General features: G+C 50.3%; 49 protein-coding genes, 7 tRNA genes, 1 rRNA gene and 1 other RNA gene (1 of these 58 running past the window's edge). 52 read left to right on the forward strand and 6 right to left on the reverse strand.

Annotation, left to right across the window (positions count from 1 at the left end; all coding sequences use genetic code 11):
* From BLW29_RS28395 to BLW29_RS28540, 30 genes are all read left to right on the forward strand, one after another.
* Positions 1-88 (forward strand): 23S ribosomal RNA (locus BLW29_RS28395); the annotation flags it as partial.
* A gap of 150 nt (positions 89-238) precedes the next feature.
* A tRNA-Met gene (locus tag BLW29_RS28400) sits at positions 239-315 on the forward strand.
* A 9-nt stretch (positions 316-324) separates the two neighbouring features.
* Positions 325-400, forward strand: a tRNA-Val gene (locus tag BLW29_RS28405).
* Between the two features lie 14 nt (positions 401-414).
* Positions 415-491, forward strand: a tRNA-Asp gene (locus BLW29_RS28410).
* A gap of 17 nt (positions 492-508) precedes the next feature.
* Positions 509-584 (forward strand) — tRNA-Phe (locus tag BLW29_RS28415).
* Positions 585-593: 9 nt separating this feature from the next.
* Positions 594-677, forward strand: a tRNA-Tyr gene (locus tag BLW29_RS28420).
* A gap of 14 nt (positions 678-691) precedes the next feature.
* Positions 692-767, forward strand: a tRNA-Lys gene (locus BLW29_RS28425).
* Between the two features lie 141 nt (positions 768-908).
* Entirely contained in the window at positions 909-1,850 is a 942-nt protein-coding gene (locus BLW29_RS28430) for an MraY family glycosyltransferase (RefSeq protein WP_090986070.1), read from the forward strand.
* A gap of 167 nt (positions 1,851-2,017) precedes the next feature.
* On the forward strand, positions 2,018-3,163 hold the full coding sequence (locus tag BLW29_RS28435) for a PucR family transcriptional regulator (RefSeq protein WP_090986072.1): 1,146 nt from the start codon (positions 2,018-2,020) through the stop codon (positions 3,161-3,163).
* A 91-nt stretch (positions 3,164-3,254) separates the two neighbouring features.
* A complete protein-coding gene (locus tag BLW29_RS28440; RefSeq protein WP_090986074.1) occupies positions 3,255-4,376 on the forward strand; it encodes an ABC transporter ATP-binding protein in 1,122 nt (373 codons plus the stop codon).
* 140 nt (positions 4,377-4,516) lie between these two features.
* Entirely contained in the window at positions 4,517-5,455 is a 939-nt protein-coding gene (gene hprK, locus BLW29_RS28445; RefSeq protein WP_090986076.1) for an HPr(Ser) kinase/phosphatase, read from the forward strand.
* Positions 5,456-5,524: 69 nt separating this feature from the next.
* Complete coding sequence (lgt, locus tag BLW29_RS28450; protein WP_090986079.1) at positions 5,525-6,541, forward strand: prolipoprotein diacylglyceryl transferase; 1,017 nt, start codon at positions 5,525-5,527, stop codon at positions 6,539-6,541.
* A gap of 11 nt (positions 6,542-6,552) precedes the next feature.
* Positions 6,553-7,209: a pyrophosphatase PpaX gene (gene ppaX, locus BLW29_RS28455; RefSeq protein ID WP_090986081.1), complete on the forward strand. Its 657-nt coding sequence runs from the start codon at positions 6,553-6,555 to the stop codon at positions 7,207-7,209.
* A gap of 8 nt (positions 7,210-7,217) precedes the next feature.
* A complete protein-coding gene (locus BLW29_RS28460; RefSeq protein ID WP_090986083.1) occupies positions 7,218-7,715 on the forward strand; it encodes an acyltransferase in 498 nt (165 codons plus the stop codon).
* 192 nt (positions 7,716-7,907) lie between these two features.
* Entirely contained in the window at positions 7,908-9,179 is a 1,272-nt protein-coding gene (locus BLW29_RS28465) for an ATP phosphoribosyltransferase regulatory subunit (RefSeq protein ID WP_090986085.1), read from the forward strand.
* The gene (gene hisG / locus BLW29_RS28470; protein WP_256209012.1) at positions 9,176-9,856 is read left to right on the forward strand and encodes an ATP phosphoribosyltransferase; all 681 of its coding nucleotides are present in this window, start codon (positions 9,176-9,178) and stop codon (positions 9,854-9,856) included. Before BLW29_RS28465 ends, hisG begins: the two co-directional genes overlap by 4 nt.
* Before the next feature lie 76 nt (positions 9,857-9,932).
* Positions 9,933-11,222, forward strand: a complete 1,290-nt coding sequence (hisD, locus tag BLW29_RS28475; RefSeq protein WP_090986087.1) for a histidinol dehydrogenase — start codon at positions 9,933-9,935, stop codon at positions 11,220-11,222.
* Between the two features lie 72 nt (positions 11,223-11,294).
* Positions 11,295-11,897 (forward strand): imidazoleglycerol-phosphate dehydratase HisB, encoded by a 603-nt coding sequence (hisB, locus tag BLW29_RS28480; RefSeq protein WP_090986089.1) that lies wholly within the window; start codon positions 11,295-11,297, stop codon positions 11,895-11,897.
* Between the two features lies 1 nt (position 11,898).
* Positions 11,899-12,522 carry an imidazole glycerol phosphate synthase subunit HisH gene (gene hisH / locus BLW29_RS28485; protein ID WP_090986091.1) on the forward strand — a complete coding sequence of 208 codons (624 nt, stop codon included), beginning with the start codon at positions 11,899-11,901 and terminating at the stop codon, positions 12,520-12,522.
* A 48-nt stretch (positions 12,523-12,570) separates the two neighbouring features.
* Positions 12,571-13,329 (forward strand): imidazole glycerol phosphate synthase subunit HisF, encoded by a 759-nt coding sequence (gene hisF / locus BLW29_RS28490; RefSeq protein ID WP_090986093.1) that lies wholly within the window; start codon positions 12,571-12,573, stop codon positions 13,327-13,329.
* Positions 13,326-14,009, forward strand: coding sequence for a bifunctional phosphoribosyl-AMP cyclohydrolase/phosphoribosyl-ATP diphosphatase HisIE (hisIE, locus tag BLW29_RS28495; RefSeq protein ID WP_090986095.1), 684 nt, complete (start codon positions 13,326-13,328; stop codon positions 14,007-14,009). The genes hisF and hisIE overlap by 4 nt, the downstream gene beginning before the upstream one ends.
* A 271-nt stretch (positions 14,010-14,280) precedes the next feature.
* Positions 14,281-15,231, forward strand: coding sequence for a ribose-phosphate diphosphokinase (locus BLW29_RS28500; RefSeq protein WP_090986172.1), 951 nt, complete (start codon positions 14,281-14,283; stop codon positions 15,229-15,231).
* A 143-nt stretch (positions 15,232-15,374) separates the two neighbouring features.
* Positions 15,375-17,117 (forward strand): tetratricopeptide repeat protein, encoded by a 1,743-nt coding sequence (locus BLW29_RS28505; protein WP_090986097.1) that lies wholly within the window; start codon positions 15,375-15,377, stop codon positions 17,115-17,117.
* Positions 17,118-17,145: 28 nt separating this feature from the next.
* The gene (gene trxB, locus BLW29_RS28510) at positions 17,146-18,093 is read left to right on the forward strand and encodes a thioredoxin-disulfide reductase (protein WP_090986098.1); all 948 of its coding nucleotides are present in this window, start codon (positions 17,146-17,148) and stop codon (positions 18,091-18,093) included.
* Positions 18,094-18,442: 349 nt separating this feature from the next.
* The gene (locus BLW29_RS28515) at positions 18,443-19,393 is read left to right on the forward strand and encodes an ROK family glucokinase (protein WP_090986100.1); all 951 of its coding nucleotides are present in this window, start codon (positions 18,443-18,445) and stop codon (positions 19,391-19,393) included.
* Positions 19,394-19,443: 50 nt separating this feature from the next.
* Positions 19,444-20,313, forward strand: a complete 870-nt coding sequence (rapZ, locus tag BLW29_RS28520; protein WP_090986174.1) for an RNase adapter RapZ — start codon at positions 19,444-19,446, stop codon at positions 20,311-20,313.
* A gap of 7 nt (positions 20,314-20,320) precedes the next feature.
* On the forward strand, positions 20,321-21,304 hold the full coding sequence (gene yvcK / locus BLW29_RS28525; protein ID WP_090986175.1) for a gluconeogenesis factor YvcK family protein: 984 nt from the start codon (positions 20,321-20,323) through the stop codon (positions 21,302-21,304).
* 6 nt (positions 21,305-21,310) lie between these two features.
* Positions 21,311-22,240 (forward strand): DNA-binding protein WhiA, encoded by a 930-nt coding sequence (gene whiA, locus BLW29_RS28530; protein ID WP_090986102.1) that lies wholly within the window; start codon positions 21,311-21,313, stop codon positions 22,238-22,240.
* 104 nt (positions 22,241-22,344) lie between these two features.
* Positions 22,345-22,614, forward strand: a complete 270-nt coding sequence (locus BLW29_RS28535) for an HPr family phosphocarrier protein (RefSeq protein ID WP_090583454.1) — start codon at positions 22,345-22,347, stop codon at positions 22,612-22,614.
* Positions 22,615-22,761: 147 nt separating this feature from the next.
* The gene (locus BLW29_RS28540; protein ID WP_090986104.1) at positions 22,762-23,535 is read left to right on the forward strand and encodes an SIMPL domain-containing protein; all 774 of its coding nucleotides are present in this window, start codon (positions 22,762-22,764) and stop codon (positions 23,533-23,535) included.
* Between the two features lie 94 nt (positions 23,536-23,629).
* Here BLW29_RS28540 and BLW29_RS31940 read toward each other — a convergent pair whose 3' ends face one another.
* The 3 genes from BLW29_RS31940 to BLW29_RS28555 all read right to left on the reverse strand — a co-directional run bounded on the left by BLW29_RS31940 (position 23,630) and on the right by BLW29_RS28555 (position 25,131).
* Positions 23,630-23,944, reverse strand: a complete 315-nt coding sequence (locus BLW29_RS31940; protein WP_090986106.1) for a sporulation histidine kinase inhibitor Sda — start codon at positions 23,942-23,944, stop codon at positions 23,630-23,632.
* A gap of 238 nt (positions 23,945-24,182) precedes the next feature.
* Positions 24,183-24,764 carry an ATP-dependent Clp endopeptidase proteolytic subunit ClpP gene (clpP, locus tag BLW29_RS28550; protein WP_090986108.1) on the reverse strand — a complete coding sequence of 194 codons (582 nt, stop codon included), beginning with the start codon at positions 24,762-24,764 and terminating at the stop codon, positions 24,183-24,185.
* A 292-nt stretch (positions 24,765-25,056) separates the two neighbouring features.
* Positions 25,057-25,131, reverse strand: a tRNA-Arg gene (locus tag BLW29_RS28555).
* Positions 25,132-25,373: 242 nt separating this feature from the next.
* Between BLW29_RS28555 and BLW29_RS28560 the strand changes: the two genes are divergently transcribed.
* The 7 genes from BLW29_RS28560 to BLW29_RS28590 all read left to right on the forward strand — a co-directional run bounded on the left by BLW29_RS28560 (position 25,374) and on the right by BLW29_RS28590 (position 33,788).
* Positions 25,374-26,417 (forward strand): sugar-binding transcriptional regulator, encoded by a 1,044-nt coding sequence (locus BLW29_RS28560; RefSeq protein WP_090986110.1) that lies wholly within the window; start codon positions 25,374-25,376, stop codon positions 26,415-26,417.
* An 81-nt stretch (positions 26,418-26,498) separates the two neighbouring features.
* Complete coding sequence (gene gap / locus BLW29_RS28565) at positions 26,499-27,503, forward strand: type I glyceraldehyde-3-phosphate dehydrogenase (protein WP_090986112.1); 1,005 nt, start codon at positions 26,499-26,501, stop codon at positions 27,501-27,503.
* Between the two features lie 430 nt (positions 27,504-27,933).
* Entirely contained in the window at positions 27,934-29,115 is a 1,182-nt protein-coding gene (gene pgk / locus BLW29_RS28570; protein ID WP_090986114.1) for a phosphoglycerate kinase, read from the forward strand.
* Positions 29,116-29,137: 22 nt separating this feature from the next.
* Positions 29,138-29,890, forward strand: coding sequence for a triose-phosphate isomerase (gene tpiA, locus BLW29_RS28575; RefSeq protein WP_090986116.1), 753 nt, complete (start codon positions 29,138-29,140; stop codon positions 29,888-29,890).
* Between the two features lies 1 nt (position 29,891).
* Positions 29,892-31,424, forward strand: a complete 1,533-nt coding sequence (gpmI, locus tag BLW29_RS28580; RefSeq protein ID WP_090986118.1) for a 2,3-bisphosphoglycerate-independent phosphoglycerate mutase — start codon at positions 29,892-29,894, stop codon at positions 31,422-31,424.
* 114 nt (positions 31,425-31,538) lie between these two features.
* The gene (gene eno / locus BLW29_RS28585) at positions 31,539-32,831 is read left to right on the forward strand and encodes a phosphopyruvate hydratase (RefSeq protein ID WP_090986120.1); all 1,293 of its coding nucleotides are present in this window, start codon (positions 31,539-31,541) and stop codon (positions 32,829-32,831) included.
* Between the two features lie 180 nt (positions 32,832-33,011).
* A complete protein-coding gene (locus BLW29_RS28590; protein ID WP_256209014.1) occupies positions 33,012-33,788 on the forward strand; it encodes a sugar phosphate isomerase/epimerase family protein in 777 nt (258 codons plus the stop codon).
* A gap of 68 nt (positions 33,789-33,856) precedes the next feature.
* On the opposite strand, the gene BLW29_RS28595 is transcribed toward BLW29_RS28590, so the two are convergent.
* Positions 33,857-34,780 (reverse strand): AraC family transcriptional regulator, encoded by a 924-nt coding sequence (locus BLW29_RS28595; protein WP_090986124.1) that lies wholly within the window; start codon positions 34,778-34,780, stop codon positions 33,857-33,859.
* Positions 34,781-34,924: 144 nt separating this feature from the next.
* Between BLW29_RS28595 and BLW29_RS28600 the strand changes: the two genes are divergently transcribed.
* The 7 genes from BLW29_RS28600 to BLW29_RS28630 all read left to right on the forward strand — a co-directional run bounded on the left by BLW29_RS28600 (position 34,925) and on the right by BLW29_RS28630 (position 42,755).
* Positions 34,925-35,866, forward strand: coding sequence for a phytanoyl-CoA dioxygenase family protein (locus BLW29_RS28600; protein ID WP_090986126.1), 942 nt, complete (start codon positions 34,925-34,927; stop codon positions 35,864-35,866).
* A 113-nt stretch (positions 35,867-35,979) separates the two neighbouring features.
* The gene (secG, locus tag BLW29_RS28605; RefSeq protein WP_090986128.1) at positions 35,980-36,216 is read left to right on the forward strand and encodes a preprotein translocase subunit SecG; all 237 of its coding nucleotides are present in this window, start codon (positions 35,980-35,982) and stop codon (positions 36,214-36,216) included.
* Between the two features lie 201 nt (positions 36,217-36,417).
* Positions 36,418-39,501, forward strand: a complete 3,084-nt coding sequence (gene rnr / locus BLW29_RS28610) for a ribonuclease R (RefSeq protein WP_090986130.1) — start codon at positions 36,418-36,420, stop codon at positions 39,499-39,501.
* A gap of 115 nt (positions 39,502-39,616) precedes the next feature.
* On the forward strand, positions 39,617-40,096 hold the full coding sequence (smpB, locus tag BLW29_RS28615) for an SsrA-binding protein SmpB (RefSeq protein WP_090986132.1): 480 nt from the start codon (positions 39,617-39,619) through the stop codon (positions 40,094-40,096).
* 224 nt (positions 40,097-40,320) lie between these two features.
* Positions 40,321-40,686: a transfer-messenger RNA gene (ssrA, locus tag BLW29_RS28620) on the forward strand.
* A gap of 132 nt (positions 40,687-40,818) precedes the next feature.
* On the forward strand, positions 40,819-41,967 hold the full coding sequence (locus tag BLW29_RS28625; protein ID WP_090986134.1) for an AAA family ATPase: 1,149 nt from the start codon (positions 40,819-40,821) through the stop codon (positions 41,965-41,967).
* Complete coding sequence (locus tag BLW29_RS28630) at positions 41,967-42,755, forward strand: hypothetical protein (RefSeq protein WP_090986136.1); 789 nt, start codon at positions 41,967-41,969, stop codon at positions 42,753-42,755. Before BLW29_RS28625 ends, BLW29_RS28630 begins: the two co-directional genes overlap by 1 nt.
* 149 nt (positions 42,756-42,904) lie before the next feature.
* Here the strand turns inward: BLW29_RS28630 and BLW29_RS28635 are convergent, their stop codons facing one another.
* Entirely contained in the window at positions 42,905-43,849 is a 945-nt protein-coding gene (locus BLW29_RS28635) for an ABC transporter permease subunit (RefSeq protein ID WP_090986138.1), read from the reverse strand.
* On the reverse strand, positions 43,842-44,780 hold the full coding sequence (locus BLW29_RS28640) for an ABC transporter ATP-binding protein (protein ID WP_090986140.1): 939 nt from the start codon (positions 44,778-44,780) through the stop codon (positions 43,842-43,844). The genes BLW29_RS28635 and BLW29_RS28640 overlap by 8 nt, the downstream gene beginning before the upstream one ends.
* Before the next feature lie 330 nt (positions 44,781-45,110).
* Here BLW29_RS28640 and BLW29_RS28645 point away from each other — a divergent pair, with 330 nt between their 5' ends.
* The 8 genes from BLW29_RS28645 to BLW29_RS28680 all read left to right on the forward strand — a co-directional run.
* A complete protein-coding gene (locus BLW29_RS28645; RefSeq protein ID WP_090986142.1) occupies positions 45,111-47,813 on the forward strand; it encodes a UxaA family hydrolase in 2,703 nt (900 codons plus the stop codon).
* A gap of 37 nt (positions 47,814-47,850) precedes the next feature.
* Positions 47,851-48,816: an aldo/keto reductase gene (locus BLW29_RS28650; protein WP_090986144.1), complete on the forward strand. Its 966-nt coding sequence runs from the start codon at positions 47,851-47,853 to the stop codon at positions 48,814-48,816.
* A 195-nt stretch (positions 48,817-49,011) separates the two neighbouring features.
* Positions 49,012-50,931: a YhgE/Pip domain-containing protein gene (locus tag BLW29_RS28655; RefSeq protein WP_090986146.1), complete on the forward strand. Its 1,920-nt coding sequence runs from the start codon at positions 49,012-49,014 to the stop codon at positions 50,929-50,931.
* Positions 50,932-51,157: 226 nt separating this feature from the next.
* On the forward strand, positions 51,158-52,051 hold the full coding sequence (locus BLW29_RS28660; protein ID WP_090986148.1) for a phosphate/phosphite/phosphonate ABC transporter substrate-binding protein: 894 nt from the start codon (positions 51,158-51,160) through the stop codon (positions 52,049-52,051).
* Positions 52,052-52,083: 32 nt separating this feature from the next.
* Positions 52,084-54,486, forward strand: coding sequence for a bifunctional diguanylate cyclase/phosphodiesterase (locus BLW29_RS28665; RefSeq protein ID WP_090986150.1), 2,403 nt, complete (start codon positions 52,084-52,086; stop codon positions 54,484-54,486).
* A 103-nt stretch (positions 54,487-54,589) separates the two neighbouring features.
* On the forward strand, positions 54,590-55,141 hold the full coding sequence (locus BLW29_RS28670) for a GNAT family N-acetyltransferase (RefSeq protein WP_256209016.1): 552 nt from the start codon (positions 54,590-54,592) through the stop codon (positions 55,139-55,141).
* Positions 55,142-55,253: 112 nt separating this feature from the next.
* Entirely contained in the window at positions 55,254-56,987 is a 1,734-nt protein-coding gene (locus tag BLW29_RS28675) for a sensor histidine kinase (protein ID WP_256209017.1), read from the forward strand.
* On the forward strand, positions 56,984-57,671 hold the 5' portion of the coding sequence (locus BLW29_RS28680) for a response regulator transcription factor (RefSeq protein ID WP_090986157.1). 389 nt of this gene lie beyond the right edge of the window; 688 of the gene's 1,077 nt are visible here — the first part of the coding sequence; its start codon is at positions 56,984-56,986; the stop codon falls past the right edge of the window. The genes BLW29_RS28675 and BLW29_RS28680 overlap by 4 nt, the downstream gene beginning before the upstream one ends.

Below are 57,671 nucleotides of genomic sequence, written 5' to 3' on the forward strand. Positions count from 1 at the left end.
CTGGAAGACGACCAGGTTGATAGGTTCGAGGTGGAAGTGCAGCAATGCATGCAGCTGACGAATACTAATCGGTCGAGGGCTTATCCTACGAACATCTGCTCGGATGTTCAACTTCGGACAACATCAGCTAAATAAGACCTTCGCAAAGGTTCGTATCCAGTTTTCAGGGCGTAAGTTGACCTGGTTATTACGGCTGCCTCAGTCGTGATGGACAAGCAGTACAATGAGGCAATTGTGTGGCGGTGTAGCTCAGCTGGCTAGAGCATTCGGTTCATACCCGGAGGGTCGGGGGTTCGAGTCCCTTCGCCGCTACCACACCTATATGGAGGCTTAGCTCAGCTGGGAGAGCATCTGCCTTACAAGCAGAGGGTCGGCGGTTCGATCCCGTCAGCCTCCACCATAATTTTTAAATGCGGAGCCGTGGTGTAGTGGCCCAACATGCCTGCCTGTCACGCAGGAGACCGCGGGTTCGAATCCCGTCGGCTCCGCCACTAATTTAAATCAGTAAGGCTCGGTAGCTCAGTCGGTAGAGCAGAGGACTGAAAATCCTCGTGTCGGCGGTTCGATTCCGTCCCGAGCCACCATTATCTTGTGGAGGGCTAGCGAAGTGGCCAAACGCGGGAGACTGTAAATCTCTTCCTCACGGTTCGGTGGTTCGAATCCATCGCCCTCCACCATTCCTTTACAGTAAGAGTCATTAGCTCAGTTGGTAGAGCACCTGACTTTTAATCAGGGTGTCGTAGGTTCGAATCCTACATGACTCACCATTTCATAAACCATTCACCTGTAGGTCGTTGACCTGCAGGTTTTTTTGTTGTTTTCTGCCTAATATTACATGAGAGGTCAGAGTATTTCACCCTACTGCGGGTAAACTGAACACAAAGGGCTGTTCAGGGGGTCATATAGAGATGAGATACGTGTTAGCTGCCTTGCTTTGTTTTGCCATTGTTGCTGTATTGGTACCGATACTAAGGAAATATGCGATCCGTATGGGATTTGTAGACAAACCCTCTTCGCGTAAAATTCATCGCACCCCCATTCCGCTGATGGGCGGAGCTGCGCTGTATGCAGGTATTGTGATTACCTTGTTCATATTTCAAGGAGCAACTCCCCTAAGTATGGTTATCAGTATTGGCGGTCTGATGCTCGTAGTCATTGGTTTAGCGGATGATGCGGCAAAGGCAAACGGAGCGGAATTTCCGGTATGGCCCCGCGTGCTGATCTATTTGGCTGCGGCGGTTCTGCCGCTATTCTTCGGTATTCGAATCGAAGGGCTGTCCAGTCCGAACGGATTGATCCATTTTCCGACATGGCTCGGCACCATAAGTTCGATTATTTGGGTATTTGCACTGATCAATATGATTAATTTCATTGATGGCGTAGATGGTCTCGCTTCAGGGGTTTCGACCTTCTCTTCATTAACGCTATTTATTGCCGCGCTGTTGAAGCACCAACCGTCTACTGCGATGCTTGCCGTTATTCTCGTCGGGGCATGTTTGGCGTTTCTTATTTATAATTTCTATCCGGCCAGAATTTTCATGGGGGATGCCGGTGCTGCCTTCCTCGGCTATGCCCTGGCTGTAACTGCGGTGGATGGTGCTTTCAAGAGTGCTACGCTGGTCACAGTGGCAGTGCCGCTTCTTGCGCTTGGAGTGCCGATTCTGGATACTGCAGTCGTTATGCTTCGCAGACTGCTTTCGGGCAAGGGACTTCACCGGGCGGACAAGCTGCATACCCATCATGTATTGATGCGCTGGGGCTTAACTCAAATTCAAACCGTTTCCTTCATCTACCTGGTAGCGGCGCTGTTCTCCTTGTTATCGATCGTTCTGCTGCTTGCCTTAAGCTGAAATAGATCCCAATCTATGGTACAATGTCCCAAGAAGAAACAGCTTTTGCCGCCTGCATGTGGTGGTGAAATACGTTCTTCCCTAGAAGATAAGCGAAGTACGGTTACAATTGTTACTTCCTTATATAATAAAGCGCATTTAGGCGTGGATAGGATAGGGGCAAGCCGATGAGTGAAGCAAAATGGATGGCGCAATTGCAAGCTGTTCTGGATTGCCCGGTCCGAGAGCATCAATTGCCAATTCAAGATTGGAGAATGCTGGCCGAGGAAAGTACAAGCACTGAAGAGCAATCATTAGTTAAAAATAATACGATTACCATCGGCGATTACGTGAACGGTACTGAAGGTACTGTTTGGTTTGTCATGAATGTGAATGTGCATACTGTCGACCTGCTTGAAATTGAGCGCAGCCAATTAAGCGAGAAGGAACAGCGCCTTATTAGCTGGACATTATCCGAAATGCTGGCTGTACGTTCCAAGAACTACGAAGGCATAACGGAATCTGAGCGTTACGCGCGCGAGCTCGGTGCTTGGATTGATGAGCAGCTTGATTCCGCGGAGCCGAAGCACTCCTTGCCGGAGCGGCTTATCGCACGAGGAAGATTATTCTCGTCCATGATTCCTTTCATGCTCGTCTGTGAACAGGCTGAATCCGGTCGATCCAGCTATAGTGAATTGGAGAAGCTGTTGCGTACATTCCTTGCGGAAGAGGTCATTATCATTCCTCTTAAGGAACAGGAGTGGCTCGTGTTAGGACCGGTTTCGCTTATCCATGAAGCGCAATCCGAGGAACGCGATGACGAAGAAGAGGAATCAGTCGAGGAAAGCTTAGCGTCCATCGTCAACGGCTTAAACGATATGCTGACCAGTGAATGGATGGGCGAATGCCATCTTGCCGTCTCCCAGCCGATCTCCCCGGCTAATTCGCTGGTTGGAACGACAGCGCTGCTGCGTGAGACAGTGCATTTGGGAAGAACGTTTCATATCGGGTCCAATATTCATTTGCCATGGCTGCTGCACTTAGAGCGGCTGCTAAACACGATTCCTGAAACTCATCGTCTTAAATTCGTAGAGCAAGCGCTGAAGCGTACAGATGCTTTTCTAGACCCGGAGATCTTAACTACGCTGGAAACGTTCTTCAGTCTGGACTGCAATGTGAGTGAAACGGCGAAGAAACTGTATATTCACCGGAATACACTTCTGTACCGACTTGATAAGCTTAAACAAGAGACGGAACTCGACGTTCGGCAATTCCGTGATGCTGTACTAGTCAAAATTATTTTACTATTGTATAAAGTGACGAAAAGGTCGTAGTTTTTTTGTAAAGTATGTGCATAGTCATTAGGACAGCACTGATATACACTAAGGTTATTGAATTACACTATTTCTTTTAGGGGGAAATACAATGGCTGGTGTACGCTTAGAGCACGTTTACAAAAAATATGCGGGAACTGATCTCGCTTCCGTAAAAGATTTCAACCTCGACATTAAAGACAAAGAATTTTTGGTTCTTGTCGGTCCATCGGGTTGCGGTAAATCCACAACACTTCGGATGATCGCAGGTCTGGAAGAAATCTCCGAGGGTAAACTGTTCATCGGCGAGCGTCTTGTTAATGACGTTGCCCCTAAAGACCGCGACATCGCGATGGTATTCCAATCCTACGCTTTGTACCCACACATGAACGTATACCAAAACATGGCTTTCGGCCTTAAACTTCGTAAATTCAAAAAAGCAGAGATCGACAAACGCGTTCGTGAAGCTGCTAAAATTCTTGATATCGAGCATTTGCTTGACCGTAAACCAAAAGCATTGTCCGGTGGTCAACGTCAGCGTGTTGCCCTAGGCCGCGCAATTGTTCGTGAACCACAAGTATTCTTGATGGATGAGCCGCTTTCTAACTTGGATGCTAAACTTCGTGGTCAAATGCGCGCGGAGATCTCCAAACTGGCTAAACGTCTTGAAACAACTGTTATCTACGTAACGCATGACCAAATCGAGGCAATGACAATGGGTGACCGTATCGTCGTTATGAAAGACGGTATCATTCAACAAGCTGCTTCCCCGGAAGAGCTGTACAACCACCCGGTTAACATTTTCGTAGCAGGCTTTATCGGCGCTCCTTCGATGAACTTCATCACAGGCACACTTGCTGAAGCAGGCGGTTCCGTTCGTTTCAAATCGACTAACATCGATGTTCTTGTTCCAGAAGGCAAAGCACAACAATTGAAAGACAAAGGCCTTATCGGCAAAGAGATCATTCTTGGTATTCGTCCAGAAGATCTTCACGAAGAGCCTGTATTCCACGAGGCTTCCCCGCAAACAATCGTGAACGCTCACGTTGAAGTTGCTGAGAACCTTGGTCACGAAATGTTCTTGTACCTGAACGGTCTTGGCAAAGACACAGTAATCGCTCGTGTTGACGGCCGCTCCGGTGTTAAAGAAGGTACAAACGTGAAGCTTGCCCTTGATATGAACAAAGTTCATGTCTTCGACAAAGAGAGCGAACTGAACGTATTTGAAGTATAAGATAAGGCGCTGAGCCTTTCCTGACAACCGCCCGAATTATCGGGCGGTTGTTTTTATTTGTTATTTCCGATACGATAACGATATCTGGTTAATTAATCTAACAACTCGTAGCTGGCTGCGATTTTGAGGAGGCCGAAATAGTGGCTAAGAAAGTGAAAGTGTCCGATCTGGTAAGTCAATTTCAGCTTGAAATCCTAAGTGGAGAAGACGGACTCCGCCGCAGCATTACGTTAGACGATTTATCGCGCCCCGGACTTGAGGTAGCAGGTTATTTCGACTACTATCCGAAGGAACGCGTACAAATTCTAGGTAAAACTGAAATTACTTTCATGGATACACTGAGCACGCAAGAACGTGCAGATCGCATGGAACGATTATGCGATGATGAAACGCCATGTTTCATCATTACCCGTGGCATGGAGGCGCCGGTTGAGCTGCTTGAGCAATCGAACTTGAAGCAAATTCCGGTACTTCGCAGCAATGCGGCTACGACAATCTTTTTAAGCCGAATTACGAACTTCCTTGAACGAAAACTGGCACCTTCTGCTACCATTCATGGTGTACTTGTCGATGTCTATGGAGTGGGTATGCTCATAACGGGCGGCAGCGGTATTGGTAAGAGTGAGACGGCGCTTGAGCTGGTCAAGCGAAGCCATCGCCTTGTCGCGGATGATGCCGTTGAAATTCGCCAGACCTCAGATGGACAATTGCATGGTACGGCACCTGAACTTATTCGCCACTTACTTGAAATTCGCGGCCTTGGTATTATCAATGTCATGACGCTGTTCGGCGCCGGTGCAGTTCGCAACATGAAGAAAATCAGTGTGGTCATCAAGCTTGAGAATTGGCAAGCGGACAAGCAGTATGACCGGCTTGGTTTAGATGAAGAAACAACGAGGATTATCGACACCGACGTGCCAATCGTTACGGTCCCCGTTCGTCCGGGCCGAAATTTAGCGGTTATTATCGAAGTGGCTGCGATGAACTTCAGGCTGAAACGGATGGGCTATAATGCAGCGCTGCAGTTTACGAATAAATTGACAGAGACGATCGCTGAAGATTCGGATGATTTTGATTGATTATCGTCCTTGATACAATGAATAGGTAGCCAGACTATCGATTATGGTGAGAGAAGGAGCCGTTGACGCATGTATGGATTACGTTTAGATCCGATTGCATTTTCGCTGGGCCCGATTACTGTGCATTGGTACGGTATTATCTTGGGTACGGCAGCGCTTGTAGGATTGCTGCTTGCAGTCCGCGAAGGAAAACGATTCGGTTTGTCTCCGGATTTCTTCATGGATTTACTGCTGCTTGGTGTTCCGTCTGCCATCTTAGGCGCGCGGATCTATTTTGTAGCGTTCAAGTGGGACGAGTATAAGGGCAATTTGCTCGATTTCTTTAAGATTTGGAATGGCGGTATTGCGATATTCGGAGCGCTTATAGGTGCGTTCATATGCGGTATTATTTATTTCCGGTATAAAGGCTACAGCTTCTGGAGAATTGCGGATATCTGTGCGCCATCGCTTATCGCGGGTCAGATGATCGGTCGTTGGGGGAACTTCGTCAATCAGGAAGCTTATGGCGGACCTGTTGAAGAGAGCTTCCTGCGCGACACGCTTCATCTACCGAATTGGATCGTAACCAATATGAATGTGGAAGGTGTATTCCACCATCCAACCTTCCTATACGAATCACTGTGGAACCTGCTTGTCTTGGTAGTCTTGCTTGTCCTTCGTCGTCGTCCGTTCCTGCGTGCAGGTGAGCTGCTGATGACGTACTTCATCGGTTACTCTATCGGACGTTTCTTCATTGAAGCATTACGTACAGACAGCTTGGCTTTCCATGGTGCTTCGTGGGCGGCTTCCGTTATGAATGCACTATGGGCGCCAATGAACATTGTTTTCGATCAAGGGTATTTGAACCCTGCAGAAGGCAATATTCGGATTTCGCAGCTGGTATCGGTATTGCTGATTATTGCGGCAATCGCCATGATCATCGGACGTCGTACCACAGGTGAAGCAAATGTTCGTTACAGCGATCCGATTATCAATTACAAAACAGGGCTGCCTGCAAGTGCAGCACCTGATAAGAAGGTTGATCGCACCGAGCCGGATAAGAAATCGGACGGTCCAGGTCACGGAGAATCGACATTAAAGGAGTAATCAATAATCGCATGGCAGCAGTAGTGAAAACAATGTTGTTTGACTTAGACGGTACGATCATGGACACGAACGAGCTGATCATTCAATCGTTCTTGCACTCCCTTCAAGGAATCGTCCCTCCAGAGTTTGATCGGGAGCATATTATTCCAAGCATGGGACAGCCGCTTACCATGCAAATGCAGTTATTCTCAGGTCGCGAAGACGTTACGGACCTTGTTGCGGCATATCGAGAAATCAATCTTAAGATGCATGACGATTATGTATCGGCGTTCCCGCAGGTAGTGGAAGTGTTCGCGCGTCTGCATGAAGCCGGGATAAAGATCGGAATCGTAACGACCAAAATGCGTCTGACGACGGAACGAGGTTTGCGTTACGTAGGCCTGTACGATTACGTGGAGCCAGGCGCTATCGTGACCATTGAAGATGTCGAGCATCCGAAGCCGCACCCGGAGCCGGTTCTGAAAGCTTTAGAAGCATTAGGCGCAGATCCGGCGACGACATTGATGGTTGGAGATAGTGTGGTCGACATCGAAGCTGCTGAATCGGCAGGGGTGATCTCGGTCGGAGTGGCATGGTCACTGAAAGGTGAAGCGAAGCTGAAGGAAAGCGGAGCGCGTCATGTAATCCATGATATGCGCGAGCTGTATGCATTCGCGGGATTGGAGTAGAGCCCTACTTGAGAAACGTTGAGCGTTATCCGGTCGAAGGGCCGAATGCCCTATGGCAAGTATACCGAACGGTCAGCAGATGGAAGGCCGTACGGAATTTTATCTTCATCCAGATAGCGCGCTATTGTCCTTCTCTGCCAGTGAAGAACTGGATTTATCGGCATGTGCTTGGCATGAAGGTAGGGCGCCACTGCGCGTTTGCACTCATGGTAATGGTTGACGTCTTCTTCCCGGAGAAGATTAGTATCGGGGAAAATTCCATCATCGGCTATAACACAACGATATTGACGCATGAGTATCTGATTAAAGAATATCGGCTTGGCGAGGTTCGAATCGGTTCCAATGTCATGATCGGAGCGAACACGACGATCCTTCCCGGCGTTGTTATCGGGGATGGCGCTGTCGTCGCGGCCGGATCGGTTGTTCATAAGGACGTGCCGCCCGGAGCTTTCGTCGGAGGCAACCCGATTGCGGTTATACGCAGCGGGACGGAACAAGCTACATAATGGCACTCTTTGCGGGTCAGAAACGGAGAGCGATGCTCTCCGTTTTTTCTATATCTGCAGGCGCGAATAGTTATGTGCTGATGTATTGACGGATAGGGAGACGCGTGTTATTATTACGACTAATCCTTTATTTTGGCAGTATGGTAATATGGTAACACGTTAACTAACTAAAGCATTGTAGGTGAGAATATCATGTCTAAACCGAAGGTATTTGAGAAGCCGATTGGCGTGAAAGATTATTTGCCGCATGCCGTAACGAAGCTGAGACAAATTGAGAATCAAGTCCTTGCCTGCATGAGCTCTTGGGGCTATGAGCAAATCATGACCCCTACTATGGAGTATTACGATACAGTCGGTGTCGCAAGTTCGACCTCCGATCAGAAGCTATTCAAGCTGCTTAACAATCGCGGTACGACGCTGGTGTTACGTTCTGATATGACGGCACCTATTGCGCGTGTCGTTAGTTCCGTATTGAAGGATGCGCAGTTTCCTGTGCGTTTGTCTTATCATTCCAATGTGTTCCGAGCGATTGAAGAGGAAGCAGGCCGCGAGGCGGAATTCTTCCAAACCGGCGTTGAGCTTGTCGGAGACGCTTCTCCTGAGGCGGATGCCGAAGTGGTTGCTCTTGCGATTGCCTCGCTTAAAGCGGCGGGAGTGAGCCGGTTCAAGATTGCGATCGGGCATGTAGGCTTCTTGAACGGGCTGTTCGAGGAAGCACTGCCTGGGCAGTCTGCTGCTCAAGAAGAGCTGAAAGCCTATTTGCTTGGACGGGATTATGTAGGCTACCGTGAAGGGTTGCGGAAGCTGACACTGCCTGAGGCGATGCGCAGCGAGCTGGAAGGGATTACTCGTCTGCGCGGCGGGCAAGAGATCTGCAGCCAAGCGCTGGCCCTTAGCCTTGATCAGACGGCGCAGGCTTCGATTCAGCATCTTTGCGAGATGTGGGATGTGCTTGAGGCGTATGGCGTGTGCGAGCATGTCTTGATTGATTTGACGATGATTGGCGATTTTAAGTACTATACCGGCATGACGTTCGAAGGTTATGCGGCGGATCTCGGATTCCCGGTAGCAAGCGGCGGACGCTATGATAACTTATTGAAGCAGTTTGGTCGTCCTGCACCTGCAACAGGGTTTGCGCTTAAGACTACGCGAATTCTGGAGCTTATCGGGGATGATGCGAGTGAGGCGAGAACGGAGCGCGTGTTGATTGGTTATGACACTGCAGGCCGTGCGGCAGCGCTTAATAAGGCACGTCAGCTTCGTGAAGAAGCGGATGCAATCAGCGGTGGTGCGAGTTGTGGCGATGCTATCGTAGTGGTAACGGAGAAAATGGACGGGGCTGAAGCCCAGCAGGCTGTGCTTGCTGCATCGGATTCAGTCGACGGACAGGTAATCTACAAAGGCGTCACGTTTACGAAGGTGTTGACGTTCTTCGGCGGCGTACAGGGAGGGACTTCTAGATGAGCATGATGAGCAACGGTTTATACACCGGCGACATATCGGGACGCGAACTGCTCAAGGTCGCGATGCCAAAGGGACGTATCTATAAAGTGGCATCCAATCTGTTTCGGGAAGCAGGCGTGCCTATCCCCAGTGATTTTGACGATACACGCAAGCTTATTATCGAACTGCCGGAGCTAGGCATGTCGTTCATCATGGCGAAACCCGTCGATGTACCGACCTATGTCGAGTATGGCGTTGCGGATATCGGCATCGTAGGCAAAGATGTACTAATGGAAGAAAATAAAGACGTCTATGAGCTGCTTGATCTGGGTATCGCCAAATGCCGCATGTCCGTCATCGGACTGCCGGATTGGAAGCCGGTCATTCAACCTCGTGTGGCAACGAAGTATCCGAATGTGGCTTCGCAATATTTTCGCGAGTTGGGGCAGCAGGTGGAAGTCATTAAGCTGAATGGCTCGATTGAGCTGGCGCCGCTTATTGGGCTTGCTGATCGTATTGTCGATATGGTAGAGACGGGGCAAACGCTTCGCGAGAACGGACTTGTAGAGATGGAGACGATCTTCGGGATTACGAGCCGGTTGATTGCCAACCGTGTCAGCTACCGGATGAAGAACGATGCGATTCAGAGCCTATGCGACAAGCTGCAGACTGCGATTGCGGCTAAAGCGGGCGTATAGATAGCGAGAGAAGGCCGTCGCGGATAAGCGTATACAAGTTTACGCGGCGGAAGAAGTGAAAGGAGCGGGTGGCGTTATGCGGAAGCTGCGTGCGGAGCAGTTTGGATTAACACGTAAGGTGGACTACGGCTCACCGGAACAAAATGAATCGGTACGTCAAATCGTTGAAGCGGTACGTGCCGAAGGAGACGCGGCCTTGCTGCGATATACCGAGCAGCATGACCGCGTAAAGCTGGATGAGTCGCAGCTGCGCGTCACAGAGAGCGAGATACAAGCCGCTTATGACCACGTAGACGCTGGTTTTCTAACCGCGATTCGCGAAGCGGCGGCGAACATCCGGAAATTCCATGAGAAGCAGATGCGCCAATCTTGGGTGGATGTACAGCCGGACGGTACAATGCTTGGACAAATGCTTAGACCGCTTAAGCGTGTAGGGGTCTATGTGCCAGGCGGGAAAGCGGCTTATCCGTCTTCGGTGCTGATGAATGTCATTCCGGCACAGGTTGCGGGTGTTCCGGAAATCGTAATGGTGACACCGCCTTCTACTGGCGGCAAAACCGGAATCGATCCTTATATTCTTGTAGCGGCTGCTGAAGCGGGCGTGAAGGAAATGTACCGCGTTGGCGGTGCGCAGGCGGTAGCGGCTCTGGCTTATGGCACAGCGACGATTCCGCCGGTGGATAAGATCTGCGGACCGGGCAACATCTACGTAGCCCTCGCAAAACGCTCGGTTTATGGGGTTGTCGCGATTGACAGCATCGCAGGTCCGAGCGAGATCGTTGTATTGGCGGACGAGACGGCTGACCCGGCTTACGTGGCCGCGGATTTGCTGTCGCAAGCGGAGCACGATGAGATGGCGTCCGCGATTCTCGTGACGACATCGGAATCGCTTGGCGATGATGTCGCGATCGAGGTTGAGCGTCAGCTGGCGCTGCTTCCGCGCGAAGGCACGGCGAGACAGTCCATTGAGGGTTATGGCGCGATTCTGATCGCCGAAACGATGACCGAGGCGATCGATGCGGTGAATCGCATGGCGCCGGAGCATTTGGAAATTATGACGGCAGAACCGATGGCGCTGCTCGGCCGAATCGAGAACGCCGGCGCGATCTTCGTCGGACCGTACAGCTCGGAGCCGGTCGGCGATTATTATGCCGGTCCGAATCATATTTTGCCAACGAACGGTACGGCTCGCTTCTCGTCTCCTGTGAATGTGGATGACTTCGTGAAGAAGTCGAGCTTGATTTACTATAGCAAGGATGCTTTGCTTGCGAACGGCGATAACATTATGACACTTGCCCGCCATGAAGGGCTTGAAGCGCATGCCAGGGCGATCGAAATTCGCTTGGAGCGGGAGCGTAACGCTTAGCGGCACGCAGCCGCCGTTCGGGCAGCAATCTTCAAAAATATAGGGTAGAGTGGAAAGAAGGATGGATGTTACATGGCAGAGAATCTCGCAATCCGCGCGGCCGAAGTTGCGCGTAAGACGAATGAAACGGACATTAAGCTGGCTTTTGGAGTGGACGGAACAGGGATCTCCAAGATCGATACCGACGTTCCTTTCCTGAACCACATGCTCGATCTATTCACGAAGCACGGTTTATTCGACCTCACTGTGGAAGCGCGCGGCGACGTAGATATCGACGATCATCACACGGTTGAAGACATCGGTATTTGCCTGGGTCAAACACTTCGTGAAGCTGTGGGCGATAAACGCGGCATTAAACGTTATGCTTCCGTGTTCGTACCCATGGACGATGCGCTGGCACAGGTGGTCATTGATCTGAGCAACCGTCCGGCTTTCGAATATCGCGCGCAGTATCCGTCCCAGCAAGTGGGCAGCTTCCAAGTGGAGCTGGTTCACGAGTTTCTGTGGAAGCTGGCGCTCGAAGCGCGCATGAACCTGCATGTTATCGTGCATTACGGCGTGAATACGCATCATATGATCGAGGCGGTGTTCAAAGCGCTTGGCCGTGCGCTGGATGAAGCGACTACCATTGACCCGCGCGTGCAAGGAGTGCCTTCGACGAAAGGAGTGCTGTAGGATGATCGCGATCATCGATTACGGCATGGGCAATCTTCACAGCGTAAGCAAGGCTGTGGAGCGACTTGGGTATGAAGCGGTGATCACCGCTGATGCTCAGGAGATCATGGAGGCGGACGGTGCGATTCTGCCGGGTGTTGGCGCCTTCGGCGATGCGATGCAGAACTTGCAGAATACCGGCCTTGAAGAAGTGACACGCTTCTACGCCGCATCCGGCAAGCCGCTGCTTGGCATTTGCCTTGGCATGCAGCTGCTGTTCAGCGAGAGCGAGGAGTACGGACAGCATCAGGGCTTGGGGCTGCTGCCCGGCAGCGTCATCCGCTTCCGCGGAGACTTCAAGGTGCCGCATATGGGCTGGAACAAGCTGACGTTTAAGCAGGGGAGTCCGCTGTTTAAAGGGCTGGAGGAAGGACATGTCTACTTCGTGCATTCCTTCCATGCCAAGCCGCAGCGCAGCGATGATCTGCTTGCGATTACGGACTATAACGGTCCGGTTACCGCGATTGTCGGCAGAGGCAATGTGTACGGCATGCAGTTCCATCCGGAGAAAAGCGGCGAGCTCGGCATGAGCCTGCTGCGGAATTTTCTCGCATTGACGACAGATTCACGTGAAACTACTCGCTAGGTAGGAGTGGTCTACTATATCTCAAGCTAGAAGGGAGGCGGCATTCGGATGCTGGCCAAACGAATTATTCCATGTCTGGACGTGAAGGACGGCCGAGTTGTAAAAGGAGTCAACTTTGTCAACTTGCGCGATGCAGGCGATCCTGTTGAGCTTGCGGCCATTTACGACAAGGAAGGCGCGGACGAGCTTGTTTTCCTTGATATCTCCGCTTCGGTTGAAGGCAGAGCGACGATGATCGAGGTCGTCAAACGAACAGCCGGCGAAATCACGATACCTTTTACGGTAGGCGGCGGCATTTCTCACGTCGATGATATGAAGCGTCTGCTTCGCGCCGGAGCCGACAAGATTGGCATCAATACGGCAGCGGTGAAGAACCCGTCGCTTGTGAAGGACGGGGCTCGGAAGTTCGGTTCCCAGTGTATCGTGGTTGCGATCGATGCCAAGTTCAATCCGGCTTGGGGCGAATGGGAAGTATATACGCACGGCGGTCGTACAGCGACAGGTATTAAGGCGCTTGCTTGGGTGAAGGAAGTGGAATCGCTTGGAGCGGGTGAGATTTTGCTTACAAGCATGGATGCGGACGGTACGAAGGACGGCTTTGATATTAAGTTGACTCAAGCGGTATCGCAGTCCATCGGTATTCCGGTTATCGCTTCCGGCGGTGCTGGCAAGGTAGAGCATTTCTACGATGTATTTCAGCAGGGTCATGCGGATGCGGGTCTTGCAGCAACGATTTTTCATTATAAAGAATTGACGATCCGCGATGTGAAGGATGACTTGCGGCTGAAAGGAGTCGAGATCAGGTGAGTACTGGACAAGGATTAGAGACAGCTGCTGCAGCGATCAAATGGAATGAGGCCGGCCTCGTCCCGGCAATCGTGCAGGATGCCAATAGCAAAGAAGTTCTTATGATGGCTTATATGAATGAGGAGTCGCTTGGTCGTTCGATCGCGACGGGCGAGACATGGTTCTGGAGCCGTTCGCGCGGCGAATTGTGGAACAAAGGAGCGACAAGCGGCCATACGCAGCGAATCGTCTCCATGCATTACGATTGCGATGGCGACACCCTGCTGCTTCGCGTCGAGCAGACCGGACCGGCTTGTCACACAGGCTCGTACAGCTGCTTCACGAATGAAGTGACGGGCATTCAAGGTGTTGACGAGCATGCGACAACGCTGACAAGCGACCGATTCGCGATGCTGAATCAGCTCGAAGCCATAATCGCACAGCGTTACACAGAACGTCCGGAAGGTGCGTATACAACGTATCTGTTCGAGAAGGGCGTCGACAAGATCTTGAAGAAGGTCGGCGAAGAGTCGGCAGAAGTCATTATTGCAGCTAAGAACAAAGACAATGATGAGCTGCGCTGTGAAACGAGCGATCTAATCTTCCATTTGATGGTGCTGCTTCGCGAGCGCGGCTTGTCCTTGGACGAGGTCATGGCTGAGCTTGGTCGTCGTCACAACAAATCCAAACAACCGAAGTAAGTGCTTACGCGGCTGTATAAGGAACCGAGCCTGATTGTCAGAGCTCGGTTCTACGCCGTTTTGCCATAAAACGTTCATAAATCGGGACAAACCGCGCTAGCTGTTGAAAGATGCCGAGAACGTGCAATTGTTGCGGATAATGGGTCTTTTTGCGCATTTGATCGTTTTTTGAAATATTACGAATTCCATGTATAATGAATGGTGTCGAATCAAGCGGTGTTTTTGATGCATGTAAATAAAAAGTGGTCTAATCGCTCAGGAGGGTATTATGTTGTTTAGCGACAAGCTGCGTATTTTCTCGGGGTCCTCGAATCCCAAACTTGCGGAACGGATCTGCGAGAATCTAGGTATGGAGCTCGGAAAAATCAAAGTGTCTCGTTTCAAAAGCGGTGAAATTTATGTTCACTACGAGGAAACCATCCGTAACTGTGATGTATTCCTTGTGCAGTCGTTCTCACATCCGATCAATGATCATTTTGTCGAATTGCTCGTCATGATCGATGCGGCGAAGCGTGCTTCCGCGCGTACCGTCAACATCATCGTGCCGTACTATGGTTACGCACGCCAAGAGCGCAAAGCGGCTCCGCGTGAACCGATCTCGGCTAAAATGCTTGCGGACGTACTGACGACCGTTGGTGCAAACCGCGTGATTACGATTGATCTGCACGCACCGGCGATCCAGGGCTTCTTCAATATCCCAGTGGATCATCTGACTGGCCTAGATCTAATCAGTGATTACTTGAAATCGAAGAACATTAAGAATCCGATTGTAGTATCTCCGGATGCGGGCCGTGCCTCGACTGCCGAGAAGCTGGCTAACTATCTGGATGCACCGTTCGCGATTATGATTAAGAAACGTCCGGCACACAATGAATCCGTCATAACGCATGTTATCGGTGATGTAGAAGGCCAGACTCCAATAATTATCGAGGACTTGATTGATACGGGCACGACAATCGTCAATGTTGTGGAAGGTCTCAAAGAACGCGGCGCTGAAGATGTGTACGTGTGCGCAACGCACCCGCTCTTCTCCGGCCCTGCAGTGCAGCGATTAGACCATCCGAATATTAAAGAAGTCGTAGTAACGGACTCTATTGCGCTGCCGGAGAAGTGTTCCGACCGCTTTACCGTATTGTCTGTAGCGCCAATCTTAGCCGAAACGACGCGCATTATCATTGAAGGCGGCTCCATCAGCACGCTCTTCAAAAATGCCGGAATCTAGGCAATATACGGCCTGTACGTTAGGCTAAACTCCGAAATCGCGGGCGAATGCCCGCGATTTCCCACATATTCTTTCGTGTATGGATAGGCCGCGCTATGGTATAATCGTAGAATATTTGATGTACCGGGGAGGTGCCTTTTGTTATGAAAGAAAAGAAAATTGCGGTAGCCAGCCACAGCACGAAAGTCATTCCGATACAATGGGACGCAACCTTCTTCTTCGAGCGAGCGGTTCGGTCGATGGATCGTTATCATTATGACAAGGCACTGAAGTATTTCCGCCGCGCGGCCGAGTATGAACCGGATAATCCGGTGAATCATTGCAATATGGCCGGCATTTTGTCAGAAATGGGCAATTACGAGGAATCGAATCGAATCTTGTCGTCGATCGTGAACGAGCTCGATCCGGAGATGACGGAATGCCATTTCTATATGGCGAACAATTTCGCCAACATGGAGAATTACGAAGCCGCCGAGGATTCGCTCGTGAAATACCTGGAGGAAGATCCCGAAGGGCAATTTCTCGATGAAGCGGAAGAAATGATGGAGCTGCTCCACTTTGAGCTGGAGCGTCCGATGAAGCTGGCTTATATTAAGGCGCGCGAAGGATTCTTCGAACATGACCGTGCAAGGTCCATGCTTGAAGAAGGCAAGTTTGTTGAAGCGGTGCGATTGCTGGAGAGTATTGTCGAGAAGAACGGCGAATTTCTTGCGGCTCGCAACAATCTAGCGTTAGCCTACTACTATATGGGTATTTTCGACAAAGCGATGGTCACGATTCATCAGGTGCTGGACATTGAACCGGGCAATTTGCATGCGCTGTGCAACCTGGCAATCTTCCATCAGCATGAAGGTGATCAGGAACAGCTGAAACCGTTAGTGGAGCTGCTTTGCAAAACCGTGCCATTCCATCAGGAGCATGTGTTTAAGCTAGCTACAACAATGGGTATTCTAGGGGAACACGGCGAGGCGTACCGTCACTTCATTCGTCTGCTTAAGGACAATGCGCTGAAGTCTGATCCGTGTCTCTACCACTATGCGGCCGTTGCGGCTTGCAATATGGGGCGTTACGAAGAGGCTAAGAAGCTGTGGCATCAGGTCAGTAAGCTGGACAGCGAGTCGCATGTGCCGGGCTACTATCTGGAGCAGCTTTCGCTTATGGAGAAGGGTTTGAATGCGGCGCCTACGAGCTACCATTATCACCTGCCCTTCGAAGAGCAGTTCAAGCTGTGGGAGAAATCGACCGAAGCACTGCCTGATCATATGAAGCGGGATCCGCTTGTTCGTTCTTCGTTCTTCTGGGCGCTGCGTCATGGCGACAGACACACGAAGCTGCAGGTTATCCAAGCTCTCGGTATGATTGCCGATAATGAAGTGAAGGATGCGCTGCGTGATTTTATCGTAGAGCCGCAGGAAGACGACTACTTGAAACGAATTGCCATCTTCGTGCTTCGTTCCATCGGCGTGCATGAATCGCTTAAAGCGGTGCTTGAAGGCAAAGAAACGGTTATCGAACATAGCCGGATGCCCTCGAGACTTCCGATTTGGGAGGATAAATGGCAGTCGGTGCTTGAAGCGGCATTGCAGCGGATGAACAAGCATTATGACCTCGTTCAGCAGCATGATTTGCTGACGCTATGGATTGAGTTTCTTTCGCGGATATATCCCAATGTGCCGAAGCTTGGCAAAGTGGAAGGCTGGGCTGCTGCGCTTGAGTATTTGACGGCCAAAATGCACCGGAGAGAAATTTCCTACCACGAGGTATCGCAGCGGTATGGGACGTCGATAGCAACGGTTAGCAAATGCGCCAAGCGCATTGATGAAATATGCGGCATTAAAGAAAAAATGAGAATGACATTCCCGGGACTTGCGGAACATCGCGACTAGGGGAGTCCATGCTTAGGAGGTAACATCTGTGCATAAAGCAATTATTATCGGAACAGGCCCTGCAGGGCTGACAGCCGCGATCTACTTGGCTCGTGCCAACATGAACCCGCTTATTATTGAAGGTCCTGAGCCGGGCGGACAATTGACGACAACGACAGAGGTTGAGAACTTCCCGGGTTTCCCTGATGGCATTATGGGCCCTGATCTGATGGCCAACATGCGTAAGCAAGCGGAGCGCTTCGGTGCGGAATTCCGCACTGGCTGGGTCAATTCGGTCGATACTTCGAAGCGTCCATTCACGCTTCAAGTGGAGGGCCAAGGCGAGCTGCAAGCGGAATCCCTTATTATCTCTACAGGTGCTTCGGCCAAATACCTCGGTATTGCGAATGAGCGCGAGAATGTTGGACGCGGCGTAAGCACATGCGCAACCTGTGACGGATTCTTCTTCCGCGGTAAGAAAATTATCGTGGTAGGCGGCGGCGACTCCGCTATGGAAGAAGCGAATTTCTTGACGCGTTTCGCTTCGGAGGTTGTACTCGTTCACCGCCGTCCAGAAATGCGCGCATCCAAGATCATGCAGGATCGTGCGCGCGAGAACAGCAAGATCAGTTGGGCGCTTGACCGCACACCGCTGGAAGTTGTCGCGAATGACATGGCTGTAACCGGCCTTAAAGTGCGCAATAACCAAACAGGGGAAGAAGAAGTGATCGAAACAAACGGGATCTTCGTAGCGATCGGCCACACGCCGAACACGAAATTCCTCGGCGGCCAGTTGGAAACAGATGAGACAGGCTATCTGATCGTGAAGCCGGGTACATCCGAAACGAACATTCCCGGCATCTTCGCTTGCGGCGATGTACAGGACAACAAGTACCGCCAAGCGATTACGGCAGCGGGAAGCGGCTGTATGGCTGCACTGGATTGTGAGAAATTCATTGAAGGTCATGCCGTGCATGACTGGAGTCAATCGGTATAATAGCAAGCTGTAAGCTGCATCAAGAGTGGTTCTGCACAAGTGAATGACGTATGGATGACGCTGTCCGTAGCAACGGACAGCGTCACTTCTTGTTAGCGCGGCTGGGCAGTTTCATCCTTTATATTATTACGCCTAAGACCCGATATTTTCACGTGAAAGAGCGAGCTTTGAAATACAAGAAAGTATAGGTCTCACTCTACACTCACCTTGTATTTCTACGGAATGAAACGCGCTGCGCCATCAATGGGATGGCGGCAGCCGTTTCACCTTGACCAGTTGGAAGCGTTCGCTTATAGTTTAGTTGGAACAGAAGTAACCCCAGATCCTTATATTATAGAGGTGGCCTATTATGTCTGAGAAAATAGTCGTTGGTGTAGATATTGGCGGTACAACAATTAAAGTTGGTATTTGCAGTATGGAAGGCGCATTGTTGCATACGTTTGAAGGAGCAACTGAAGTTGAGAAAGGCTCTGACGTCGTTTGCGCGAATATCGCTGACTATGCCAAGCTGATCGTTGAACAGTCCCCATTCACATGGGAGCAAGTAGAAGGCGTAGGCATCGGTATTGCTGGTTTCCTCGATATCCCGAACGGGATCGTGAAGCAGTCGGTTAATCTGTTCTTTGATCATGTTCCTCTGAAAGCCATTCTTGAAGAGAAGCTTGGTAAAAAAGTACTAGTCAATAATGACGCAAACGTGGCAGCGCTTGGCGAAGCATGGGCGGGAGCAGGCCGTAATATTTCGGATTGCGTATGCTACACGCTTGGAACAGGCGTTGGCGGCGGTGTAATTATAAACGGTAAAATCGTAGAAGGTTTCGCAGGCATGGCCGGCGAGCTGGGTCATATTCCGATCGTGCCGGATCTCGAAGCGATTCAATGCGGCTGCGGCAGAATGGGCTGCTTGGAGACGGTTTCTTCCGCAACGGGTATTATCCGTATGGCGAAAGATGCTGTCGAACGTGGAGATCGCACTTCGCTTTCGTTCGTAACGAACATTATGGCGAAGGATGTCGTAGATGCAGCGAAAGCCGGCGATGAAGTAGCGGCTCGTATCGTTGCTCGCGCAGCTCATTACTTGGGTAAGTCGATGGCTACCGTAGCGGTTGTTCTTAATCCGCAGCGTTTCATCATCGGCGGCGGCGTATCCAAAGCAGGCGAGTTCCTGTTTGAACAAATTCGTGAAGCATTCAAGAAGTCAGCTCCAGAAATGGCGCAAGAGGGCGTTGAGATCGTACCGGCTATTCTTGGTAACGATGCAGGCGTTGTCGGCGCAGCAGGTCTAATTATTCGCGCGTAGAACGTCATGGTAGACGGTGGGGGGGATTGAGTGTGGAAGCGGGAACAGCGATGGCAAAGCTAGTCATCATTACAGGCATGTCCGGTGCTGGTAAAACGATTGCGGTACAAAGCCTGGAGGATCTCGGATTTTTCTGCGTAGATAATCTTCCGCCGGTGCTCATTCCGAAGTTTGCGGAGCTCATAGAACAGTCCAATGGCAAAATCGGCAAAGTCGCACTCGTTATTGATTTACGAGGACGCGAGTTTTTCACGGCTTTGTCGGAATCACTGAACTATATGAAGGAGCACTACACGATTGGGTATGAGATTCTCTTCCTGGATGCAACGGATGGCGTGCTCGTGCAGCGTTATAAGGAAAGCCGCCGACTTCATCCGCTGGCTTCGGAAGGATTGCCGCTGGAAGGCATCAAGCTTGAAAGACGTATCCTTGAGGACTTGAAAGGCTGGGCAACGCAGGTTATCGATACAAGCAACTTGAAACCGGCTCAGCTGAAAGAACGAATCATGTCTCGCTTCACGAACTCAGATCTCAATACAATCTCTATTAATGTCACATCATTTGGATTCAAGTATGGAATCCCAATTGACGCCGATCTCATATACGATGTTCGTTTTCTCCCGAATCCGCATTATGTCGATCATTTGCGCCCCAATACAGGCCAAGATCCTGAAGTGTTCGAGTATGTAATGAAATGGCCGGAAACGCAGGCCTTCCTTACGAAGCTGCTCGATATGCTGCAGTTTCTTATTCCCCTCTATCGGAAAGAAGGCAAGAGCCAAGTTGTCATTGGAATCGGCTGTACGGGCGGGAAACACCGTTCGGTCGCCATTGCCGAATATCTAGGGCGAATGCTTGGCAGCAGTGACACAGAGCTCGTTCGAGTCAGTCATCGAGATTCAGATCGTGATCGGAGCTGAGGTAAGCGTGGCAGAGCGGAGAAAAGAACAGAAGCCCCGGATTGTCGTTATCGGCGGGGGTACAGGGCTGTCGGTCATGCTGCGTGGGTTGAAAGAGAAGCCGCTTGATATAACGGCCATCGTAACGGTGGCCGACGATGGCGGAAGCTCCGGTATTCTGCGGAATGAATTGCAGATGCCGCCTCCAGGCGATATCCGCAATGTGTTGATTGCCCTTGCTGACGTCGAGCCGCTTCTCTCCGATTTGCTGCAGTATCGGTTTAATTCCGGGAACGGCCTTGCGGGTCACAGCTTAGGCAACTTGATGCTAGCGGCAATGACCGACATCTCCGGTGATTTTGTGTCCGGCGTTCGAATGCTCAGTAAAGTGCTTGCGGTTCGCGGACGTGTGCTGCCTGCTGCAGGTGAAGCCATTGTGCTGAAGGCGGAGACGGTGGACGGCACGATCATTACAGGCGAGTCGAACATTCCGAAGGCAGGCAAAGCCATTAAGCGGGTCTTTATTGAGCCGGCAGATGTCGAGCCTCTGGAAGAAGCCGTGGAGGCCATTCGCGAAGCCGATGCCATTCTGATCGGTCCGGGGAGTCTATATACGAGCATTATCCCGAATTTGCTTGTGCCTAAGCTGGCTCAAGCGATCGTGGATTCCAATGCAGTGAAGATGTTTGTTTGTAACGTAATGACGCAGCCGGGAGAAACGGATAATTATTCGGTAAGCGACCATTTGGCTGCTGTACATGCGCATATCGGTCATCATCTGTTCGATTATGTCATCGTTAACGACGGTGAGATTCCTGAGCAGGTGCAAAATAAGTACGCCGAACGAGGTGCCAAAGCTGTACATCTTGATCTCGAAGAAGTGAAACGGCGCGGCTATGAAGTTATTGCAGACCGGCTCGTCCTGTTTCGCACGTATTTGCGTCACGATGCAGCTAGGTTAAGTCATCATATTTATCAGCTTGTGGAAAACTGGATGGAACGAAAGAGGTGAGTTACATTGTCTTTTGCGGGACAAACCAAAAAAGAATTGACGCTCATCGAAGCCGATCCGTGCTGTGAGAAGGCGGAGCTCTCTGCATTGATTCGAATGAACGGCTCGGTTTCGTTGTCGAGTCGAAAGGTAATACTCGATATATCGACGGAAAACGCGGCGATTGCAAGACGGATCTACTCCCTCATTAAGAAGCAGTTCGCTGTTCATACGGAGCTGCTGGTTCGCAAGAAGATGAGATTGAAGAAGAATAACGTCTATATCGTGCGGATTCCGACCAACGTGCAAGAGATATTGAGTAACCTCAAAATTGTCTCCGAGGGCTTTATGTTTAACCAGGGCATCGACAGGGACATTATTCGCAAATCATGCTGCAAACGTTCCTACTTACGCGGCGCGTTCCTGGCCGGGGGTTCCGTAAATAACCCGGAAGGATCGTCCTACCACCTGGAGATAGCCACCATGTATGAAGAGCACTGTCAAGCGCTCGTGGAGCTGGCGAATAAGTTTGATCTCAACGCCCGCTGCATTGAACGTAAGAAAGGATTCATCTTCTACATGAAAGAGGGCGAGAAAATTATCGAGCTCCTTAGCATCATTGGTGCCCATCAAGCGCTCTTCAAATTCGAGGATGTACGCATCATGCGTGATATGCGCAACTCCGTCAACCGGATCGTCAATTGCGAGACGGCGAATTTGAACAAAACGATTGGTGCGGCCGTGAGGCAGATCGATAATATTAAGCTGCTCGATCGTGAGGTGGGGCTGGATACACTGCCAGATAAGCTTCGCGAGGTGGCCAATATACGGCTGATGCATCCGGATTTGAATTTAACGGAAGTCGGCGAGATGCTCAAGGGCAAGGTGAGCAAGTCCGGTGTGAACCACCGTTTGCGCAAAATCGACGAGTTGGCCGAAAAATTAAGGAACGGTTAAGCAGAAGGCTAGTGTAGACTTTAGAAAAGTGATATAATAGCGAATAAAATGACTTGGTGCAAAATGATCGCAAGATTGAATTTCGTATAGGGGGTAAGGTTTCCATGACAAGGCATCCGGTTGTCGTTCGACTGAAGACAGGTCTTCATGCAAGACCGGCCGCACTTTTTGTTCAGGAAGCGAACAAGTTTTCTTCCGAGGTGTTCGTAGAGAAAGACGATAAAAAAGTGAACGCTAAATCGATTATGGGTATTATGAGTCTTGCTATCAGCTCAGGTACTGAGGTTACAATAAGCGCGGAAGGTTCCGATGCCGATCAAGCTGTAACCGCTTTAGTCAACCTGGTTAGCAAGGAAGAGCTTGAAAACCAATAATCAGACATAAACGCATCGAAGAAGCTCCCGATTGGGGGTTTTTTCTATTTTAGGGCCAATTATTGGCTGCATTGCCGCAACAAACGATTGGAGAACAGCGTCTGAGTAGATAGAACCAAATATGGAGAATGAAGGGGGCTGGACGTGATGGTGAAGTTGCAATCCAAATGGCTGATGGTACCTGTACTGGCACTGGCGGTAGGCGTAGGGGCAATGTTTGGGGCAAGCAGTCATGGCAGCAATGAGGTGTATGCGGTGGATAATGGGACCCTTGTACAGAAGAGCACAATTACAGTGGCAGGCACTGGCAAGCTGGAGGCGGCACCGGATGTGGCATATCTTAGCGTAGCAGTAGAAGCGCGAGCGGCTACGGCGAAGGAAGCACAGTCGAAGAATGCGACACAGTTTGCAGGCTTGAAGAAAGTGTTGTTTAACACGTACAAGATGAATGCGAAGGATGTAAAGACGGTAGGATTCTACGTGCAGGCGGAATATGAATACAACAACAAAGACGGCACAAGCAAAATCAAAGGCTATCTGTCCGTGCATAACATACAAATTACAACACGTGACTTAGATGGTATCGGCAAATTGCTGGATGATCTGTCGGCGAATGGCGCTAACCGGGTAGACGGGGTTCAGTTCAATACCGAGAAGCAGGAGCAATATGAGATTCAAGCGCTTGAGAAAGCAATGGCGAACGCCAAAGTGAAAGCGGCTGCACTTGCGAAGGCGGCAGGCAAACAAGTGAAGGAAGTCATCAGCATCTCGCAGAATGGCATGAGCAGCGGCCCCATCTACTACGGCCGGGATCAAATGGCTCCGGAAGCAGCAGGTATGGCTGATAAAGCGGAAACAAGCGTGCAGACCGGGGTAATCAATGTATCTGCGGATGTTACTGTCGTATACGAAATGCAATAGTATAGCAGGTGAAGGGTAAAAAATAAGGCAGACCACTCTCCGTGATGGAGAAGGGTCTGCCTTATTTGATGATCAGGAAAAGGAACAACATGAATTAGGCTAATGATTTGCGATCATCAGCGGTAGATAAACCACGTTGCTCAATAGCGTGCTCAATCAGCGCAATAAACTCTTCGGATAAACGCATCGCTCTAGCTTCATGATAGACCTCAATTAAATGAGTATCGCTAAGTGGACGCAACAGGAGAGACTTGTCCTGCATAGGCAAGAAGAGATTCTGATTATCTGTTTCAGTTGTGGCATGCTGAAAGGTAGGTTCATACGATGGCGTGTAGGAAGTAAAGACGCTGCCAGAATCACTGGATCGAATGAAATTTCGCACGCTTGCGAATGGGTTCGTAAGTTTCATGCGTGTGCAACTCCGTTTATATTAGATTTCCGAAACATGTCCTAAGTGACGGTGGATATGGAATCATTTAGTACATCTTATCATGATTTAATGGAGCAGTCCGCTCCCATTCAGCGCTTCAAATTGTCATTGACATAATCGGATTACTGTGTTAATTGAATCCAAAATACAAAAAAGAGCGTTAATCCCGCGAAGGATTAACGCTCTCTTCTATTTCTTATCCGCGATGGCTATTGGCTTACAATTTCTCGATAACCTTGTCAACAAGGCCGTAAGCTGCCGCTTCTGCAGCTGACATGAAGTAATCGCGGTCAGTATCGCGCTCGATCTTCTCAAGCGTTTGGCCGGTATTCTCCACCAAAATGCGATTCAGCGTATCGCGCGTTTTCAAGATGTGCTTCGCACGGATCTCGATATCGCTTGCTTGACCTTGTGCTCCGCCAAGCGGCTGATGAATCATGACCTCACTGTTAGGAAGCGCGTAACGTTTACCTTTAGCGCCGGCTGACAGCAAGAATGCGCCCATCGAAGCGGCCATACCCACGCAAATGGTGGAAACGGACGGTTTAATGAAATTCATCGTATCGAAAATGGCGAGACCTGCAGAGACCGAACCGCCAGGGCTGTTAATGTAAAGCGAGATGTCCTTATCCGGATCGTCGGCTGCAAGGAACAATAACTGCGCGATAATGGAGTTAGCCACCACATCGTTGACTGGCGTGCCTAGGAATACAATTCGATCCTTCAGCAAGCGGGAGTAAATGTCGTATGCGCGTTCGCCGCGGTTGTTCGATTCGATAACCATTGGTACGAAACTCATCGTAAGTCCCTCCTCTAGAACATTCATATAGTGGTGAAACGCAGATGCTGCAATCGGAGTGGTAGGATCACCCTTGATTATTGATCTGCTAATAAATTCATCATAACGGATTCCGATTTAAAAGTCAAAGATGGTCAAATTGTCTGTAAACAAGCTAAACAGGCAGAAATGAAGGTTACATTCGAGTGGAAATGGAGATGCTGTTTGAGGTGAGCATCCCCTGAAACATAGAAGAAGGACCCTCCGATAAATCGGAAGGTCCTTCATTATGAGACATTCATTATAGTTATTATGGCGCGCCCGCGAGGAATTGAACCTCGATCTCAGGCTCCGGAGGCCTACGTCATATCCATTGGACCACGGGCGCAAAGTGACAGCGAAGATAAGTATATGTGATTGAGAAGAGAAAAGCAAGGCTGCTAGAGAAATTAATTTTGTGCAAATCGTGACAGTAAACGGTTTCATTAGGCAAACTGATCTTGCCCCTGACTTCAGTTTGGGGTACAATAGCTGTGGGACTTAAAAAGAGCATATGGGACGAAACGTGTCCCTGTGATTGTCCTAAGAGATATGAAAGCCTCTCTCTGCAACAGGAGTTGATGTTGGAAGATGCAATCTCTCATCGAAATACAGCAGCAGCTTCTGCCAGACTTACTCATCGTGATGAGGAAAAGGTATCTTATTCTCCGTCAGGTCATGCTCTCGGATATGATCGGTCGGCGCACGTTGGCAGCTTCACTCGATATGACAGAGCGGGTGCTGCGTGCGGAAACGGATTTTCTCAAAGCACAGGAGCTTCTCCTCATTGATGCTGCAGGGATGCGGATCAGTGATGCCGGTAAACGGCTGCTTGAGGATATGGAGCCTTTCTACAAAGCGATGTTCGGATTGTCGGAGCTGGAAGAGAGAATTCGCAAGCATTTTGGTTTAAAACAAGTTGTTATCGTCTCCGGCGATTCCGATGCTTCCCCTCATACTAAACGGGAGTTGGGACGAGCAGGATGCGCAGTACTGAGCAAAGCGATGAAGAATGACGATGTCATTGCCGTAACAGGCGGATCGACATTAGCTCAAGTCGCCAATCAGTTGACTGTGCAGACACCGCTCAAAGGCAATTGGTTCGTACCGGCGCGTGGAGGACTTGGCGAAAGCTTGGACTACCAAGCCAATACGATTGTTTCGACAATGGCTAAACGAACAGGTGCGCAATACCGGATGCTTCATGTACCGGATCACTTGGGCGAAGAAGCGTATACCTCATTGATGCAAGAACCTAACGTGAGGGAGATTGTGGAAGTCATCCGCAAAGCCCGCATCGTCATTCATGGGATCGGGGACGCTATGATAATGGCTCGTCGCAGACGTGTGGATGCGGCAGTTGTCGATGCACTCAAAGCTGAAGGAGCGCTTGCGGAATCATTCGGGTACTATTTTGACCGAAGCGGTTCTGTCGTTCATAAGATGCTCACCGCAGGTCTTCGAATCGAAGACATTATGGACACTGAGGTTGTCATTGCGATTGCAGGCGGCAGCAGTAAAGGTGAAGCGATCGCAGCTGTAATGCGGTTTGGACATGATGATGTACTCGTCACCGACGAGGCAGCTGCCCTTGAAATTGCAGCGATCATCGATCAGGAACAGCAAGTGATGTGATCTTGACGAGTGGACTGCCGGAAACCGGTGTCCAACGCCTCGTCTTGAGATAAATGAAATTATGCCTAGGAGGAAACTAAAATGGTAAAAGTTGGTATTAACGGATTTGGTCGTATCGGCCGTAACGTGTTCCGCGCAGCATTGAACAACCCGAATGTACAAGTGGTGGCTGTTAACGATTTGACAGACACAAACACACTGGCTCACCTGCTTAAATATGACACTACTCATGGTAAGCTGGAAGCTACTGTAGAAGCTAAAGAAGGCGCACTGATCGTAAATGGCCGTGAAATCAAGGTTTTTGCTGAACGTAACCCTGAGAACCTTCCATGGGCTTCTGTAGGCGCTGAAATCGTTGTTGAATCCACTGGTATTTTCACAGCGAAAGACAAAGCCGAGCTTCACCTGAAAGGCGGCGCGAAGAAAGTAATCATCTCCGCACCAGCTACTAACGAAGATATCACAATCGTAATGGGCGTTAACGAAGATAAATACGATGCTTCCGCTCACACAATCATCTCCAACGCTTCTTGCACAACGAACTGCCTTGCACCATTCGCTAAAGTAATCAACGACAAGTTCGGAATCGTAAAAGGTATGATGACTACTATTCACTCGTACACGAACGATCAATCCGTATTGGACGTTCCACATAAAGACCTGCGCCGTGCTCGCGCTGCTGCAGAAAACATCATTCCTTCATCCACAGGCGCTGCTAAAGCAGTATCCCTTGTACTGCCTGAGTTGAAAGGCAAACTTAACGGTATGGCTATGCGTGTTCCTACGCCTAACGTATCCGTAACGGATCTGGTTGCTGAATTGAAAGTTAACGTAACTGTTGACGAAGTAAACGCAGCATTGAAAGATGCAGCTGAAACTTCCCTTAAAGGCATCATGAACTACTCCGATGAGCCGCTTGTATCGAGCGACTACAACAGCGACCCAGCTTCCTCCACAATCGACGCTTTGTCGACTATGGTTGTTGAAGGCAACATGGTTAAAGTAATTTCCTGGTACGACAACGAGTGGGGCTACTCCAACCGTGTAGTTGACCTTGCTGCATACATTGCATCGAAGGGTCTGTAAGATAACCCTTTAAGTTCCGAGGCATCCCCCTAAGTCCCCCTTAAAAAGGGGGATTCCGAGGGTCCCCCTCTGGACACCCAATTAAAACCGTCGAAGGAGCTGCTTGTGGCAGCTCCTTCGCGATAGTTAGCGGATGCCCGCCATACGACCTTGGTGTTCCGCTTAAATTAGCGGAACACGGGATCGTAAGCTTCCATGTGGCGCTCCCTAGCTCAGAGTTCAAGTTCAAGAGATTAACGCATCGGCGCTTCCCTATGGGAAGCTGATGCTCGTTTTAGAAGCGGTTGCCCGTAGCAACCTGCTACATGGTTTCCCTGAGGGAAACTTAAAAACTAGAGATAAACCCGCTCAGACTGCGGGATGGATAGCAAGTGGAGAATTTAAATATACTTAAGACCTTTATCATGGGGTTCCCGGGAGGATTTCACTAATGAACAAGAAGAGTGTGCGTGACGTTGAAGTAGCCGGTAAACGTGTATTTGTTCGTGTGGATTTTAACGTACCAATGGAGAACGGTGCGATTACGGATGATACGCGTATTCGCGAGACGCTGCCTACCATCAAGTATCTGATCGAGAACGGTGCGAAAGTGATTTTGGCGAGCCACCTGGGACGTCCAAAAGGTCAAGTCGTTGAAGGCATGCGTCTAACTGAAGCTGGCGTTCGTTTGTCGCAATTGCTTGGCAAGCCGGTTGTCAAAACAGACGAAGCTGTTGGTGAATCTGTTAAAGCGCAAGTAGCAGCTCTTAAAGAAGGCGACGTGCTGTTGCTTGAGAACGTTCGTTTCTACGAGGGTGAAGAGAAGAACGATCCAGAATTGGCGAAGCAATTTGCCGAGTTGGCTGACCTGTTCGTTAATGATGCGTTCGGCGCTGCTCACCGCGCTCATGCATCGACTGAAGGTATCGCACACTATTTGCCGGCTGTATCCGGTCTTCTGATGGAGAAAGAGCTTGACGTGCTTGGTCGCGCGCTTCTGAAACCAGAACGTCCATTCACGGCGATTGTCGGCGGATCCAAAGTTAAGGATAAAATCGACGTTATCAACAAAATGATCGAAATCGCAGATAACATCATCATCGGCGGCGGTCTTTCCTATACGTTCTTCAAAGCGCAAGGCCATGAAATCGGTCAATCGCTATGCGACAACTCCAAGCTTGATCTGGCACTTGAGTTTATCGAGAAAGCCAAATCGATGGGCAAACAGTTCTTGCTGCCGGTTGATATCGTCATTACGGACGAGTTCAGCGCGAAAGCAAACACGCAAATCGTGGATGTTGACGGCATTCCTGCTGAATGGGAAGGCATCGACATCGGTCCTAAAACACGTGAGCTGTATGCAGATGTAATCAAGAACTCCAAGCTGGTTGTATGGAACGGACCAATGGGCGTATTCGAAATCGAGCCATTCTCGCACGGTACTCGTGCAGTTGCAGCGGCTTGTGCGGATACAGAAGCTTATACAGTTATCGGCGGCGGCGATTCCGCGGCAGCTGCAGAGAAGTTCGGTCTGGCTGATAAGATGGACCACATCTCCACAGGCGGCGGCGCATCCCTGGAATTCATGGAAGGCAAGGCGCTTCCGGGCGTTGTTGCACTGAACGATAAGTAAGAGATAAGAGGAGCGATTAACGATGCGTAAACCAATTATTGCAGGCAACTGGAAAATGTTCAAAACGGTTTCTGAAGCGACTGCATTCTTCGCAGACGTGAAAGGCAAAGCAGAGGTTGACGGCGTTGAAACGGTCATCTGCGCGCCATTCACAACTTTGCCTGCGCTTGTAGAAGCGGCTAAAGGCACGTCGATCGCAATCGGTGCGCAAAATGTCCACTTCGAGGACAACGGTGCGTTCACGGGCGAAATCAGCGGCGTTATGCTGAAAGACCTGGGCGTTCAATATGTAATCATCGGTCACTCGGAGCGCCGCGCATATTTTGCGGAATCCGATGAGATTGTAAATAAGAAAGTCCATGCTGCATTCAAGCACGGCCTGACGCCTATCGTATGTGTTGGCGAGAAGCTGGAAGAGCGCGAAGCAGAACAAACGAAGTCGGTTTGCAAAGTTCAAACCGAAGCAGCTTTCCAAGGCTTGTCCGCAGCGCAAGCAGCAGAAGTTGTTGTTGCTTATGAGCCTATCTGGGCAATCGGAACAGGCAAATCCTCGACTTCCGCTGATGCAGAAGACGTGATTGCATTCATCCGCGATGTGATCGCAGGATTGTACGATGCAGCAACGGCTGACGCAGTCCGCATTCAATACGGCGGCAGCGTGAAACCGAACAACGTAAGCGAATATCTGGGTCAATCCAATATCGACGGCGCATTGGTCGGCGGTGCAAGCTTAGAGCCTGCATCCTTCATCGCACTTGTCGAGGGGGCGAAGTAAGATGACAGCTCCGGTTGCACTTATTATCCTGGACGGATTCGGTTTGCGTAACGATGTTACCGGCAATGCGGTAGCACAAGCGAATAAGCCGAATTATGACCGCTACTGGAACACCTACCCGCACACGACATTAACGGCGTGCGGAGAGGCAGTAGGCTTGCCGGAAGGTCAAATGGGTAACTCCGAAGTTGGCCATTTGAACATCGGCGCAGGCCGTGTCGTCTATCAAGACCTGACTCGCATCAGCAAGTCGATCCGCGACGGTGAATTCTTCGATAACGAGACGTTGATGGGCGCCATCCGTCACGTGAAAGAGAATGGCAAGAAGCTGCATTTGTACGGTCTGCTGTCTGACGGCGGCGTACACAGCCATATTGCACACTTGTTCGCATTGCTTGAGCTTGCGAAGAAGGAAGAAGTCGAGGAAGTGTACATTCATGCGTTCTTGGACGGCCGCGACGTGTCGCCGGATAGCGCAAAAGGATACCTCGAGCAGCTTACAGCTAAAATCGAAGAAATCGGTGTAGGTAAAATTGCGACTGTTCAAGGCCGCTACTACGCGATGGACCGCGACAAACGCTGGGAGCGTACCGAGAAATCGTACCGTGCAATGGTTTATGGAGATGGACCGCAATATACAGATCCAATTCAAGCCGTTGTGGAATCCTACGAGAAATCGGTTTATGACGAGTTCGTCATGCCGACTGTTATCGTCAAAGAAGACGGCAGCCCGGTAGGTGTGGTGGAATCCGAAGATGCGGTTATTTTCTTCAACTTCCGTCCTGACCGTGCCATTCAGCTGTCGCAAGTGTTTACGAACAGCGACTTCCGCGGTTTCGACCGCGGGCCGAAAGCGCCGAATAACCTGTACTTTGTCTGTCTGACACTGTTCAGTGAAACCGTCGGCGGCTTCGTTGCGTATAAGCCGAAGAACCTCGACAACACGCTGGGTGAAGTACTCGTGCAGAATGGGAAGCGTCAGCTTCGCATCGCCGAGACGGAGAAATACCCGCATGTTACGTTCTTCTTCAGCGGCGGTCGCGACGCAGAACTTCCGGGCGAGACGCGTATTCTGATTCCTTCTCCGAAGGTAGCCACTTACGATCTTCAGCCGGAAATGAGCGCGTACGAAGTAGCAGCTGCGGCTGTGAAAGAAATCGAAGCAGATCGTCAAGATGTCATCATCTTGAACTTTGCGAACCCGGATATGGTTGGTCACTCCGGCATGCTGGAGCCGACGATCAAAGCGGTTGAAGCAACGGATGAGTGTCTGGGGCAAGTCGTAGAAGCGGTGCTGGCTAAAGGCGGCGTATGTCTGATTACGGCTGACCACGGCAATGCTGATATGGTGATCGATGAGAACGGTCGTCCGTTTACAGCCCATACGACGAATCCGGTTCCATTCATCGTCACGAAGCAGGTTGGACCTCTTCGTGAAGGCGGCGTCCTCGCGGATATCGCGCCGACGATTCTAGCTCTTGCAGGTCTCTCGAAGCCGGAAGAGATGACAGGAACGCCTCTGGTGCAAGGCTAAGAACGACAATGGTAAATTGCCTAGGCAGGTTTACTATTTTCATTCATGCGTTTAATGATTAATGACGATAATCTAGGTAAAGAATCAATCAAAATTAAAGGAGTGTTTTCGAATATGTCTATCATTACTGACGTTTATGCACGCGAAGTACTTGATTCCCGCGGTAACCCTACTGTTGAAGTTGAGGTTATGCTGGAGTCCGGCGGCAAAGGCCGCGCAATCGTTCCATCCGGTGCTTCCACAGGCGCTTACGAGGCTGTTGAGCTTCGTGACGGCGACAAATCCCGTTACCTGGGTAAAGGCGTTCTGACAGCTGTCGAGAACGTAAACACAATCATCGCTCCTGAAATCATCGGTTTGGATGCGCTTGACCAAGTGCTGATCGACCGTAAAATGATCCAGCTTGACGGCACGCACAACAAAGGCAAATTGGGTGCTAACGCAATTCTTGCCGTTTCCATGGCTTGTGCACGTGCAGCTGCTGACGCGCTTGACGTACCTCTTTACACCTACCTTGGCGGATTCAACGCAAAAACACTTCCGGTTCCAATGATGAACATCGTTAACGGCGGCGAGCACGCTGACAACAACATCGACGTTCAAGAGTTCATGGTTCTTCCGGTTGGCGCAGAAAGCTTCAAAGAAGCGCTTCGCATCGGTACTGAAATCTTCCACAACCTGAAATCGGTTCTGAAAGATAAAGGCCTGAACACAGCAGTAGGCGACGAAGGCGGTTTCGCACCGAACCTTGGTTCCAACGAAGAAGCGATCACGACAATCATCTCCGCTATCGAGCGCGCAGGCTACAAGCCGGGCGTTGACGTATTCCTCGGTATGGACGTGGCTTCCACTGAGTTCTACAAAGACGGCAAATACCACCTTGAAGGCGAAGGCCGTTCGTTCACATCCGCTGAGTTCGTGGACCTGCTTGCTTCGTGGGTTGAGAAGTACCCAATCATCACAATCGAAGACGGCTGCTCCGAAGACGACTGGGAAGGTTGGAAATTGCTCACTGACAAATTGGGCGGTAAAGTCCAACTCGTTGGCGATGACCTGTTCGTAACGAACACAGAGCGTCTGTCCGACGGTATCGACAAAGGCGTAGGTAACTCCATCTTGGTTAAAGTTAACCAAATCGGTTCCCTGACTGAAACATTCGATGCGATCGAAATGGCAAAACGCGCTGGCTACACAGCTGTAATCTCCCACCGTTCCGGTGAGTCCGAAGACAGCACAATTGCAGACATCGCAGTAGCAACAAATGCAGGCCAAATCAAAACAGGCGCTCCGTCCCGTACGGACCGTGTTGCTAAATACAACCAATTGCTTCGCATCGAAGATCAATTGGGTTCCACTGCTCAATACGCAGGCAAAAGCGCGTTCTACAACCTGAAAAACTTCAAATAAGTTTCGAAGGAAAAACGGCTGAAGCCAAAATGACATAAGAGTGTCCCAAAAGGTGAGGTAGTTTACGCCTAGGCATTCGATATAATTAGGGAGAGATAACAAGGCGCAAGACTTGTTGCTCTCCCTTTTTTCAATGGGGACGAGCAGGAAGGGCAGAACAAAAAACTATAGAGCTATGAGGTGGAAGCATTGGCTAAACCGGTTGTTGGCTTACAGTTGTATACGCTTCGTGATCAAACAGAGAAGGATTTCATCGGAACGATTCGCAAAGTAGCCGAAATGGGCTACAAAGCAGTAGAATTTGCAGGTTATTTCAATACGCCCGCGAAGGAATTAAAAGCGTTGTTGGACGAGCTTAACTTGCAGGCGCCGTCGGCGCATGTCGGTCTAAACTTCGGCGAGCCTGAGAAAATCAAAGCCGACCTGGCCAAGCAAATTGAATATGCCAAAGAAATCGGCCTTCAATATATCGTGACGCCTTGGGCTCCGCTGCCCGAGAACCCGACAGCTGAAGACGTGAGCAAGCTTGCAGACATTCTGGCTGCAGCTGGTAAGCAAGTATCGGAAGCAGGCCTTATCTACGGCTATCATAATCATGATTTTGAATTCAAGCTGGTTGACGGTAAGCCGATCATGGATCTGCTGCTTGAGAAAGTGCCTGCTGAATACCTCATTGCTGAATTTGATTTCGGCTGGGTACACATGGGCGGACAGAACCCGGTTGAATATGCAAACCGCTATGCGGGCCGTTTGCCTTTGGCGCACTTTAAAGATTTTGGCCAAGGTCGCAGCGACACCGAGGTAGGCAAAGGGATCGTGAATTTGAAAGGCGTCTTGGACGTAGCCGAGCAATCGGGCATTAAATATATTTTCGTGGAACAAGAGCAGTTCGTTTCTTCGTCGCTGGAGAGCGCGAAGATCAGCCTTGATTTCTTCCGCGAGAACGACTACCTATAATCGATAAGTATAGAAAGGCTCTGCGTTCCCGGTTGGGAATGCGGAGCCTTTTCTGCATGCTGCCCATGCTAAATGAAGCGAGAAAGCTTACGGAATTGACCCGGTGGTACGCCGGTGTGTTGTTTAAACCATTTGGTGAAGTTGTGAATGGAACCGACCTGAAGCTCATCGGCGATGGCGAGGAGGGAGTGCTCGGAATGGGCGAGCAGCTCTTTGGCAAGCTGCAGCTTGCGGCTCATGAAATAATCGTAAGGGGTCGTTCCCAGCTGCGCCCGGAAGAGCCTTGCCATATGATCAGGGTGGTAAGAACTCCACTGTCCAAGCCAGTTATGGTCATAGCGTTCTCGTGCGTGCTCGTCGCATTTGGCTGCGATCGCGCTAATGATAGGGGTCAACGGCTGCTGCTGCTTGTTGGATTTGCGAAGTTCTTCCTGTTTCATGGCAGCAAGCAGCTCAAGCAGAAGTCCCCGTAGAAGCGGAGCTGTATAGGCTCGCGATTCGGCACTGTAGCATTCCGACAGGCGTGCGAAGCGAGGCTCGAACCGATCAATCGACACCTGCCGCACATCATGGAATAGGAGACTATCATCCGGATAATCCGCGCTTCCCACCAGCATCCTGTTATCTTGCGTAGTGTCTTGCGCCGGGTCGAATTTGGCGGTATCGCGAATCTTTATCCCCGGGCTTCTCCCCGAGGGGTTATGTTCTTCCCAGCTGAAGTGCAAGCCGTATAAGAGAAACGGAGCTGCTTCATCGGCGATGAAGTGATGCACCGTATCTGGGCCGTAGTAGAACAAGCTGCCGGGAAGAGCGCTGTAAGGCTCGCCTTGAATGAAGGCCGTTCCGCGACCGGCAGCAACGAAAATAAACTGATGCTCATCGATAACCCTTGGACCGAACGAGAAGCCCGGGAGACACTGCAGTTTATTGGCATACCAAACGGCAGGCTGCAGCGATTGCCAGCTAATGGTTGGCACAGGACCGTTGGACAAATTGTCTGCCCCCTCTTGTGAATATGAATGTCGCTGAGAGTTAAAAATCCATCGGGTGCAAATAAATACACCGCTTTCATCTAAGCATATAATGGATTTATAAAGTCGACAATCGACAAATTCCTAGTGGGATGAAAGGGTGGGATGGCGATGGATCCGGCGATTAAACCGGCAACGCGGTCTTTTGAAGATGCGACACCTTTATTGGCGGTACCTGAGGAACTAAGACGTGAAGCGGAGAAGAAGGGGTATCTGTTCTTTAAGCATTTCTTCACTCGGGAAGAAGTGATAGACCTTCGGGGGCAGATGCTGAATGTCCTGCAGGAAGAAGGGCTTCTGGACGATGAAGCGCCGCTGCTTGATGGGATTGGCAATCAGCCGATTATCGACCAAATGACGGTCGAAGAGCTGAACTGGAATGGAATCGGAACGACGCAGCAGGTTTATCATAAAGTTCAGAAGCTGGAATCCTTCCACGCCGTAGCCCATCATCCGAAGCTGCTTGGGTTATTTGATACGCTGTTCGGCGAACGCACCTTTCCGCATCCCCGCAATATTGCCCGCATCATGCTGCCAAGCGACAAGCTGAACGTGACGCCGCCGCATCAAGATTTTCTCCATATCCAAGGCAGCTATACCACATGGACCTGCTGGGCACCAATCGGCGATGTGCCTAAAGCGCTGGGGGGGTTATCGGTTCTGGAAGGCAGTCATGACACGGGTTTACTCGGCGTTACAGCAAATCCCGGTGCCGGAGGACTGGAGTCGATTCTGTGCGGGCTTGGTTATGAATGGGCGGAGACGGACTATGAAGCGGGAGATATTCTGATATTCCACAGCTTAACGGTGCACAAAGCACTCGCCAACACGATCCCGGGACGGGTACGATTATCGCTTGATTTGCGATTTCAACCTGCGACCCAGCCGATCGAGAACGCATCCTTGCTGCCGCACGGGCCATTCGAGTGGGATGAGTTGTACGAAGGCTGGACACGCGAGGATCTGCAGTACTATTGGAAGAAGGAGCAGTTCACGTTCCTGCCGTTCAACGAGGAGATCCGCTGGCAGAAGGACAAAATCTGTTAGCTTGTATTAGGCACCTTGCTATGGTACAATAATATTGCTGTTTCTAGGTCTTGTCTCCTTAGGCAAGGCACGGCAAACTTTAAATTTGCTCCTTGTGCGCAGGAGGTGGAACTATGGAAATCACTTTTAAAATTTTGCTTATTATTTTCTCCTTGGCTCTGATCTCAGTTGTACTTTTACAAAAAGGGAAGAGCGCTGGGTTGTCGGGTGCTATTTCCGGCGGTGCTGAGCACTTGTTCGGTAAGACTAAAGCACGCGGCTTGGACCTGTTCTTACAGCGTATGACAATTGCAGTGGCAGCAGGCTTTTTCATTACTGCTCTGGTTGTTGCGTACCTAGTTAAGGCGTAATGAAATAAGTTGTACAGAAAGCGGGCTTAAGGCTCGCTTTTTTTGTTGCTTGCAGGAACTGGAAAAAGTTAACTAAGTATATACGGCCGGCGAAAATTGTTATTTTTGCCAGGCTGGTGCGGATGGTGGCCATACCTTTCGTGTATACTATATAGTATATGGCAAATCTATCAACCGAAGTGGTACATGAGGTGAGAAGTTATGGTAACAGAGCAGCAGCTGCTGGAGTTTATGCGTGAGCAGGCGTACAAGCCGATGACCTACCAAGAGCTAGATAAGCAGCTGGGCGGAGAGGGAGATGCGGCATCGTTCCGCAATTTCCTTGTAGTCTTAAACGAGCTGGAGAATGAGGGCAAAATCGTACGGAATTCCAGCGACCGCTACGGGCTTCCGGAGCGGATGAATTTGGTGCGCGGACGGGTACAGGGTCATGCGAAGGGTTTTGCTTTCTTAATCCCTGAGGACAAGGGACATGGCGATGTGTACATCAACGCCAACGATCTGAAGAGTGCGATGAACGGCGATATCGTGCTCCTGCGCGTCACTTCGAAGAGCGCATCCGGCGGTCGCATGGAAGGCGAAGTCGTGAAGATCATCGATCGCGCTGTAACGCAAATTGTCGGAACATTTGATCATCATGAGTCGTACGGTTTCGTGCTGCCGGATGATAAACGGATTAATCGGGATATTTTTATTCCACAAGGTCAATTCAAAGGCGCGGTAACCGGTCAGAAGGTCGTCGTGCGCATCGTGTCCTATCCGGAAGGCCGTTCGGCGGCTGAAGGCGAAATAATTGAAGTGCTCGGTCATAAGGATGACCCGGGCATTGATATTCTCTCCATTATTCGAAAGCATCAGCTGCCTGAGAGCTTCCCGGATGATGTGATGGCAGAAGCGGAAGCAGCGCCGGACTCGATTACAGAGGATGAGATTGTACGTCAAGGCCGCCGCGATCTGCGCGATAAGGTCATTGTAACGATCGATGGCGAGGATGCCAAAGATCTGGATGATGCAGTCAATGTAGAGCGCCTCGAGAACGGTAATTTCGTGCTTGGCGTGCATATTGCCGATGTCGGTTATTATGTGAAGGAAAACTCGGCTCTGGATCAAGAAGCTTACCGCCGCGGATGCAGCGTGTACTTGGTGGACCGCGTTATTCCGATGCTGCCTCACCGCCTGTCGAACGGGATCTGTTCCTTGAATCCGCAGGTGGATCGATTGACGCTATCCTGCGAGATGGAGTTTGATGCAGCTACGCTTAAGCGCGTGCGTCATGAAGTGTTCACGAGCGTCATTCGGACGAAAGAGCGAATGACGTATACGAATGTTCGCAAAATCGTTGCGGATGAGGATCCAGAAGTTATGGCGCGCTATGCCGAGCTAGTGCCGACGTTCAAGCTGATGGAAGAGCTTGCGATGCGTTTGCGCAATATGCGGATGAAGCGGGGCGCGATTGATTTTGACTTCATCGAGTCCAAGGTCATCGTGGACAGCGATGGCAAAGCAGTTGACATCGTGAAACGCGAGCGTTCCATTGCGGAGTCGATTATTGAAGAGTTCATGCTTGCGGCCAACGAAACGGTTGCGGAGCATTTCCACTGGCTGAAAGTACCGTTCCTGTACCGGACGCATGATAATCCGGATCAAGAGAAGCTGCTGCATTTCGTGCAGTTTGCGGCTAACTTCGGCTATACGATTAAAGGCAAAGGCGGAAGCGTCATTCATCCGCGTGCGCTCCAGACGCTGCTTGAAGACGTGCGCGGGTCGAAGGAGCAGACCGTTATCTCGACGGTGATGCTGCGTTCGATGAAGCAGGCGAAGTACGACGCGGAGAGTCTCGGCCACTTCGGCCTTGCCGCCGAGTTCTACTCGCACTTTACATCGCCGATTCGGCGTTATCCCGATCTTGTCATCCACCGCGTCATGCGCGAAGTATTCGAGAATGGCGGCACGCTGACGGATGCTCGCCAGGAAGCGCTGACAGCGCGGATGCCCGATATCGCGCAGCAGTCGTCGGAGCGGGAGCGTCTCGCGGTTGAAGCGGAACGCGACACGGAGAAGCTGAAGAAATGCGAGTACATGCTTGATAAAGTCGGCGAGGACTTCGACGGCATCATCAGCAGCGTGACGAGCTTCGGCATCTTCGTGGAGCTGCCGAATACGGTCGAGGGGCTCATTCGTTTGAGCGAGCTCTCGGACGATTATTATCACTTCCACGAGCAGCACATGCTGCTGATCGGCGAGCGGACGTCGAAGACGTATCGCATCGGCGATGAAGTGCGCATCCGCGTGGAGCGGGTGAACATGGATGAGCATACCATTGATTTTGGGATGCTCGAGAATAAGAGCGCAGACGGCGCCGACCGTGCGCGCGAGTATGGGCTTGGCGGCGGCCGCAGCGGAGCCGGCCGCGGTTCGCGCAGCGGCGGCGGTGGCCGCGAGCGTGGCGGCGCAGCCGCGCAGCGCAGCGGGCGCGGAGGCGCAGGCGCGCGCGAGGGCCGCGGAGGCGCGCAGCGTGAGCGCGGCGGCGGCGGTAGCGCGCCGGCGGTGGCGCGCGAAGCGGCCGTTGGGCCGCGCGGACGCGGCCAGCGGCGCGGAGGCGCTGCCGCGGCGGAGCCGGGCGCGACGCGCAGCGGTGGCGGCGGAGCGGGAGCGCCGCAGGCGGAGCGCGGCGGCAGCGAGCGCGGCGGACGCCGGCGCAAGGGCCGCGGAGGCGAAGCCGGGCGCAGCGGCGGAGCGGCGACGCAAGGCGCGGGAGTTGCGCCGGCGCGTCGCGAAGGCGACGGGCGTGCATGGAAGCCGGAGGATGATTTCAACCTCGATCGGCTTCTCGGTACGGACAGTGCAGCGCGTAGTGGCGGCGAGTCCGGTGAAGGCAAGCGTAAAGCAGTCCGCACGGATATGTGGGGCTTGCCGATCCTGAACGCCGGATCGCTTAAGGATAACGGTGAAGATCCGGATGCTTACCGTTCACGCGGTCGCGATGGCGGCGGACGAGGTTCGCGCAGCGGCGGTGGTGACCGCGGATTTGGCGGCCGTTCTTCCGGCTCCGGTCGTGGAGGATCGTCCCGAAGTGGCAGCGGCAATAGTGGAGGAAGCGGCAGTGCTTCCGGTGGAACCGGCTCTCGCCGTAAGAAACCGGCTGGCGGCGAATCTACGCCTGTATCGCCGGGACCTGATGCAGGGGGCAATAGCTCAGCCGGAACTGGCAGCACTGGCTCGAAGCCGCGTAAGAAGAAAAACGGCAACTCAACCGCAGCTTTTGTGCGGAAGAAACGCTTATAATACGCGGTTGGAGCTTGCTTTTACCAAATCTTGATTTCAATCTGTAAAGTTGTTACAATGGACTCCTGACTGGAATGGTTGGGAGTCCGTTTATTACTGGAGAGGTGGGATAGAAGTGGCGAAGAAGAGTGACGGGAAACAGCTGGCACAGAATAAGAAGGCTTCCCATGACTATTTCATCGAGGATACCTTTGAAGCGGGCATGGTGCTGATGGGAAGTGAAATTAAGTCGCTTCGGATGGGACGGGCCAATATTGGTGATTCGTTCGCTACGATTCGGAACGGTGAGATCTTCATTCACAATTTGCACATCAGTCCTTTCGAGCAAGGTAACCGAAGCAATCCGGATGATCCGACTCGGACGCGCAAGTTATTGATGCACAAGGTGCAGATTCATAAGCTTCTTGGATTGTCCAAGCAAGATGGCTATGCGATCGTGCCGCTTAAGATTTATGTTCGCAACGGTTATGCGAAGCTGCTGCTCGGCCTTGGTAAAGGGAAGAAGCAGTACGATAAGCGTGAATCGGCGGCGAAGAAGGATGCGCAGCGCGATATCCAACGTGCTTTGCGTGAGAAACAGAAGGTTGCCAGATAATCTGATTGTTGGCTGGACTGGCTATGATGGTGAACGTCGCCATCGCTTCCAGAAAGACATGCCTTCACGATGTCGGCACCTGTGTTATACTAAGTAAGCAACGAATGATTGTAGTATCGTTTTACATGCTCAAGTACGTTGAGACTGCCTGAACGATAGGCGGTACCAGTCGACAGAGCGTCTTACCTGCTAAACGGAACGTATGGAGCCGTTTATGCGAAATTGGGGGCGTTTATGGATTCGACGGGGATAGTTCGAGCATGGGTTGCGGGTAGTGGGGACGCGTCCACTTTATCAACGCTAAAGCCTATTAAACGGCAAATCACAAAACAACTACGCTTTAGCAGCTTAATAACCTGTTAGCGTGCTCCTCCTCAGCATCGCCCATGTGACTGGGATAGGGGCTCACATGTAGTGGGATACGCCGCTTCGGTCTCCGCCTGGGGTCGACGGAAGAAGATAATCAGGCTGACCCAACGCAGAGCCGGTTACGGGGCGCTGCTCGGGTGACATCAAAACTGTGACTACACCCGTAGAAGCCTGTGTGGCGTTGTCTTCGGACAGGGGTTCAAATCCCCTCGCCTCCACCAAATGTAAAACCCGACCGCATGAGGTCGGGTTTTTTGCTGTTATATAATTGATTTTTAGTTTTACTGGAATCTTTTAGGTGTTATACTTTGTGTATCACTTGATATGTTTGTTAAAGGGAGGAATTAGTAAATATGATTCATAACATGATAGTAAAGGGCTTAAATGAAAAATATGATTATAATTTAACATTTTTTCATGACATTAATATTTTAACAGGGAGAAATGGAGCAGGAAAGACTACATTATTAAAGCTTCTTTGGTATTTGATTAGCGGTAATATTGAAAGAGCCATTGATGAGATTCATTTCAGATATGTTTATTTGAGTGGAGATGGATTTGAACTTGAAATAAATAATGAAATAGTTGAAGATTCAACGCATGATTTAGTCCAAATTAAATATACCGTGGGTAGTGATAGTAAAGATGCGCTAGTACTTAGGTCTATGAAACGTATAGTAACAAAAGCTGAGCTAGAACAGATTAAAGAGTATGAAGATATTGATGTAATTAATCGAGTTATTGAAAAAGCAACAGATAGTTCGTTGTTTTTTCCAACATTCAGAAGAATTGAAGGCGGGTTTTCTATAACAGGTAAGGGTAAAAGAAATAGATATAGTAGAATTAATGTTGAAGAAGCGCTTAATACTGTATCAAATGAATTATCTGTTTCGAGACACAAATTTATATCTTCAGTATCAACAAGTGATATTGTGAGTTTGTTGACGGAAAAGTATGCAAACATATCAGAAGAGACAAATAGATTACATACAGAATTAACAAATTATATCGAAGAACAAATAAATGAAAATGTTGGTACAAATAATAATAAATCAGATAAAACTCTATTGGACGATGCTAATAATATTTTAAAAAGAATACACAATCAACTTAACTATGTAACGGAGCAACGTGAGACATTATTAAAACCTTTTACTGTGTTATCTAGTTTAATTGCCGATGTGTTTCAACATAAGGGAATAAAAGTAACTTCAGTAATTACTCTAGGTGAGGCCAAAGAAGCTATGTTTTCAGATGCTCTATCTGCCGGTGAAAAGCAGATGTTAAGTTTCCTTTGTTACAACGCATTCTCAGATAATTGTCCAATATTTATTGATGAACCGGAAATAAGTTTACATGTAGATTGGCAAAGAATACTATTTCCTACTTTGTTATCTCAATCTCAAACAAACCAGTTTTTTATAGCTACACATTCTCCGTTCATATATTCTAAATACGAGGATAGAGAAATCATGTTGGTTGATGACAGAGGTGGATTTTAGTGCCCTTGCCACAAATGACAACAGATGAAATAATTGCTGTATTGAGACGATCTACTTTGCCCAATATTCTAGTTGAGGGGGGGACAGATGCATCAATATATAGATGGATTGAAAAGGAAATAGGTTTATTTAATGGTGACATAATTACATGTGGGGGAAGAACGGCATTACTTGAAATATTTGATAGAAGAACTGAGTATCCAAATGCCAAAACGATTTTTTTAGCGGATAAAGATATGTGGTTGTTTAGTAAAATACCGACTAAATATAACTCAGTAATCTGGACTGAAGGATATAGTATTGAGAACGATTTATTGTCTAATTCATTTTCAATTATAAGTAATTTATTTGATGAGGAAGAAAAAAAACTGTTTGATAAAATAATTTATTCAGTATCGAAATGGTTTGCTTTTGAAGTGGAAAAATATAAAGAAACTGGAATATACCCTACATTCCACAGTGTACAACAGATTGTTAACAAAGATTTAAGATTGTGCGAGAATTTTATAAAAGGGATTCATTATACTGAACCCCAAGAAAATACGTTCTTTGAAGTTTATAATCAGTTTATTTTAAAATTGCGAGGTAAAACACTTCAATCTGCTATTACTCATATACTAAGTGCCCCACACAGAAAGTCGAAATATAGCAAGGAAAATATTCTCGAATTATCTTTAAAAACAAACCAACTATCGCCTCCCCTTAGTAAAATTATTGATATGATAAAGTATTCGTTAGCCAATATTCATTTTTTAAAACAAGTTTCGGCTTCTGGAGATACTAAATAACCTTAGATATTCACCCAACGGCGAATTGTGGATGTATCCAGCCACGCTTCGCCTCCACCAAATGTAAAACCCGACCGCATGAGGTCGGGTTTTTGCTATATATAGAGCTGTCTACCCACTGTTAATGCCGACGCTGCATTCCCTCACACTCAAGCCGCAACATCCCTCTTCGTAAATACAATCCAAGAGACCAGATTGATAACGATGAAGTAAACGCTCAGTACAGCAACGGAAAAAGCAAGGGTCATCCCTTCTTGATAAGGGTGGCCTGATAAATAGGAGGTCAGATCAAGATTCGCAAACAAAACATACTTGCTCCAATCATAGGACCTGAGGAACTCCGTAGCGATCTGACCCGCGAACATGGCAAAGAGGGAGATCCCGATGGCCATCGCACTGCTGCGAAACGCTGTTGAGATCATGAAGGCAATGGTAACAAACATGATTGTCGATACCGCTTTAAGCAAGTACGTTTGCAACAGGTTCGCGACCATGTTCTGTTCCACAACATCGCCGTCAGCATTAACGCTTAGCAAGGGCAAGTCGATGTGCCCAAATCCATAGAACAGTCCGTTGACCAAGATCGATACGATAAACAGAATGATCAGGAGCGTGAAGCCGAACAGAATCATGGATATATATTTAGACAGAAGAATTTTGAGACGGCTGCTCGGTCGGATCAGCAGCAGCTTGATCGTGCCGGAGGAGAATTCACCGGCCATGCTGTCCCCTGCGACAATAACGGTAAATAACGTAACGAGAATCACAAAGTTCGTCGAAAGGTTAATCCCCATCCAAAGCGTGCCATCGACTGGCCGGATATCGTGCTCCAGCTGATAATCGTATAGGGTGACCATCTCTTCAGCAGAGCTTCGGCTTTCCTTGTTCAGGTCCGACTTCTGCAAAGCTTGCAGTTGGGATTGTTTCTCCGCGGCAACATGCTCCTGCCAAGTACCGCTCTGCGGGTCATTACTGTAGTCGTTCCATGCCGCGAAGTTCACAAAGCCAAGAATAAGGATCATGACTCCGATCATGATCCACGTTCGGATTCGGCGATACAGCTTCATATTTTCGTTTAGTAACAGACTACCCAATTTGTCCGCCCCCCGTTATTTCTAAGAATCGATCCTCCAAGGATTGACGTTGTGCTTGAACACCATAGACTCTGACATCCCATTTCATCAAATCCATCAAGATATCCGGAATCCGCTCCTTCTCAGCCACAAACTCTACGCCTTCAGGAAGAGCCTTGGCTTCCTTCACATACTCGATCGCCTTCATGGCGTCCAATGCGCGCTCGACGGGTTTCACCTCAATGAAATAAGTTTGCGTTTGGTTTGCCGACTGAACAAACTCCTGAATCGGTTTCACGTCGACCAGCTTGCCTTGTTGGAGGATGGCAACGCGATCGCACATCAGCTCCATCTCGGACAATAAATGGCTGGAGACAATGACGGTAATGCCTTCCGTGCGGGTCAACAGGCGCAAATAATCGCGAAGCTCGCGAATGCCCGCAGGATCAAGCCCATTGGTCGGCTCATCCAGAATGAGCAGTGACGGACGATGCAGCAGCGCCTGCGCTACGCCTAGTCGCTGACGCATCCCCAGGGAATACTTCTTCACCTTGTCACGGATCCGATTGTCGAGCTTAACGAGGCTAACTACCTCATCGATGCGTGCCTTGGTCACGCCAGGCACCATCCGCGCATAATGAACGAGATTGTGGTAGCCGCTTAAATACTTGTACATTTCCGGATTTTCCACGATGGCTCCGACATGACGGATCGCTTGCTCGAACTCGGTTTTGATATTTTTCCCTTTGATGAAGATTTCGCCTTCGGTAATGGACATTAAGCCAACCATCATGCGAATGGTGGTCGTCTTGCCGGCCCCGTTAGGCCCTAAGAATCCGAAAATTTCTCCTTGCGGAACATCGAACGTTAAATTATCGATGATCGTGGAACGGCCGATTCGTTTGGTTACTTGGCGTAAGCTGAGGATAGGTTCATTAGGTTCATGGCTCATAATCGATCTCCTTCTATATGGTAATGGCTGAAGCTTGTGAGCGAGCACATCAATGTTTTAATATGATTCTAAATGAATAATTATTGTTTTACAATAAATTTTTACTATATAAAGATGTATTATTGTTGTTAAATCAATCTATTCTTCAGTTTACAACTACGTATTCCGATGAATCAGATGAAGAAGGATCTACGCCACGCTACTTGAATCTCGTGATATAATCTTACTAAACATGCCAGTTGGCCTTATAGGAATGGATAATATGAAAGCGCGCCCAACGATAGAGTTGGATGTCGCGGGAAATTTGGATGTTAAGGGAGCCGATTATCGATGGACGTCGTTTACCAATTTGAAGAAGTAGCCAGACTTCCTTTGCCCGGGGATAACTGCGCCGTTGCGATTCGCCAATTGAACGCCGGCACGGTCATTCAGTATGAAAGCCAATCCTTCGTCTTGGATTACACGGTTATGGAAGGTCATCGCTTCGCGGTACGAGCGATCGCTCCCGGCGAAGAGCTGCTTTCGTGGGAATTGCCTTTCGGGGTGGCGCTTATGCCGATTGATCCCGGTCACTATGTAATCAATGAAACCGTTCTGGGAGCGCTTAGTGTGCGTAAGTTGTCATTCTCACTGCCGCCTGTGCCCAATTTCGCGGACCAAGCTCATCCTTATCTTCTGGATGAGGAGAACTTCCAGGCTGCTCCGGCATCGCCGGCTTATACGGATACGCGCACGTTTATGGGATATCGCCGGCATGAAGATCGCGGGGTCGGCACGCGCAACTACGTCGTCCTGCTTGGCACCACGTCGCACACCGGCAGCTATGTGAAGCAGTTAGCCGCTCGTCTGCAAGGCGAATGCGCGAACTATTCGAATATCGATGGGATTGTCCCCGCTGCTCATACGGAGGGCGGTACGGAGAAGCCGAATAACGTGGACTTGCTGCTTAGGACGCTCGCCGGCTTTATGGTCAACCCGAATGTCGGTGCGGTATTGCTTGTCGATTATGGCAATGAATCGGTCACGAACCAGATGGTGGAGGCATATGCACGCGAGCACAGCTACGCGATTGATGATGTGCTTCATAAATTCGTATCGCTCACGGGCAGTTTCGAAGAGGAACTGGTTAGGGGTGAAGCGTTAGTACGGGAGTGGCTGCCGACGGTCAATACGATGCAGCGGACGCCAGAATCCATAAGCCACTTGCGAATCGGCTTGCAGTGCGGCGGTTCGGACGCCTTCTCCGGTGTATCCGCGAATCCGCTTCTCGGCTGGGTTTCGGAACAATTGGTTCGTTACGGCGGCGCGGCCAGTCTGGCCGAAACCGATGAATTGATCGGCGCTGAGCCCTATGTCCTGTCAAAGGTACGCAATGTGGAAACCGCACGCAAATTTCTGGAGCTATTGGACCGCTTTAAGGAGCGCACGTCTTGGCATGGAACAAGCGCGGAAGGTAACCCGTCGGGTGGTAACATGTATCGAGGCTTGTATAACATCTATCTCAAATCCATTGGCGCCGCGATGAAGAAAGACCCCGCAACCCGGATTGATTATGCAACCGAGTACGGAGAGCTCATGAAGGACGGCGGCTACTATTTCATGGACAGCCCCGGTAATGATCTGGAGAGCATCGCCGGGCAGGTGGCCGCAGGCTGCAATATGATCTTCTTTACGACGGGTAATGGATCAATAACCAATTTCCCGTATGTGCCGACGGTCAAGGTAGTCACGACAACTCGCCGATTCCAGCTGCTGTCGAACGATATGGATGTGAACGCAGGTAAATATCTGGAAGGCAAATCGATGGATGAGCTGGGACAAGAGGTATTCGAATTGGCGATCCAGATTGCCTCCGGCCAGCAGAGCGTCGGCGAGAAAGCTGGCCATGCTCAGGTGCAAATTTGGCGCAACTGGCAGCAGAACGATGCGAGCCAGCTGCAGACGCTGCTACACGCTCCCGCGCCGAGTGGAGCTCCGATCGCCATTCAAGAGGATGCTGCAGCGTTGGCTAATCCGATCCAGTTTACATTGACTCGGCAGCGTGATCGGCAGTCCAGCGGGAATATCGGCTTGATTGTGCCGACCAGCCTCTGTGCCGGTCAGGTAGCGGGCATGATCACCAAGCGATTGAACGAGCAAGGAGCGGGGCAGTCCGATCTCTCGGGCTTTGTCGCATTGGCACACACGGAGGGCTGCGGCGCTTCAGGGGGAACGGCCGAATCGCTGTTTGCCCGCACGATGATCGGCTACATCACGCATCCGATGGTGGAGCATTGTTTGCTGCTGGAGCATGGCTGCGAGAAAACGCATAACGATTATATGCGCCATCAGATGGAAGTGAGTGGCGTTGATGCGAGTCGACTCGGCTATGCCAGCATTCAGCTTGACGGCGGAATCGCCAAGGTGAGCGAGAAGGTCGAAGCTTGGTTCGCCGATCGATTGGCCGCGGCTTCGCCCGTAGAGAAGGTGACTGTCGGACTGGAAGGGCTGCGCATCGGGATTGTAAGCGACGGCCTCATTAGCGACGATGCCGGCGAGCAGCTGGCCGCGCTGACCAAGATGATCGTCGGTGCAGGTGGGTTGGTCGTCGTTCCTGAGAATAGCGGATTGCTTGCTGCGGCAGCATTCAGCCAACATCTATTGACTGCACCACAAGCTCAGCCATCCATCGCTTATGGAGAACATGCCCGCCAGAGCGGATTCCACATTATGGAGACGCCAACGACACACTGGGTCGAGACGGTCACAGGGCTTGTAGCTACCGGCGTGGAGATCGTGATTGCGTTAATCGGCAATCGTCCGATGCAGACGCATCCTTTCGTCCCGATGCTGCAAATCACATCCGAGCAGGCCGTGCTGCAGAAACATCAGCAAGATGTCGATTTGGTGCTCTCGGGCAGCCCGGCTGAATGGGCGAATCAAATTCTCGAGCTCAGCAAGCAAGTGTTGGAACATACTTATTCACCGCGTCTCTATAAGCAAGGGAATATCGATTTCCAATTGACGCGGGGGTTCTTAGGCGTATCTCTATAACGCAGCCATCTATGAAAGTGAGGATCATGCAATTTCAATGTCGAACACACTATTAACCAAACGGCCGCTCGGCAGTACCGGTCTGTACGTAACGTCGTTATGTCTTGGAGCCGCCCCGCTTGGGGATATGCCGGAAACCTTTCAATATGGCACGCCGGAAGAACAAGCCTTGGTAACGCTGCGCACCGCATTTGAAAGTCCCATCAACTTTATCGATACAGCTGCATCCTATGGTTTTGGCGAGAGTGAGCGGCGGATCGGCAAGGCCATTCAGGCCAATGGAGGACTTCCGGAGGGTTACGTGCTTGCCACCAAAGCGGACCGCGACTTCGCGACCGGCGATTTCAGCGGCGAGCAAATCAAACGTTCCGTCGAACAAAGTCTGGAGCGCTTGGGACTTGATCGTCTGCAATATGTTTATATTCACGATCCGGAACATACCACTTTCCAAAATGTCATGGGACCCGGAGGTCCGCTCGAAGTATTGCAGAAGCTTCAAGGTGAGGGAGTCATCGATCACATCGGCATATCCGGCGGACCGATCGATCTGCTCATTCAATACGTCGAAACGGGAGCGTTTAGCGCGGTGGAAACTCATAATCGCTATACACTGCTTAATCGAGCTGCGGAACCTCTGCTTGATGTTGCGAGTCGCATGGGCGTCGCCGTCATCAACGGTGCTCCTTATGGCAGCGGCATATTGGCCAAAGGTCCGGACGCATACGCCCGATATGCCTATAGCGAAGCTTCGCCGATCGTATTGGACAGAGCGCGTTCGTTCGTCAAAGTGTGCCAGGAGTTTAATGTGCCGCTGGCCGCAGCAGCCCTTCAGTTCTCGCTTCGCGACCCGCGTGTCACCAGCACGGTCGTTGGCATGAGCAAGCCGGAACGGGTAGCTCAGACGGTGGAACTCGCCAATTACCCGATTGCCCCTGAATTATGGCCGGCGCTGGATGCCTTCGGCTACGATGTGGACGATCCGGAAGCGAATCGATTTGATTAATAGCTACTCGTAAGTGGCTTAACAATAGCCGCGTCTACCCTCCACTAAAGACCCCATCTGCATTGCGGATGGGGTTTTTGGGCTATCCAGTTCATGAATAAGCTGCCAGCTCCGGAATGATTTCTCTCGATTGATAGATACTAAGGAAATGGTGGTACGAGGTCGAAGCGGTTGAATGATCGGGAGGCGAATGTCTTGAACTGGTTATGGAATGAATGGCGCAAGCTCTTTGGATCACGGAAAATGCTCGTACCCATAATCGCAATGTGCTTAATCCCCTCGCTTTACAGCGGAACTTATTTATGGACCTATTGGGATCCGTACGGGCACTTGGAAAGGCTGCCGGTCGCTGTCGTGAACGAGGACCAGTCGGTCGAGTACCAAGGTAAAACGTTTGCGATCGGCAATGATCTCGTGAATGAGCTCAAGAAGGACCGTTCCTTGGAATGGCGGTTTATGAATGCCGAGGAAGCGGATGAGGGGATTCGGAACCGGACGTATTATTTCGAAATCTTCATTCCTTCCGACTTCTCTCATCGGGCGACAACCTTGGGGACAGGGCAGCCAACGCCGCTTGAGTTGACCCTCAAGCTGAACGAAGGCCTTAATTACATCGTGAGCAAAATTGGCAAATCGGCCGTCGAAACGATCAGGCAGCGGCTATCGGAAGAGCTATCGACAAGCTACGCCAAAGCCATATACGAACAGCTTACCCCGCTCAGCAAGGGCTTCCAGAAGGCGAGCGATGCTGCGTCGCGGCTCGAAACCGGCCTTGTACAGTCGGCTGACGGCACGAAAGCGCTTCTTGCGGGATTACGTAATGGACAAGTTCCCATAACGAAGCTGGAACAAGGTGCTTCCGAGCTGGCGTCTGCATCGGGCCGTCTCTCCGGAGGCGCCGAGCAGTTAGGACAAGGCGCCACCAAGCTTTCCGGCGGCCTGATAAGTCTGAGCAAGGCGATGGATCAGCTGAAAGCAGGAAGCACGGAGGCTGCTCAAGGGGCGGATAAGGCGTCGGCTTCGGCAAAGCAGCTGAATGCTGCGTTGTCGAACTGGCTTGCAGCTCACCCTGATGAGGCCAAAGACGCGGATCTGACGCTCATCGGAAAACAAAGCAAGCAGATGTCCGATGCGATCGATCGAGTAAGCGGCGGTGTAAACGCGCTGTCCAAAGGCGTTGCCGAAGCCGGCGGCGGTGCGGAGCAGCTCTCGAACGGAGCCGGACTCTTCGCGAGCCAGCTGGCGGCACTTGGCGATGGCGCATCAAAGCTGCGCGACGGCGCAGCTTCTGCTGCGGATGGTATCCATAAAGTGGCAGGCGGGTGGAACAGCCTTACGACTAATGTTGTTAAATTGTCGGACGGCCAGCAATCGCTCGCGCAAGGAGGCGCAGAGCTGAGCGTTGGGTTATCGGAAGGCGCGGAGAAAGCGGCGAGCATTCACGCATCGGACCCTTTATTCGCGATGCTCGCCAATCCCGTCCATTTGAAGGAGCAGGCCCTTCATCCCTTGCCCAACTACGGTACGGGTGTCGCGCCGTTTTTCGTTTCGCTCAGTCTATATATCGGTGCGCTCTTATTTGGCAACGTCTTTTCCTTCAGAGCGACGAGTGCGGCTCCCCCGTCGGGATGGTTATGGTTCCTCTCGAAATTTGGCGTGCTCGCCTTGATTTCGCTCGTTCAGAGCGCCGTCGCCAGCTTAATTCTGATTCCCGGGGTCGGCTTAAGTCCATCTTTCCCGTTCGCATTTTTTGCTTTCGCCTTCTTATCCAGTCTTGTATATATGTCCGTCGTTCAAGTGCTGATTACGGCATTTGATGATCCCGGGAAGCTGCTGGGCATTATCGTTCTCGTCCTACAGCTGACGGCTACCGGAGGCGTGTTCCCTGCGGAGCTGACGCCGGGCATTATGCAGGCGCTTCACGGGGGATTGCCCATGACGTATTCGGTGGAAGGATTCCGCGCGCTGCTGTCAACGGGCGACTACGCGCTTGTGCGGCAGGATGCGCTGATATTGGTCATTTTTGCAGTGGTTCCGGCCTTGCTCACGTGGATGGTTCTGTCGTACTTGCACAAGAAATCGAAGGAAAGAAGCGGACTCTTGGAAGGCACCTGATCAGAATTGTTGGATGACATGGAGTTCAATAAAAAACTCGACCTTATCAATGAGGTCGGGTTTATTTGTGTTCAGGGGTCCTCATCTACTGCTCCAATCGGCTCAGTTTCCTGCTTCAAAAATCTTTTTCGCAGTTTACAATCCATAAATGTACCCATGTTACGATTAACTGGATTAAATGATGGTTGAAATAATAATCGCTGTAGGGAACGAGTAGGAGGAGCAGATGAAACGCGGGCTGATTCTTTTCATTTTCATTGCGGTCATTTTAGGGCTAGGGTATTACATAGGGTTTGGCCAAGAGCCGAACCAACTGACAATTGGGTTAGTGCCTTCAGGCGACCCCGAAACTATGAAGAAAAACTTCGAACCGGTTCGTGCCTATTTAGAAACGGAGACGGGGTATAAAGTCGTGACGACGATTCCCAAAGATTATGCGGGTCTCATTCAAGCGATGAAGAACAAAGAGGTGGATATCGGCTGGTTTGGAGCCTTCTCTTACATTGCCGCCAAGAGCGAGATGGAGCTGGAGCCACTCGTCATTCAATATCGTAAAGGCACGGGCATTACATACCGATCGTTGATCATAACCCGGGCGGATTCGAACGTCCATACAATAGAAGATCTTCAAGGAAAGACGTTTGCCTTTGTGGATCCGGGTTCTACTTCCGGTTTTGTCATTCCATACTCCTTATTCAGCAGCCGACACATCGATATGACCCACTATTTTGCGAAAACGGTGTATTCCGGATCGCATGATTCGGTGCTTGCGGATGTCATGGAGAAGCATGCGGACGCTGGGGCGATGGAGGATCTTACTTTGAAGAAGCACATCGAAACGGGCAATTACAAGAACGAGGATATCCGTATCCTCTGGCAATCGAATGAAATTCCCGGCTCTCCCTTCGTGGCAAGAGCGGATCTGTCCAACCAAGCCAAGAAGAAGTTTAAGACGGCCATGCTGACGATTCATGAGAAATCCCCCGACTCGATACGAGTGCTGGATGCGACAATCGCGAAATACGAGGAAGTTCGGGATAGTCAGTACAACGAGATTAGCAATATATCAAACGTGCTGGGGAAACAATTCATCCTAGATAATTTCTTAAAGAAGAAATAAGCGCTGACTCAAGCACAAAGGGGTTTCCTACTTTGAAATGGAATAGCATCAAGTTCATGTCCACAGCTTTGATTCTAAGCCTTGGCATGGTGGTCATCCTCGCATTCGGGCACACTTCCTTCAACAATACGAAATCGAACTTTAAGCAATCCTATTTCAAGGAATCGCAGCTTAAGCTGGAGCAGGCACAACTGCAGTTTGAAAATTTAATCCGAGGAGCTAATCAGTTCCTCGCGCAGTTCTCCCAGACAGATGACGCGATGAATGCGGCTACTGTAACGGACCCGTCCCGCTTGAAATTCCTGCTTCAAACGGTGCAGCAGACGATTCTGAACAGCAGCTCGGTAAAGCTCGGCCTAGCGAACGGAACGTTGTACAGCGGACCTTCCGCAGCCATGCCAGCCAGTTACGACCCCAGAGAGCAGATGTGGTATGTGCTGGGCGACCGATCCGTGACGAAGCCGATTTGGACGGAACCTTATCTGGATTACTTGAACCAAAAAATCATTATTACGGCATCGCGTACGATATGGTCTCACAGCGGAGAGCCCATTGGCGTTCTCGCGGTGGACTTTGATTTATCATCCATTAGCGGGTATATCGGCGGCTCCAAGATCGGAACCCAAGGCTTTGTGATGCTCTTAAGCCCAAGCGGCACCATCCTGGCGGATACGGATAATTTCGCAATAGGGGAGAAGCCGTTCGGGGATCGGTTCGCGGCTATTGCGACGAATGCACAAGTGAAGCCGATTGCGTATAGCTTTAAGGGAAAACCTTACTATATCAAGCTGAATCTTGTTCGCGAGAACGGCATGGCGGTTGTGACCGGCGTTAGTATGAAGGAAATCGATGAGCATGTGTGGGCCGTGCTCTTTCCCGTTTTCTTAACCGGTTTCATCTGTCTGGCGTTATTCGGCTTGGTTACGTATTATTTCGTGCTGAAGGGGATTGCGCCTCTGCAACGACTGGTTAGTTTAATGAAATCGGTGGAACACGGCGATTATAGCGTCCATGCAACGATACAAACGTATGAGGAGATTCGCAGTCTATCTCAGAGTTTCAATCTGATGACGGAAGGACTCAGTAAGCGCGATGAAGAGTTGAGTGCATCCAATGAGAAAATATACCGACTTGCGTATTTCGACTCGTTGACGGGCCTGCTCAATCGCCGCCACTTGCTGGAAACGACGACAGACGCCTTATCGGGAAATCCCGAATTGGGGATTGCCGTCATTTATGTGGACTTGGACAATTTCAAGTTTATTAACGATACGCTCGGCCATTCAGCGGGAGATCAGGTATTAGTCGAGGTAGCCTCGCGTTTGGAAGCGATCGCTTACTCGGATAAGTATGCTTCGCGTATCGGCGGTGATGAATTCATCGTCGTGCTGCACAATGTGGAGAACAGAGGGGTGGTGGAGGAGGCCTTGCAGCAGCTCATCCTTTCCCTAGAGCTCCCGATTTATCATCAGAAGCAGATTTGTAATGTATCCGCGTCTCTAGGCGTATCCTTCTATCCGGAGCATGGCGCAACGATGGAGGAGCTGCTGCAGAAGGCGGATATGGCCATGTACCAGTCCAAGGCCAAGGGGAAGAATCAATATTGCGTGTTTGATAAAAGCATCCAACTGCAAATCACCGAAAAAGCCTATATCGAGCGCAGCATCAAAGAAGCGCTGCGAAATCATCAATTCGAGCTCTACTATCAGCCTATCTATGATTGCGCGGAAGGATGCATTACCAGTGTGGAGACACTTCTAAGGTGCAACTCGCCTGCGCTCCTGGGTATTCCCACACAGACGATTATTGAAACCGCGGAGCAGACCGGACTCATTATCCCGCTGGACAAGTGGGTGCTTGAAGAGGCATGCCGCTTTGCCGGTAAGCTGAACGCCGGCCGCTCTCGAAGCATAAGAGTCACGGTCAACGTATCCGCCAACGATATTGCGCAGCAAGGCTTTGTCCAGCAAGTGGAGGATGCGCTAAGTCGGAATCAATTAAATCCGGATTGGCTGGGGCTGGAATTGACGGAAACGGTATTGATCAATTCCTTCGAGGGAAGCCGCAGCAAGCTGGAGGCATTAAAGGAAATCGGAGTTCGTATTTATTTAGATGACTTCGGTACAGGCTACTCCTCTCTGAATTATTTGAAGCTGCTCCCCATCGACTACGTCAAAATCGATAAGAGCTTCGTGATTTCCATGCTGCAGTCCGATCGAGACGGGCTGTTCATGAAAACACTCGTGGAGCTTACGCACACGATTGATTTAAAGGTAGTCGCAGAGGGCGTAGAAACGGCTGAACAAGAGCGCATGCTGCTCCACTATCAATGCGATATGCTGCAGGGTTATCATATTGGACGGCCGCGAAATGAAGAGAACATGCTTCGTGATTTGTATCCAGAGCTCGAAGTAGAAAGTTTACAAAACCTATAACTAGAATTCATATAAACCCCTACCTCCTTATATAAACTGGAATGGTCCGAGAGACGAATCAGAAGGAGTAGGGTGGTCGTTCACAATACTTAAAAAACATGATTTGCATGAATGCCATTCGCTGCATCATTTAATGATGGATCCTGCCGTTTTTCCTTACGTCCGTAATAAGTGCAAGTCCTACGAAGAATATTTGTTCACCACGAAACAGTGGATCTCACAGGAATCGCAGGGAACCTTGATTTCGAGAACGATTATGAATGAGCTAGGACATCCGATTGGTACGATTCAGTTATACGATATTGGGAATCGAACAGGCTTCTTGGCGACTTGGATAGGAGCGCCTTATTTTGGCCAAGGGTACAATGCGCGCGCCAAAGAATGCTTCATGACGGAGCTGTTTCTTGAACATGGCATCGAGACGGTGTATTTGAAGATTCGCAGCCACAATATTCGTTCGAAGAAAGCGGTAGAGAAGCTGCCGTATGTTCAGCTCGCGAATGAACGCAGCCCGCAGATCTTTGAATCGATCAATTCCACGCAGCATGTCTATGATCTGTATCAAGTGGAGCGGGCCGGCTTCTTAGAGAGACAAAGCCGAATCCTGCCAACCAAGACGACAAGAGAATGGCCCGGTTTGCTGCAAGAAGGATAAACCTCCGAAGTGGCGAATATTGTTCCATACTTGAAGTGAGGTGGCAGAGGTGCGGGGCATTCGCTCGATAAAGACGACCAGAACAATTCCCAGGAATATAAGTTTCTTGCATGTGCTGCTTAATCGGTTCGGTTTCTCCTCGCTGCGCAAACGAATTATGATCCTGCTGACGGTTGGTTTAGTCGGCTTTGCCAGCTTAATGGCACTGGTCTCATACAATGCGATTTATACCATGCAGCACGATAAAATCAAGACCTCCATGGCTTTCGATCTCTACCAGCAAACAACGAAGCTGAACCAAATGTACAATAACTTGCTTCAAGTTACGCAGCAGATGACGCCGGAAGGCACGGTGGGCAATCTGATGGAGTCCTATCTCTCAGCCAAGGACTCGTATAGTCAGCGTATTCTCTCTCGTGATATCTCCTACAATATCGGATTAATCACCTTCTCCAATCCGGCCATGCAGCTGGTGATGTATTTTCATCCCGAAACCGGACAGCCTGCTTTATCGAATTTGCCTCTGCGGGGAGACTTTACGCTGCAATCCTTGCCTGATGTCTCCGGCATGGGGCAGCTGAAATACCAGTCCCCGCATAAATCGTTATGTCGATTCAGCGATGATCAGGTGGTGTCCGTCACACGGGAAGTGAAATTCTCAGACGGCACGCAATTAGTCGTTTATGTCGAAGCCAAGACCGACATTTCGACAGATATGAATTCGCTTTCAGAAAGCGTAAACATGCCCTATTCGCTTGTTTTCACCGATTCTGCGGGTTTGGTGACCTATAATAGCAGTGATTCGGCGGCGTTTGCTGCCGGCCAGCGGCTCATGCTAAGCGGACAATCGGGTTCAACGGACGGTTATGTATGGAACCGAATGACGGGCGATTACGGATACGGCATCACGCTGCTTCTTCCCGTCTCTTATTACAATCACGAGCTCTATACATGGAAGAATCATATGTATTGGATTCTCGCTATTGCCCTGCTGATGATGTTTCTGCTTACGCTGCTGCTGCGGCGGCTCATTAACGGTCCGTTTCAACTCATCGAGAGGGAAATGAGGACGTTTGGCAAGGGCTACATGGGGACCAGCCAATATCGTACGGGAATCGATGAATTTGACCGGATATTCGATCAGTTCAATATAATGAAACGGCAAATTCAGCAGCTCATTATAGACGTGGAGCAGAAGGAGAAGCGCCGGCATCAGCTCGAGATCGAGAAGCTTGCCTACCAGATCAATCCGCATTTCCTGATGAATACGCTCAATTCGGTTCGCTGGCTGGCGGTCATGCATAAGCAAGCGAAGATTGAGAAATTTGTTTCTTCGTTAATTAATCTGTTGAATTATAACTTAGGTAAATCTAAGGAAACCGCGACCTTCCGATCAGAAACAGAGGTTATGCGTACTTACCTGGAGCTGCAGCAGATGCGGCATGATTTTGAAGTGAAGCTGGATATCGAGGAAGGGTGCTATCTGGATAGCCCGGTAGCAAGGTTTATCCTGCAGCCTATCGTAGAGAATGCCGTCTGTCACGGCCTTGATGATCACGGCATGCTGGAAATCTCCATCTCCCCTGATGAAACGGCGCAGATGGTGCACATTATCATCCGCGATGATGGCAAAGGGCTGAGCCAGGAGACACTGGCTCTACTGCAGCGCGACACGCCGGATCAGCAGCAGACGGGATGGGGGATCGGACTTCGATATGTGCGATCCATGCTGGAATCATTTTATGGCCATAACGCTCGTATGGGTATAGAGAGCACGCCGAACCAAGGCACAACGGTAACGTTAGATCTACCTTATCTTCAGCATAGAGAGGAGAAAGCGATTTGATCCGAGTATTAGTCGTCGATGATGACAAACTGGCGCGCAAAGGATTGATTTCGATCATGCCTTGGTCAAGTCACGATATGGTTGTTGTCGGGGAAGCGGCCAACGGCGCGAAGGCGCTGGAGTTTATGGAAAGGCATGAGGTGGATCTCATGTTCGTGGATCTCTCGATGCCGGTCATGTCGGGCATGGAGCTGCTTCAGGTGACCAAGCAACGATTCCCGGGGCTTCGCTCCGTGATCTTATCCTTCCATGAAGAGTTCGAGAATGTGCAAACGGCTTATCGCATGGGGGCACTCGATTACCTATCGAAGGTCCGATTGGAATCCGAGGACGACGAGCAAATATTGAAACGAATCCAGCAGCAAATGACCGGTGACCTGTCGCGTCAGACCGTAGCTAATCCCCCTGCATTATCGATTGCTGCTCCTGCCCCTGAATCCAACACCCATACCAAAGAAGAAGAAGTGTGGTCCGGACTGGAGCAAGAGTGGCGCGCTCTTTACTGGCTGTATAATGAATCGGTCTTTCAGCGCCTATGCAAGCAGACGATTGAAGCCAAGGTTTCGTTTCGCCGTGTAGAAGGCTTGTTCATGCGCGTCCTTTCCCAACTCGAGACGATTACGGCACTGGATATCGAGCTCCGCTCGGATGCCAATGACGTTCGCTCGGCGGTTGAATGGCTGC

The organism is Paenibacillus sp. CF384, from assembly GCF_900106745.1.
Lineage (GTDB): Bacteria > Bacillota > Bacilli > Paenibacillales > Paenibacillaceae > Paenibacillus_Z.

Excerpts from the sequence above, each read along its gene's own strand:
- BLW29_RS28440 (WP_090986074.1), top strand. The coding sequence starts at position 3,255 with ATGGCTGGTGTACGCTTAGAGCACGTTTACAAAAAATATGCGGGAACT.
- BLW29_RS28515 (WP_090986100.1), top strand. The coding sequence starts at position 18,443 with ATGTCTGAGAAAATAGTCGTTGGTGTAGATATTGGCGGTACAACAATT.
- BLW29_RS28505 (WP_090986097.1), top strand. The coding sequence starts at position 15,375 with ATGAAAGAAAAGAAAATTGCGGTAGCCAGCCACAGCACGAAAGTCATT.
- gpmI (WP_090986118.1), top strand. The coding sequence starts at position 29,892 with ATGACAGCTCCGGTTGCACTTATTATCCTGGACGGATTCGGTTTGCGT.
- BLW29_RS28435 (WP_090986072.1), top strand. The coding sequence starts at position 2,018 with ATGAGTGAAGCAAAATGGATGGCGCAATTGCAAGCTGTTCTGGATTGC.
- ppaX (WP_090986081.1), top strand. The coding sequence starts at position 6,553 with ATGGCAGCAGTAGTGAAAACAATGTTGTTTGACTTAGACGGTACGATC.
- BLW29_RS28640 (WP_090986140.1), bottom strand. The coding sequence starts at position 44,780 with ATGAGCCATGAACCTAATGAACCTATCCTCAGCTTACGCCAAGTAACC.
- hisG (WP_256209012.1), top strand. The coding sequence starts at position 9,176 with ATGAGCATGATGAGCAACGGTTTATACACCGGCGACATATCGGGACGC.
- eno (WP_090986120.1), top strand. The coding sequence starts at position 31,539 with ATGTCTATCATTACTGACGTTTATGCACGCGAAGTACTTGATTCCCGC.
- BLW29_RS28560 (WP_090986110.1), top strand. The coding sequence starts at position 25,374 with ATGCAATCTCTCATCGAAATACAGCAGCAGCTTCTGCCAGACTTACTC.
- hisD (WP_090986087.1), top strand. The coding sequence starts at position 9,933 with ATGCGGAAGCTGCGTGCGGAGCAGTTTGGATTAACACGTAAGGTGGAC.
- BLW29_RS28660 (WP_090986148.1), top strand. The coding sequence starts at position 51,158 with ATGAAACGCGGGCTGATTCTTTTCATTTTCATTGCGGTCATTTTAGGG.
- hisB (WP_090986089.1), top strand. The coding sequence starts at position 11,295 with ATGGCAGAGAATCTCGCAATCCGCGCGGCCGAAGTTGCGCGTAAGACG.
- BLW29_RS28465 (WP_090986085.1), top strand. The coding sequence starts at position 7,908 with ATGTCTAAACCGAAGGTATTTGAGAAGCCGATTGGCGTGAAAGATTAT.
- pgk (WP_090986114.1), top strand. The coding sequence starts at position 27,934 with ATGAACAAGAAGAGTGTGCGTGACGTTGAAGTAGCCGGTAAACGTGTA.
- lgt (WP_090986079.1), top strand. The coding sequence starts at position 5,525 with ATGTATGGATTACGTTTAGATCCGATTGCATTTTCGCTGGGCCCGATT.
- BLW29_RS28600 (WP_090986126.1), top strand. The coding sequence starts at position 34,925 with ATGGCGATGGATCCGGCGATTAAACCGGCAACGCGGTCTTTTGAAGAT.
- rapZ (WP_090986174.1), top strand. The coding sequence starts at position 19,444 with ATGGCAAAGCTAGTCATCATTACAGGCATGTCCGGTGCTGGTAAAACG.
- hisF (WP_090986093.1), top strand. The coding sequence starts at position 12,571 with ATGCTGGCCAAACGAATTATTCCATGTCTGGACGTGAAGGACGGCCGA.
- BLW29_RS28650 (WP_090986144.1), top strand. The coding sequence starts at position 47,851 with ATGTCGAACACACTATTAACCAAACGGCCGCTCGGCAGTACCGGTCTG.
- BLW29_RS28645 (WP_090986142.1), top strand. The coding sequence starts at position 45,111 with ATGGACGTCGTTTACCAATTTGAAGAAGTAGCCAGACTTCCTTTGCCC.
- BLW29_RS31940 (WP_090986106.1), bottom strand. The coding sequence starts at position 23,944 with ATGAAACTTACGAACCCATTCGCAAGCGTGCGAAATTTCATTCGATCC.
- rnr (WP_090986130.1), top strand. The coding sequence starts at position 36,418 with ATGGTAACAGAGCAGCAGCTGCTGGAGTTTATGCGTGAGCAGGCGTAC.
- secG (WP_090986128.1), top strand. The coding sequence starts at position 35,980 with ATGGAAATCACTTTTAAAATTTTGCTTATTATTTTCTCCTTGGCTCTG.
- tpiA (WP_090986116.1), top strand. The coding sequence starts at position 29,138 with ATGCGTAAACCAATTATTGCAGGCAACTGGAAAATGTTCAAAACGGTT.
- BLW29_RS28535 (WP_090583454.1), top strand. The coding sequence starts at position 22,345 with ATGACAAGGCATCCGGTTGTCGTTCGACTGAAGACAGGTCTTCATGCA.
- gap (WP_090986112.1), top strand. The coding sequence starts at position 26,499 with ATGGTAAAAGTTGGTATTAACGGATTTGGTCGTATCGGCCGTAACGTG.
- clpP (WP_090986108.1), bottom strand. The coding sequence starts at position 24,764 with ATGAGTTTCGTACCAATGGTTATCGAATCGAACAACCGCGGCGAACGC.
- hisH (WP_090986091.1), top strand. The coding sequence starts at position 11,899 with ATGATCGCGATCATCGATTACGGCATGGGCAATCTTCACAGCGTAAGC.
- BLW29_RS28430 (WP_090986070.1), top strand. The coding sequence starts at position 909 with ATGAGATACGTGTTAGCTGCCTTGCTTTGTTTTGCCATTGTTGCTGTA.
- BLW29_RS28625 (WP_090986134.1), top strand. The coding sequence starts at position 40,819 with ATGATTCATAACATGATAGTAAAGGGCTTAAATGAAAAATATGATTAT.
- BLW29_RS28540 (WP_090986104.1), top strand. The coding sequence starts at position 22,762 with ATGGTGAAGTTGCAATCCAAATGGCTGATGGTACCTGTACTGGCACTG.